This is a genomic window from Nonomuraea deserti (genome assembly GCF_004348685.1).
Taxonomy (GTDB): domain Bacteria; phylum Actinomycetota; class Actinomycetes; order Streptosporangiales; family Streptosporangiaceae; genus Nonomuraea; species Nonomuraea deserti.
In genome coordinates, this window is the sequence record NZ_SMKO01000045.1 from 1 (window position 1) to 54,642 (window position 54,642).

The window sequence follows — 54,642 nt, forward strand, 5'->3', positions numbered from 1 at the left end:
GACCACGACCCACACGATCACGGACATTCTGCGCTGGTCAGACTGGCGCCGCCGCCATCAGGCAACCGCCCGACACTGCCACTACCAGCGCAGATCCCAACCATGATCGCGATGTGTCACTGGAGTACTAGGAGCATGCGCCGCCGGGCCTGTCCGGCCCACGCCCGCCTGGCTGACCGTCAGACGTAGCGTTCGAGGATGGAGGACTCGGCGAGGCGGGACAGGCCCTCGCGTACGCTGCGCGCCCTCGACTCCCCGACGCCGCCCACCGCCTGCAGGTCGTCGATGCTGGCGGCCAGGAGCTTCTGCAACCCGCCGAAGTGGTTGACCAGGCGGTCGACCACGGTGGCCGGCAGGCGGGGCACCTTGGCGAGCAGGCGGAAACCCCGCGGGCTCACCGGGGTCTCGAGCATGTCGGTGCCGTTGTGGCCGAGCACCTGGGCGACCACCGCGAGGTCGAGCAGCTCGTTGCCCGACAGCTTGTCGAGGTCGTGCAGGGCCTCGATCAGGCGGCGCTGGCGGCGGCCGGCGGGCGCCGGCAGATAGTCGCGGATGACCAGCTCCCGCTCGGAGTCGACCCCGGCCACGAGCTCGTCGAGCTGCAGGGACAGCAGCCGGCCGTCGGTGCCCAGCTCGACGACGTAGCCCTTGATCTCGTCGGAGATGCGCCGGACCATCTCGAGTCGCTGGGCGACGGCGGCGACGTCGCGGACCGTGACCAAATCTTCGATCTCCAGGGCCGACAGGGTGCCGGAGACCTCGTCGAGGCGGTGTTTGTAACGTTCGAGGGTGGCCAGGGCCTGGTTGGCCTTGGACAGGATGGCCGCCGACTCCTCCAGGACGTAGCGGATGCCGTCGAGGTAGAGGGCGATGATCCGCATCGACTTGCTGATGGCGATGATGGGCAGGCCGGTCTGCCGGGCGACGCGCTGGGCGGTGCGGTGGCGGGTGCCGGACTCGTCGGTGGGGATGGCGGGGTCGGGCACGAGGTGGACGGCGGCACGCACGATCTTCTGGTCGCTGACGACGATGGCGCCGTCCATCTTGGCCAGCTCGCGCAGCCTGGTGGCCGAGAAGTCGACGTCGAGCTCGAACCCGCCGCTGCAGACCTCTTCGACGACCCGGTTGTAGCCGAGCACGATCAGCCCGCCGGTCTGCCCGCGCAGGATCCGCTCCAAGCCGTCGCGCAGCGGAGTGCCTGGGGCCACAGCTGCCAGGGCTTCGCGACGACGGTCGTCAAGACTCCTATCCACCTGACCCCCGTGTCGATCGGTCACGCCCAGCTTAGCCGCGCTATGTGACGTGTGTGAGTGCGTCCCAGACGTTCTCCGCCTGGACGACCTCGAAACCGGGTGCGAACGCCACCGGCCCCACGGGCACCAGAGCACGCTGCCCGTTACGCCGGCGGCCGCCCTCTTCGAGGGATCCGGCGGGCACGAGGGCGCGCTTGAAACCCATCCTGGCCGCCTCGGACAGCCGCCTGCGGACGTCTTTGACCGGACGCAGCTCGCCCGCCAGGCCCACCTCGCCGAGCGCCACGAGGCCGGCCGGCAGCGGCTTGTCTCCCGCGGCGCTGGCGACGGCGAGCATGATCGACAGGTCGACGGCGGGATCGGCCAGCTTGATGCCCCCCACGGTGGCCGTGAACACGTCGCAGCCGCCCAGGCGGGCGTTGAGCCGGCGCTCGAGCACGGCGAGGATCATCTGCACGCGGTAGGTGTCGAGCCCCGACGACGTGCGCCTGGGCTGCTGGGCGTCGGTGCGGGCGACCAGGGCCTGCACCTCGGCGGGGAGCGGGCGGGTGCCCTCGACCGTGACGGTGACGCAGGTGCCGGGCACCGGCTCGCTGCGCCTGGAGACGAACAGGCCGCTCGGGTCGGTGATGCCCTCGATGCCCCGCTCGTGCAGGTCGAAGCAGCCGACCTCGTCGGTGGGGCCGAACCGGTTTTTGATCGCGCGCACCATGCGGAGCCTGGAGTGGCGGTCGCCCTCGAAGTTGAGCACGACGTCGACCAGGTGCTCCAGCGTGCGCGGACCGGCGATCGAGCCCTCCTTGGTGACGTGGCCGACGAGCACCGTGGCCATGTTGCGCTCCTTGGCCAGGCGCACGAGATTGGCCGCCACCTCGCGGACCTGCGTGACCCCGCCGGGCACGCCGGTGGCCTGCGCGGAGCCCACGGTCTGCACCGAGTCGACCACCAGCATGGTGGGCTGGACCTTCTCCACGTGGGCGACCAGAGCCGACAGCTCCGTCTCCGCCGCGAGGTAGAGGCGATCCTGGATGGCGCCGATGCGGTCGGCGCGCAGGCGCACCTGGGCGGCCGACTCCTCGCCCGTCACGTAGAGGACCGTCTCGCGCTCGGCGATGCGGGCCGCGGCCTCCAGCAGGAGCGTGGACTTGCCGATGCCCGGCTCACCGGCCAGCAGCACGACCGCGCCCGGCACGAGGCCGCCGCCGAGCACCCGGTCGAGCTCGGCGACGCCGGTCGTGCGGGCCGCCGCCACCTCGGCCCTGACCTGGCCGATCGGCAGGGCGGGCGCGGTGGTGGCGCCGGCCTGGACGACGCTGGCGCCGCGGGCGCCCTCTTCGTCGACCGTGCCCCACGCCTGGCATTCGCCGCACCGGCCGACCCACTTCGTGGTGCGCCAGCCGCACTCGGCACAGCGGTATCCGGGTTTCGAGGCAGTCTTGGCCATGCGGAGCAGGCTAGCGGCAGGGGCCGACAATCCGCGTCCCGCCGCGTCCTGCGGCGTCCTGCGGCGTCCCGCGGCGTCCCGGGGGTTCAGGACGCCGGACGGTTACGCCAGGCCCAGCTCCGCGACCAGCATGCGCTTCGGCTTGGCGCCCACGATCTGCTTGACCGGCTCGCCGTTCTCGAACAACAGCATCGTCGGCACCGCCATCACGCCGTAACGGGCCATGATCTCGGGGTGCGCGTCGGTGTCGAGCTTGCCGATCGTCAGCCCGTGCTCGGCCTCGATCTGCTCCAGCACGGGGCCCAGCATCCGGCACGGTCCGCACCAATCGGCCCAGAACTCCACCAGGACCGGCTTGTCGTTCTCGAGCACCTGCTCCTCGTAGTTGTCAGTGGTCAATGTGATCATCTTCATCCCCTTACGAAGCAACCCGGGCAGGACTGCGCGAGCTGGGCGGCCACCTCGGCACGGCGGGCGAGCAGGGCGCGGATCTCCTCGTCGATCTCCTTGAGCTTGCGCTCGTAGACCTCGACCGACTCGGCGCACGAGCCGCCGGAGCTGTGCCCGCGACGCAGGCAGTCGAGGAACGGCCGGGTGTCCTCCAGCGTGAAGCCCACGCTGAGCAGTGCCCTGATCTCGGCTACCAGCCTGACGTCCTCCTCGCCGTATTCGCGGTAGCCGTTGGCCGCGCGACGGGCGCTGAGCAGGCCGTGCTGCTCGTAGTAGCGGAGCGAGCGCGGGCTCACTCCAGTTCGTTCCGCCAGCTCTCCGATGCGCATACCACTACGGTAAACATTGACACCGACGTCAAGGTCAAGCCCTGGAGGCGGCGCCGGCGCAGGACGTTCGGGCAGGGGATCTCCAGGCCCGGCACCTGCACCGGGCTACCCGGCGGGGCACAGGACGGCTTCGGCCGCCTTTTTGATCAGCGGGTCGATCGCGGGATCGCCGTGGTCGGCGCTGAGCGTGTTCGACAGGGCGAACTGCACGCGGCCGTCGCGCGAGCTGTAGGTCATGGATCTGAAGCCGAACGAACCGCCCGTCATGACACCGTATCCGTCCTCGCGCTCGCACACGGGCGGCTCGGGGGCCGGCTGGTCGGGGTCGCGGGGCGGCCGGCCGGCGTTCAGCGCCTCTTTCAGCCTTTTCGACAGAAGCGCTTCGCCCGCACGTGCCCGAGCGAAGGAGCTCAGGTCGTCCGTGGTGGAGATGACGCCTCCGGCGGCCCAGAGGTAACTCGAGTTGAGCCGGTCGACGTCGACCGGCTCGCCCTGCTCGCCGGGGTGGTAGCCATGCCCGTGCGGGCCCTTGACGCGCCCGGGAAACTCGACCGGCAGGTAGGTGCGCTCCATGCCGACGGGGCCGAATATGCGCCGCTCGAGTTCGGCGGCCAAGCCACGCTCCATTAGTTCCTCGACGATCAGTCCGAGGAGGAAGTAGTTGGTGTTGGAGTAGGAGTAGCTCTGCCCCGGCTCTCCGGTGCGGGACATCGTCCGGGTCAACTCGATGATCTCCAGCGGAGAGTAGTTCGTGGTGAAGTCGAATGGGTCGAGCACCCCCGGCTGGAAATAGTTGGGGATGCCGGAGGTGTGATGGATCATCTGCTCCACGGTGATTTCATCGGCCCGGTCCACCAGGTCCTTTTCGGCCACGACGGGCAGCAGGTCGCCGAGCTTGTCGTCCAGGGCCAGCCTGCCCTCCCCGACCAGTTGCATGATGACGATCTGGATCATGGGCTTGGTCTGGGATCCGGCCCTGAAGCGGGCACCTGCCGGAATCCTGCCGCCTTTGTCGTTGAGCAGGCGGGTGCCGGCCGTTCCCGTGTCGATCTTCTTGCCGTCGACGTAGAGCGCTCCGATCGTGCCCAGGACCTCGGGGCTCCTGGCCAATTCAGAGAGGGCCTTCTGCACGTCTCCCAGCTCGGGCTTGTCTGCGTCGGCCGCGGTGGCGGGTGCCGGGGTGCCGAGGGCCAGCACCACGCATGCCAGGCCGGCCAGGCCGGCCTTTCTCGCACGGTTCACGGGAGGTCCCTTCTACGTTCACGCGCTGAGCCGGAGGGTCTCCGCATCAGGCTCACGAAGCCCCTCGCCTGTGGCGACCATGACTAGACCTCGACCGGTTTCCTGGTTGTTTCCACCGGATCGGACCGGTTCGTGCAGCTCGCTCAGGGCTGAGGCCTTGGACGCGGTGAAGTGCCCGGAAGCGCGGCCGTCAGGGACTCCCCGGCGTACCGCCTCCTGCCGCTCGGTCCTAGAAGTGGCGCCAGCGCAGCACGTTCGGATAGGGGATCTCCAGGCCCGGGGTCTCGGCGATGGCCCGCTCGGCCACGCCGGGCGCGAACTCGATGCGCAGCACCGCCTCCAGGTCCGCCCGCCGCTCGAAGGCCATCCTGAGGTCGAGCGGCCGCCGTTGCCAGCCGTGCCGGTCCCAGAACGCCTCGACGTCGCGGGGCGAGTAGGTGGGTACGGTGTGCGAGAACCAGCGGCCGAACGATCCCCGGGTCGCGTCGAGGTCGAGCACGAAGGCCGCGCCGCCGCGGCGTACCACCCGGGACAGCTCGCGCAGCCCGGGCTCGCAGCCGGGGCCGAAGAAGTACGCCCAGCGCGCCATCGCCACGTCGACGCTCGCGTCGGGCAGCGGCAGGTCCTGGGCGGCGGCGGCGTGCACGGTCACGTTGGGCAGGCCGGCGCAGCGGCGGCGGGCCAGTGCGGCCAGGTCTCCATGGGGCTCGACGCCGATGACGCCGGACGCCGACGCGGCCAGGACCGGCAGGTGGTAGCCGGTGCCGCAGCCGATGTCGAGCACGGTGGCGCCGTCCCATGGGCGCAGTTCGCGCATCGCCGCGTCGGCCGCGCCTTCGGGGTCGACGGCGCGGTTCTCCAACTCGTAGACCTGCGGCGCGTTCCAGATGTTCGGGCTCGGGATCGCGCCTTTCGCTATCCGTGGCATGGTCCAACGCTAGGTGCACGCGCCAGATCGGCGTGACCGGCTTAGGCTGGCAACGTGGCTGATGTCATCCGCGTGCCCAATGCGAAGATCGCATTGTCCACTGCTTCGGTATATCCGGAACGCACTCCAGACGCGTTCGAGCTGGCCGCGCGCCTGGGTTACGACGGCGTAGAGGTCATGGTGGGCGCCGACCCCGTGAGCCAGGACATCGACGTGATCGAGCGGCTCTCCGAGCACTACGAGGTGCCCGTCCTGGCCATCCACGCCCCCTGCCTGCTGGTCACGCAGCGGGTGTGGGGGCGCGACCCCTGGGCCAAGCTGGTCAAGGCGCAGAAGGCGGCGGAACGCCTGGGCGCCTCGACGGTCGTGGTCCATCCGCCGTTCCGATGGCAGCGCGACTACGCGCGCGACTTCGAGAACGGCCTGGCCAGGATGCGCGAGGAGACCGACGTCACCTTCGCGGTGGAGAACATGTTCCCGTTGCGCGCCAGGGGCAACGACGTGGTCCCCTACTCTCCCGACTGGAATCCGATCGACTACGCCTTCCCTCAGGTCACGCTCGACCTGTCGCACACGGCCGTGTCGGGCTCCGACGCCATGGAGATGGCCGCCAAGCTCGGCGACCGGCTCGCCCACCTGCACCTGGCCGACGGCGTCGGAATGACCAACAAGGACGAGCACCTGGTGCCGGGCAGGGGCAACCAGCCGTGCGCGCAGATCCTCGAGCGCCTGGCGGGCAACGGCTACTCGGGGCTGGTCGTGCTGGAGATCAACACCCGCAAGGCGGCCAGCCGCACCGAGCGCATCGACGATCTCGCCGAGGCGCTGGCCTTCGCCCGGCTGCACCTGGCGGCCTCCACGTGAACACCGGGCCGATCAAGGATCTGGGCAGGGTGTTCGACCGGGTGGCCGACGCGTACGACGCGGGCAGGCCCGGCTACCCCGACGAGCTCTACCGCGCGCTCGTCGAGGTGTCCGGCCAGGATCTCGACGGCGCCACCACGGTCGACGTGGGCGCGGGCACCGGCATCATGACGCGGGCGCTCAGGGCGCGCGGCGCGCAGGTCGTCGCGATCGACCCGGGCGCCGAGATGCTGGCCAGGCTGGTGTCGCGGACGAGCGGCGAGGAGGGCGCGCCTGTCACGGCCCTGCTGGCCGACGGCAACACGCTGCCGCTGGCCGACGGTGTGGCCGACCTGGTCACGTTCGCCCAGTCGTGGCACTGGCTCGACCCGGTGGCGTCGATCGCCGAGGCGAGGCGGGTGCTGCGGCCCGGGGGCACGATCGCGGGCTGCTGGAACTTCGCGCACGCCGCGCAGGCCGAGTGGCTGGCCGCGTACGAAGCCCGGCTGGCGGAGGAGGTGCCCGCCTATTGGGGCCCGGCGGTCGAGCGGTGGTCGGCGCCGCCCATCGTCTCGGCCTTCGAGGTGATCGAGGAGCGGTGGATCCCGTGGACGAGGCTGGTCGGCATCGAGGACTTCCTGCTCGGCCTGCGCTCCCACTCCTACATGGCGGCGCTGTCGCCGCGGCGGGCCGACGAGCTGGTCGAGAGGCAGCGGGCCGAGTTGCGCGAGGTGTTCCCCGAGGGTGTGCTGTCCGTGCCGATGCGGGTCTACCTGGCGGTGGGCCGGTGACGCGAGGCAAGGCGCCGGAGGAGTCGACGGCCAGGCGCCGTCCCGGACGCAGGCCGGGCTCGGCCGACACGCGGGGCGAGATCCTGGCGGCGGCGAGGAAGGTGTTCGCGGAGAAGGGGTTCGACAAGGCGACCGTGCGCGGCATCGCCAGGGAGGCGAAGGTCGACCCCGCGCTGGTGCACCACTATTTCGACACCAAGGAGGGCATGTTCGCGGCGGCCATGCAGTTGCCGATCACGCCGGAGATCGTCGTCCCCGTGCTGGTCGCCGGCCCGCGCGAGGAGCTCGGTGAGCGGCTCGTCCGGATGATCCTCGAGGTCACCGCCAAGCCGGAGACCCGCGAGCCGATGGTGGCGCTCATCCGCTCGGCCATGACCAACGAGCGTGCGGTCGTGATGTTCCGTGAGTTCATCTCGAACGCGCTGCTCTTCCAGGTGGCCGACCGGCTGCGGGTGCCGCACCTGCGGATCGAGGCGGCGTTCGCCCAGATGTTCGGCGTGATCATGGGGCGCTACGTGATCAAGCTGGAGCCGCTGGCAAGCGCCGGTCATGACGAGCTCGTGGAGCTGCTCGCGCCGACGATCCAGAGGTACTTCACAGAATAGAGCATTGTTCTGTCGACGGCGGTGACCTTAGGGTATGTCGCGTACCCCGGCAATGTTACCCGCGGGTAGGATCGCAGTGGAGAGCTGTGAAGCGGGTGACCGTACGCTGACAGCCAACGTCGTCTGTGGGAGGACCCCGTGCTCTGGGTAGCCATCATCGGGCTTGTCATGACCGTCCTGGCGGTGGCCGTCGCCGGCCGCCGGGTGCTGTTCCTGTACAAGCTCGCGACCGTGGGGCCACCTGCGCCCGAGCGCGTCGAGTACGCCAGGACACACGTGGCCGACGAGGTCAAGGCGCAGGTCGTCGAGGTGTTCGGGCAGAAGAAGCTGCTCAAGTGGACCGCGTCGGGCGTCGCGCACTTCTTCGTCATGTGGGCGTTCTTCATCCTGTTGACCGTCTACATCGAGGCGTACGGCGCGATCATCCAGGGGGCGATCACCGGCACGCCCGACTTCCACATCCCGCTCATCGGCACCTGGGGCGTGCTCGGCTTCGTGCAGGACTTCATCGCGGTGGCCTGCCTGCTCGGACTGGTCGCCTTCGCGGTCATCAGGGTCAGGAACTCTCCCAAGGCGCTCGGCCGCGACTCCCGCTTCTCCGGCTCCCACCTCGGCGGCGCGTGGCTCGTCCTGTTCATGATCTTCAACATCATCTGGACGCTCTTCCTGGCCCGCGGCGCGGCCGCCGCGAACGGCAACTTCCCCTACTCCTCGGGGGCGTTCGTCTCGCTCGCACTCGGCGACGTGCTGCCGGAGAGCACGCTGCTGGAGGAGATCGCGCTGCTCCTGCACATCGGCTTCATGCTGGTGTTCCTGGTCATCGTGGTGAACTCCAAGCACCTGCACATCTTCACGGCGCCGCTCAACGTGCTCTTCTCCCGCCGCCCCGACGGCATGGGCGCGGCGGTCGAGATGCGCGTCGACGGCAAGCCGGTCGACTTCGAGGACGAGGACCTCGACCCCGAGCGGCTCGGCCGCGGCAAGATCGGCGACACCACGTGGAAGGGTTTCCTCGACTTCTACTCCTGCACGGAGTGCGGCCGCTGCCAGTCGCAGTGCCCGGCCTGGAACACCGACAAGCCGCTGTCGCCGAAGATGCTGATCCTCGACCAGCGCGACCACGCCTTCGCGGTGGCCCCCTACCTGATGGCGGCGGAGGCCGAGCAGCACAAGGACACCGACGTGCTCGCGCTGCTGGAGAAGCCGCTGGTGGGCGAGGATGGCGTGATCCACCCCGACGTGCTCTGGTCGTGCACCAACTGCGGCGCCTGCGTCGAGCAGTGCCCCGTGGACATCGAGCACATCGACCACATCCTCGACATGCGCCGCTACCAGGTGATGGTGGAGTCGTCGTTCCCGTCCGAGGCGGGAGTGATGGTGAAGAACCTGGAGAACAAGGGCAACCCGTGGGGCATGTCCGAGATGAAGCGGGCCGACTGGATCGAAGAGCTCGACTTCGAGGTCGAGGTGGTCGAGGACAAGATGCCCGCCGACGCCGAATATCTGTTCTGGGTGGGCTGCGCGGGCGCGCTCGAAGACCGGGCCAAGAAGACCACCAGGGCCGTGGCGGAGCTCCTGCACATCGCGGGCGTCAAGTTCGCGGTGCTCGGCCCGATGGAGGCGTGCACCGGCGACCCGGCCCGGCGTCTCGGCATGGAATATCTGTTCAACATGCTCGCTCAGCAGAACATCGAGACGCTCAACGACGCAGGCGTGAAGAAGATCGTGGCGACCTGTCCCCACTGCTTCAACACCCTGGCCAACGAATATCCGCAACTGGGCGGCACGTACGAGGTCGTGCACCACACGCAGCTGCTGGCGAAGCTGGTGGACGAGGGCCTGCTCACCCCGGTCACGCCGATCGAGGAGAAGATCACCTATCACGACCCCTGCTTCCTCGGCCGCCACAACAAGGTCTATTCCCAGCCCCGCGACATCATGGCGAAGGTGCCGGGCGTCAAGACCCAGGAGATGCACCGCCACAAGGACCGCGGCTTCTGCTGCGGCGCCGGCGGCGCCCGCATGTGGATGGAGGAGCGCATCGGCAAGCGCATCAACACCGAGCGCGTCGATGAGGCTCTGACCACCGATCCCGACACCGTCTCGACCGCCTGCCCGTTCTGCATGGTGATGCTCGGCGACGCCATCAGCGAGAAGAAGAACAGTGGTGAAGCCAAGGAGTCGCTCGAAGTCGTGGACGTGGCACAGCTGTTGATCAAATCGGTCAAGGGCGCTTCCTGACCACCCCAAGTCGGACTCCTCCACAGCCCTTGTGGAGGAGTTTCGCACGTCAATAGGGGTGAGGAACAGCACATCTGGCATCCACATAACGGGAAAATCACGGTAACCTCAACGTCGCATGGCTCTATTCGACGGGGAGGGGGCTCGTGATGGGCGTCGTGGTGACGGACGCCGAAGTCACTCTGGCCGACGTTCTCTCCCTCCGGCTCGCCATCGACGAACCACTGAAAGACGGCACCGAACTGGTGTTGAGGCACCGCACCACGGGGGACGAACGCGACGTGCTGCTCGGCACGCCGGGCGCGCGGGCACGCGAGGCCACGCTCGCGGTCTCGCTCGCGCCGCTGGAGCTCAGCGCCGGACGATGGGACGCCTACCTGCGCCGCGACGGCAAGCGGGTCAGGCTCCGCAGCGTCGATCCCGGATTCTCGCTCGACCACCTCGACGCGTACGCGCTGTGCAGGCGCACGCTCGCCTACCGCTCCTACCGCACCCGCAACGGCTACCTGGCGCTGAAGATCTCCGAAGCGGAGCCCGTGGCCGAGGTGCGGGCCATCTGGTTCAGGGAGGGCCGCTTCGAGGTGATGGGCCTGCTGGCCTACACCGGGTTGGACGATGACGACTGCCGCCACGAGGCCGTGCTGACCCTCGATCGCCGGCACACGAGCGCCCGGGTGTCGGCCACGGCCACCGTGCAGGGCGTGCGCTTCCACGCTGCCGTCTCGCTCGTCGACGTCCTGGCGGCCGACCCCGAGGAGGACGCGGCCCCCGCCGGCTCGGCGGGCTCCGGCACCTGGGAGCCGGCGCTCCAGGTGGAGGGTGTGGCCACGCCGATGAAGCTGGGTGCGCGGCTCGACGACGTCGACGGCAAACGACGCCGGCTGCACTATCCGTCGGCCACGGTCGACGGCGTACCGATAAGACCCTGCTACACCTCCGACGACGAGCTGCGCATCGAGGTGGGCGGATGAAGGTCAGCCTGGTCCTCACGTCCGCCTACGGCATGCGCGGCGACGTGCGCGCCACGCTCAACCTCGCCACCGCCCTCGCCGAGCGCCACGACGTCGAGGTGATCAGCGTCAGGCGGCACAAGGACAAACCGTTCTTCCCCGTCGGCCCCGGCGTGTCCATGCGCAGCGTGGTCGACGCCAGGCCGGGGGTCAGGCACCTGCTGCCGCGCGGGCAGGTGCGCACCGAGGTGGCGCTCTGGCGGGTGCTGCGCAATCTCAAGACCGACGTCCTGATCACCACCAGGCCGGGGCTCAGCGTCCAGGCGGCCAGGCACGCGCCGCGCGAGCTCCTCAAGATCGCCAGGGAGTGGGGCCGGCCGGCCGTGCCGGGTCCCGTCAAACGCTTCTACCCGCGCCTGAACGCCGTCGTGACGGCCACGGACTCCGCCCAGGAGGAATGGGGCAAGCTCCTCGCCGGGGGGCCGCCTGTGCACGCCCTGCTGGACGCGCTGCCCGCGGGGCCGTGGCCGCGCTCGCGGATGGACAACAGGATCGTCGCGGCCGGCGGGCGCCTGGTGGCGGTCAAGGCGTACGACCGGCTGATCAGGGCGTTCGCCGTCATCGTGGACAAGCGGCCCGACTGGGCGCTGCGGCTCTACGGCGGCGGCCCCGAGGAACGGCGGCTGCGCTCGCTCGTCAGCGAGCTCGGCCTGCACAACCACGTCTACTTCATGGGCACGACGCCCGATCTGGCCGGCGAGTTCGCCAAGGCGTCGATCGTGGCCAGCGCCTCGCGGGGCGATGACCTCGGTATGACGGTGCTGGAGGCCATGGGCTGCGGGGTGCCCGTGGTGGCGCTCGAAGGGGCCAGAGGGGCGAAGGAATTCGTGGCGACGGGCTACAACGGGGTGCTGGTGCCCGACGTCGAGGCCGACCCGCAGCCGTTCGCGGTGGCGCTGCTGGCGCTGATCGACGACGAGCGCAGGCGGCGCTCCCTCGCCGCGGGGGCGCTCGACACCGCCGTGCGCCATGCGGGCGACGAAGTCGCCGACCAGTGGGAGAAACTGATCGCCGGCCTCCGGTGAGGCCTTCCGGCACGGCCCGCTGATACGGGTTACGGGTACCTTAGAAGCATGCATGGGTACAGCGGAGACAAGCAGGCTTATCTGACGCGACTCAGGCGGATCGAGGGGCAGATCCGGGGCCTGCAGCGCATGGTGGACGACGATGCCTACTGCATCGACGTGCTCACCCAGGTCTCCGCGGCCACGCGGGCGCTGCAGGCGGTGGCGCTGGGGCTGCTGGAGGAGCACATCTCGCACTGCGTGGCCGACGCGATCAACAACGGTGGCCCTGAGGCCGAGGCGAAGGTGAAGGAGGCCTCGGCGGCGATCGCCCGCCTGGTCCGTTCGTAGGGGGACGGACGAAGGCTAGTCCGTACGTAATGAGACATCGTCCGTACGTAGGAGACGGGGCGGCGGGATGACTAGTTATGTGAAACCCCGGAAACCTTCGTCCCCGGCTCATTGAGCAGGAACCCGGTTCCCGGGGCCAGAAATTTACTGATCTCTACTAGTGACTCGCTGAAGTCCGCAATCCGAGCGCGTCGTCGAGTTCGTCCAAGGTCAGCCGCCGTTCACTGACTGCCACGGCGGTGAGCACCTCGGCGTAGAGCGCAATCTCGTCCAACGCGACACGGTCGTGGACCCGAGAGTCCAGGTCGTTGTGCCCCACCGCGTCGTCCTTTCCTTCCGCAGCCCACACCCTCTTCGAGGTTACGGCGAAGACCCTTCAGGCGACATGGCCCATCGGGGTCATTCCTTTCCGCGTCGCGGGCCCCCAGGAGGATCATTTCCCCAAGCAGAGATCACAATTCAGCGAATTTCCTGATCGCTCAAGTGTTAGAACGATATAGGCGGAGTTAGGGTGAAATATCGGTATTAGTGCTTTAAGTGTGACCTGTGTGACGATCGTCGCGTTCGTGAATGATCTTACGCACGAGTGCCGCCTGCCCCGCCAGCCCTCGCTCCGGCATCTTGGCCCCCGTCAGCCTGCCCCACGCCAGCCCGGTGGCGTACGCGGCGCCGAGCACCGCCGCCGTGCTCCCGCGGTCGGGCGGCGCGATCTCCAGCACCGGTGCGGGCGCGGTCGACACCCCGCCAGGCCGCTCCTGCACGGGGAAGCCGTCGGGCTCGGTCGACTCCATGGCCGAGGTGCCGGTGAGCCCGGCCTGCTCCAGCGCCTCGTACGCCCTCCTGAGCCGGTGGTCCAGCAGCGCGGGCAGCACGCCCTTGGAGTCGGACAGGTCGGCGAGGAGCACGGCCGCGGCCATCGGCGGCTCGGGCGTGAACCGCAGCGCGTCCACGAGGTCGTAGACCGAGTGCGAGAAGTGCGCCGCCGGGTCGTTCTCCACGAACGTCGCCCGGCACAGCCGCGCCGGGCAGCGCCGCAGCCACGCCAGGCGCAGGGTCTCTTCGTCCACGTGGGCGTCGTCGATGCCGGGGTGGCGCAGCATGGGCTCGACCATCGTGAGCAGGGCGAGCGCCCTGGGCCTGAACCGGGTGTCGGAGAGCAGGATCTGGGCCGTGTCGGCCATCACGGCCGCCAGCCTGAGCGCCGCCCTCGGCTTTCCCGCCCGCAGCCGCTCGGCCACGAGCGCGGCGAGGTCGAGCAGCGGCGGCGCGGGCAGCCAGCGCACCCACTCGTCACCGGGCAGCGGACGGCACAGATATTCGCCGAACACCGTGATCAGCCGCTCGTTGCCGTCGAACGCCGGCGCGTACGCGCACCACATGATCGTGCCCCAGACGGCCGCGACGGTGCTCGGCACGTCGGAGGCGAAGATCTCGCCGAAGGCCGTCAGCGGGTAGTCGAGCTCCGACTTGCGCCCGCAGGCCCGCAGCAGCACTCTCACCCGTTCCGTGAGGCTCTCGGCCACGTCGGGGCCGATGAACGCCTGGGTCGAGCCCGGCTCGGCGTGGAAGTCGGAGCCCCGAGGGATCACCTCGTCGGGCAGCACCGCCGCGGTATGGTGCACCTGGCGCGCCCGCGCGCCCCGCGGCGGCGGCGCCAGGCGCCAGCGGCCGTCGGCGGGATCGTGCAGGTGCCAGCGGGCGTGGGCGCCGAAGAGCCACCTGTCGCCGTCGGGGGTCACGAGGATCCTGGCGGCCAGGACGTGGGCGCGGTCGGGCGGCGGCAGGGCCTGCCAGCGCGGGTCTGCGACCATGGCGCGGATCTCCGCCTCCGCGGAGGTGAACACATCCCAAGGTCGCACGGCCGTCATCGTACTTGCCGTACTCGGATCATCCATTGGCTTTTCACGGCAGAATGTTCCACTATGAGGGCGAAGGTAGCGGGCGTGCTGGCGGTCGTAAGCGTGCTCTCCGGCTGCGGCTCGGGCACGGCGGCGCCACCGTCGCCGACCGGGCCCGGCGTGCTCACACTGGAGAACGCCACGCCGCCGGCGAAGGGCGGTGAGGTGGGCGAGGCGACGACGGAGTTCGACGACGCCGCCGACCTGTCGATGTGGACCAAGCTGAGCGAGACCGAGAAGGACATCGACCGGATCGCCAAGCTCGACGTCGACAAGACCGCGAAGGGCGCCCTCTACATGGAGCCCAAGACCTCGGCCTGGTTCGACGGCTTCCGCGGCCCCTTCCTCTATCAGGAGCTGGCCGGCGACATCGTCATGCACGCCCGGGTCAAGGTCGAGGGCAAGGAGGACGACCAGCCGAAGCGGAAGTTCTCGCTCGGCGGCCTGATGGCCCGCCAGCCCGGCTCGTACGCCAAGCCCAACTGGGTCTCGATCACCACCGGCACCATCGAGAAGCCCGGCCAGGTCGAGGTGAAGTACACCAAGGACGGCAGCTCCAAGCCGCAGGAGCTGGCCGTCAAGGACGGCTGGGTGGAGCTCGTGCTCGCCCGGGTGGGTCGCGTCTTCGTCGCGCTCTACAAGGAGGAGAAGGGCAAGTGGAAGGTGGGGCAGCGCTGGCCGTCCACCCTCCCCGACGTGCTGCAGTGGGGCATCACCGGCTACACCGACTGGGACAGCTACAGCACGCTGAAGAAGGACGCCGACAAGGGCAACGCCAAGCAGATCACGGGCCAGCCCGACCTCAAGCTGACCATCGACTATGTGCGTTTTCTGCGGCCGGAGCTGCCCGACTACGCCGACCCGCTCAACAACGCCTCGGTGACGGACGAGGTGCTGATCAAAGCGATGACGCCCGCCGGTGCCTGAGCGCCTTGGCCACGTAGTTGTCCGGCGTGCGGGCGAAGGAGTCGCGGTCGCCGTCGGTGAGCTCGCGCACGATCTTCCCGGGCACGCCGGCGACCAGCACGCCCGACGGGATCTTCTTGCCGGGCCCGACGAGCGCTCCCGCGGCCACCAGGGTGCCCGCCCCGACGCGGGCGCCGCCCAGCACGATCGCGCCGATGCCGATCAGCGCGTCCGACTCGATGTGGGCGCCGTGAACCATGGCCTTGTGGCCCAGGCTCACCCGGTCTTCGAGGATCGCCGGCTCACCCGGGTCGGCGTGCAGGCAGCACAGATCCTGTACGTTGCACTTTTCGCCGATCTCGATCCGCTCGTCGTCCCCCCGGAGAACGGAGCCGTACCAGATGCTGGACGCCCGGCCCACCCGTACGCTGCCGACCACCACGGCACCAGGCGCGATGTACGCCTCGGGATGAATGTCCGGAGCTGCCCCGTTGTCCAACGCTGCTATGTACATCCGTCACATCGTAATTCCTGCTCCGGGTATGGCGTTCGGGTTGCGGACGTGGGCAGATGGCAGGAAAGTCGTTTCCTGACGTCTCGTCGTCAGACCCTCACAACCCGCAGTTTCCCCCCGCCTCACGCAAACCACCCTTAGGTAACCCCCATGACAAACCAGCACGAGAGCCTCCCCGATCTGATGCAAGAGGACACCTTCGAAGTCGTGATGCGCGGTTACAACCGCCGTCAGGTCCACGACTACATGATCCGCGTCCGTAACCAGATACGTGATCTTGAAGAGCGGCTGGCGCGAGCGATCGATCAGGCCGAGCAGGGCCGCATCGAGCTGGCAGAGGCCAGGCGGCGCATGGTCGAGACGCCGCAGAGCTATGAGGATCTCAGCCCTCGCCTTGCGCAGATCCTGCGGCTCGGCGAGGAGGAGGCCGCGGCGAAGCGCGAAGACGCCGAGACCGAGGCCGCCGGCGTGCGAGACGCGGCCAAGACGGAGGCCGAGCGCCTGGTGACGACGTCCCGCGAGACCGCCGACAAGGTCCTCTCCTCCGCCCAGGCGGAGGCCGAGCGCCGGGTGAACGAGGCGACGCAGTCGGCGGAGCGAATGCTGGCCCAGGCGGGCGCCGACGCGGAGGAGCAGCTCACGGCGGCCCGCACCGAGGCCGAAGAGGCGATCAGGGAGGCGAAGGCCGAGTCGGAGCGGGTGCTCGCGGCGGCCCAGGCGCGGTCGGACAAGCTGCTGCAGAACTCCAACGCCAAGGCCGAGCAGCTGGTGACGAGCGCGCGCGACGAGGCCGAGTCGATGCTGGAGTCGGCCAGGCAGCGCACCGCCGTGCTGGACGAGCAGGCGGGCCGCCGGGTCGAATATCTGACCAACACGCACACCGAGGTCGTGCGGCGGCTGACCGAGGTCAGCACCGTGCTCGGCGACCTCATGCGCAGCGAGTCGGCCGCCGGGCCGCTGATCCCCGACGCCGTCGTGCCGTCCGCGCCGCCCGCCCCGTCGCCTGGCGCGATGCCCGTGCCGTCGAAGGGCGAGACGCCCGCGCCGTCGAAGGGCGAGACGCCGTCGCCCGGCACCACGTCCGCGCCCGCCGCGCCGCAGGAGGACGTGCGGGTCATCGTCGACGACGACGATTCGGACAAGACCCGGAAGGTCAAGGTCTCCGACGACACCGAGGTCAACGTCATCCGCCTCTCCGAGGCGAACAAGTAGGTCCTCTACCCGCTGGGGCGGGAGGACGACGGTGCGGAGCGGAAGCCCCCGCCCCCGATAGGGTCGGAGGCTTCCGCGCTCGTGGCCCCTCCATGCGTGGTGGCCCGGTGCCGGGGCCGCCGAGACGCTGGACCCGGCACCGGGCTGCTCGTGTGTCGCCGGCCGCTGCCGGCGTCAAGGAGGTGCGGGGCCGGCCCGCCACGAGTGCTGCTCGCCGGCCCTTCACTCCTGGTCCCGGAGCTGGTCGCGCAGGCCGTCCGGGTCGTCCGCGTCGATGGTCATCGCGCATCCGGCCTCGCGCTGCGCCGCGCTGATCGGATGGTGTCTCGTGGCCCACCAGCGGCCCGCATCGCTCCGCCAGATGGTCCAGTGGGGGAACTCCCGGGCTATTTCCGCAAGATGCCGATCAAAGGACATCTCCGTCCACCTTCCCGGGCCCCCAGGCGAGGTTCCATCTCTTTAGAAGATGAGCCACCTCTCTAGAGAATTCTATGATCGTGACGGTCAGGTCAACCTATCGCTTGACAGGTCGCCTTGACCTAAGCGTCGAAGTCGTACTGGAGTACATACGCGGCGGAGTCCAGCACCATCTCGTTGACCTCGACGGGCAGCCCGCCCGACGTGTACGCGGTGCGCGCGATCACGATCACGGGTGTGCCTCCGGGCAGCTCCAGCAGGGCGCTCTCGCGCGGTGCCGGCATGCGGGCGCGCACCTCCTCGGTGAAGTGGGCCGGTGGCACGCCCAGGTCGCCCAGCCTGGCGTAGGCCCCGCCGGGCCCGGTGTCGGGGAGGGTGATCGCGCTGCCCTCCACCAGGTGGGCGGGGAAGAAGGAGGTGGCCAGCTGCACGGGTCTGCCGTCGACGGAGTAGCGCCGCCTGCGCACCCAGACCTCCCGGCTGTCGAGGACGCCCGCCACCTCGTCGGACGCCCGCTCCAGCACCACCTCCACCCGGTCGACCTCGAAGGGACGGCCGCGCGCGTCGGCGTCCCAGATGGCCCGTCCCTGACCCCATTGTTCGCGTGACAGGCGGCGTGAGCCGTGCCTGCGTATCGGTTTGAACAGCCGCACGTAAACCCCCGAACCTCGTTTGGGCACTGCCAACCCTTCATTGATCAGTACGGCAAGCGCTTGCCTGGCGGTTGCCCGTGCGATTGCGTATTCGGCCATCAGCGCGTTCTCGCCCGGTAGTCGGTCCCCGTCGCGCAGTTCGCCGGACAGGATCCGGGCGCGGAGGCCGTCGGCGATGCGGCGATAGATAGGGGGCTCGTGGGGTACCGGGGATTCAGACACGTTTGATCACCCTCTGTCACCAACCAGGTTGTGGCGTCTCCAGAGAACTTGCCCCGTCTTGTCCACGATCGCACAGATACACAGGTTGGTCGCGAGCTTCTTTTGAGCGGATCGTGCCCGTGTGGTGAATTCCGCGATGTTTTCGCGGACCGTTACCGCGAAACAGTCACGGCCGGTATTCGACCGGCCCACCAGCGGCGAGTAACCAAGGCAAAGATCACGGCGCCCGCCGTGTTGAGAATGACGTCGTCCACGGACGAGAAACGGCCCAGCCGCAGGGCGTACTGGAGCACCTCGACCAGGACCGAAAAGGCCGCCGCGACGGCCGCAACACGGACGGTCGAGGACATCGCCCGGCTGCGCACCGGCAGCAGCGCGCCGAGCGCCGCGAACACCAGCAGGTTGCCCCCGACCTGGACCAACACCGCGTCCCACGGCGCCGCGGCCAGGTCCGCGAGGTCGGTGAACGGGACGAGACCGACACCTGTCCGACCGGTGGACGGGGTGAGAATCATCCAGATCCACGGCGTGGTCCCGACCACGATGCCGACGTCGGCGATCGAGGTGCGCAGGGCCGCGGGACGCCCGGCGCGGGCGCGGTGCCGGGAGAGAAGCAAGATTGCTAGCAAGGCCAGGGGGAGCGCAAACGTACCAGCAATAATGACTGTTCCCCACAATTCCCACGTCCGCGCCATCCGACCATCATGGCGAGCGATCAAGGGGTACCGGAAGATGTCCATCCGGACAGGGTCATCCACCGAGACGATGCGATCGAAGGCTCCTTTCCCCGGGCCACCCGTTGTCCATCGACCGCACAGCGATCTATACAGAGAGATAGAGGAGAGTGTTGTGCTGACCCATTTCATCGGTGGCCTGCCGGTGGCCGCGGGCAATCCGTTCCCCGTCCATGATCCGGTGACGGGCGCGGTGGTGCGGCAGGCGCACGAGGCCGACCCCGAGGTGGTCGACCGGGCGGTCCGGGCGGCCAGGGAGGCGGCGCGCGACTGGGCGGCGATGCCCGTCGGCGAGCGCGCCGGGTGGATGCGCCGCCTGGCCGAGGGCATCGAGTCCCGCTTCGACGACCTGGTGGCGGCCGAGATCGCCGACACGGGCAAGCCGTTCGACCAGACCCGCACGCTCGACATCCCGCGCGGCATCGCGAACTTCCGCGCCTTCGCCGAGATCGCCGCCCAGCGCCCCGACGACGCCTTCCACCTGTCCGGGGTGCTCAGCTACACCGTGCGCAGGCCGCTCGGCGTCGTCGCGGTGATCGTCCCGTGGAACCTGCCGTTCCTGCTGATGACCTGGAAGCTGGCCCCGGCGCTCGTCGCGGGCAACACGGTGGTGGTCAAGCCCTCGGAGAGCACGCCGGGCTCGGCCGCGGTGTTCGCCGAGATCTGCGCCGAAGCCGGGCTGCCCCCGGGCGTGGTCAACATCATCTTCGGGTACGGTGCATCGGGCCAGCTCCTGGTCGAGCACCCCGACGTCGACGGCGTGACGTTCACCGGCTCGACCAGGACGGCCACCACGATCATGAAGACCGTGGCCGACCGGGTCAAGCCGATCTCGTTCGAGCTGGGCGGCAAGAACGCCGGGCTCGTCTTCGACGACTGCGACCTCGACCGGGCGATCGACGGCGCCGTGCAGTCGGTCTTCACCAACGGCGGCCAGGTCTGCCTGTGCACCGAGCGGCTCTACGTGCACCGCTCGATCTTCGAGGAGTTCTGTGCCCGGCTGGCGAGCCGGGCCCAGGAGGTCGAGCCGCAGCCGATGATCTCGCTGGAGCACCGCGAGAAGGTGCTCTCCTACTATGCCTTGGCCCGCTCGGAGGGAGCCAAGGTGCTCACCGGGGGCGGCGTTCCCGCCTTCAACGACCACCGCGATTCCGGATATTTCGTGGAACCGACGGTGGTGACAGGCTTATCGGAATGGTCGAGGTTCAACAGGGAAGAGATCTTCGGGCCGGTCTGCCACGTCGCGCCCTTCGACAGCGAGACCGAGGCGATCGACCTGGCCAACAGCAGCGACTACGGCCTGGCGGCCACGCTCTGGACCACCGGTCTCGACCGGGCCCACCGGGTGGCCCAGCGGCTGGAGGCCGGGCTCGTCTGGGTCAACACCTGGTATCTGCGCGACCTGCGGACCCCGTTCGGCGGCGTGAAACTGTCGGGCATCGGCAGGGAGGGCGGCATCCAGTCGCTCGACTTCTACTCTGAACCCACCACTGTCACCATCAAACTGGAGCAACCCGATGCATGACGAATGGTCCCAGGCCGTGGACGCGCGAACCCAGGCCGCCGACCGGCTGCTGGAGGCCGCGCGTACGGGCAAGCCCTGCCCGCCCATCAGGGACCTGGTGAGTACGGCCGCCGACGGCTACGCCGTACAGGAGATCAACACCCGGCGGGCGATCGGCGAGGGCCGGCGGCCGGCCGGCAGGAAGGTCGGCGTGACCAACAAGGCGCTGCAGCAGCGCTTCGGCATCGACCAGCCCGACTTCGGCATGCTCTTCGCGGACGCGTCGTACTGCGACGGGCTGCCCGTGCCCCTGGACAGGTTCCTGCAGCCGCGCGCCGAGGCCGAGGTCGCGCTGGTGCTCGGCCGTGACCTGAGCGGCGGGCCGTTCACGGTGGCCGACGTGATCAGGGCGGTGGAGTTCGCGCTGCCCGCCATCGAGATCGCCGACTCGCGCATCGCCGACTGGGACATCACGCTGGCCGACACGGTCGCCGACAACGCCTCCGCGGGGGCGTACGTGCTGGGCGGCACGCCCGTGCCGCTGACAGGGCTCGACCTGCGCGCGGCCGCGATGACGATGACCCGGGGCGGCGAAGAGGTCTCGACCGGCTCCGGCGCCGAGTGCCTGGGCCACCCGCTCAACGCCGCCGTCTGGCTGGCCACGCGGCTCGGCCGCACCGAGTACGCGCTGCGCGCCGGCGACGTCGTGCTGACCGGCGCGCTCGGCCCCGTGGTGCCCGTCGAGGCGGGCGACGAGTTCGAGGCCCGCATCGACGGGCTCGGCTCCGTACGCGCGGTGTTCCCGGCGTGAGCGCGCGCGACGAGGCCAACCGCGTGCCGGCTCGGACCGTCTCCCGCGAGCGGTGCCTCGCACTCGACGCGGACGACCCGCTGCGGCGCTTCAAGGACGAGTTCGTGCTGCCGGAGGGCGTCGTCTACCTCGTCGGCAACTCGCTGGGCGCGCTGTCCCGCCGTGCCGTCGAGCGGGTCCGCCGGGCGGTCGAGGACGAGTGGGGCGGGCAACTCGTCGGCGGCTGGAACCACGCCGGGTGGTTCGAGCAGCCGGTGGCGGCCGGCGACCGGCTGGCCCCGCTGATCGGCGCCGGCCCCGGACAGGTGGTGGTGGGCAACACCACCTCCATCGCGGTCTTCCAGGCGGTGGCGGCCGCGCTGCGGCTGCGCCCCGGCCGCCGGGTGATCGTCTCCGACGTGAGGAACTTTCCCACCGACCACTACATGGTGCAAGGGCTGGCCGGGCTGCTCGGCGGCTACGAGGTGCGCGACTTCGCGGAGGGGCGCTTCGACGACGCGGCCGTGGTGCTGCTGGCGGAGGTCGACTACCGCACCGGCGCCCGGCACGACGTGCCCGCCGTCACCGCCGAGGTGCAGGCGGCGGGGGCACTCATGGTCTGGGACGTGTGCCACAGCGTGGGCGCCATGGAGGTGGACGTCTCGGCGGCCGACTTCGCGCTCGGGTGCACGTACAAGTATCTGAACGCCGGGCCTGGCGCGCCCGCCTTCCTCTACGTCAACCCGCGCCACCACGCCGCCGCCGAGAACGTGTTGTCCGGCTGGCACGGCCACGCCGAGCCGTTCGCGTTCGAGCCCGGCTACCGGCCGGCCGAGGGCGTCAGGCGGTTCGCGGTGGGCACCCCGCACGTGCTGTCGTTCGCCGCGCTCGACGCCGCGCTCGACCTGTGGGCTGAGGTGCCGATGGCGCAGGTGCGGGCCAAGAGCATGGCGCTGACCTCGCTCTTCGTCGACCTCGTCGGCGACGCGCTGAAGCTCGTCTCGCCGGCGGACGCCGCCGCGCGCGGCAGCCAGGTGAGCTTCCACCACCCCGACGGCTATCCGGTGATGCGGGCGCTGATCGACCGCGGCGTGCACGGCGACTTCCGCGCGCCCGACATCCTCAGGTTCGGCTTCGCGCCGCTCTACGTCGGCTACGCCGACGTCCACGACGCCGCCGCCACGCTGCTGGAGGTGCTGGACAAGGAGCTGTGGCGGGACGAGAAGTATGCCAGGCGGCTGGCCGTCACCTAGCCTCGTCCAGCCGCTTGATCGCGCGTTTGGGGGCGATGGCCCGGTAGCTCTCCTCCACCCAGTCGAGCAGCACCTCGGTCTCGGGCAGCTCCGACAGGAACGGCACGGTCACCCAGCCCGCCCTGCCCAGCCCGTAGCCGCTGGGCCGCGCCCCCTCGACGGTCAGCGCGTGACCGTGCGCCTCCGACAGCAGCTTCACGCCGAACGTCGGGTCCCACTTCTCGGTCTGCTCCTCCAGGCCGAGGAAGAGGAACACCTTCTTGTTCACCTTGATCACCGTGTCGCCCCACGGGTGATCCTCGTGGCTCTCGGGCAGCCCGAGGGCGAACGCGCGCAGTTCCTCACGTACGTCCTGCCAGTCGCTCATGACCGCACGTTACCCCGGAACTCGTCGAGCTTGTGTTCGATGCGCTCCCTGATCAGGTCGCGGGCCTCCATCCGCGGCACGCCCGACATCAGCAGCCGGTCGTAGTCGGTGTCGAGATGCCGGATGGAGGCGATCACGGCGAGCGTGATGGCGTTCTCGTCGAGCGCCCTGGCCGCCGCCGACCTGCCCACCCGTCCGCTGCCGCGCTGGCCCGCGTGCTCGGCGATCTCCCGCGCCCGCGGCTCGGGGCAGCCGGGGAACAACCGGGCGATCTCGGCCGCCATCCTGGTCTGAAACTCGACGTCCTGCTCCGCCCTGCGTACGCGGTCGCGCTCCCTGCGGCGCAGCCGTACCTCCTCGTCGGCGAGGCAGCGCTCCTCGGCGGCGGCCAGCGCGGCCTCCTCCACCAGCAGGCCCACGCGCTGGTAGATCTTGCGCCGCCGGTTGTAGCGGACGACCACCGCGGACAGGCCGCTCTCCTGCTTGGCCCGCCGGCTGAGCGCCGCGTCGCCCGCGGGCAGGAACGCCAGGTGGTCGAGGTCCGCGCAGGTCAGGCAGTGCGGCCGGTCGTCCTCCATGATCAGGTAGGGGCCGGTGTCGCCGCAGGCCGCGCACGTCCAGGCATCGAGCGGGGCCACCGCCACCAGGTCGGGCGGCTTGCTCTGCGCCTCGGTGAGCCGGCGCACCCGGGCCTCGCTGAGTTCGGGCGAGAGCCAGTGCACGCGGAACGCCTCCTGCCCGTCCCCCGACGTGAAGCGCAGCTCGCGGCGGTCGCGGGTGCCGGCCACGTAGGGCGTGTCGACCGGCCGCAACCCCCTGGCCAGGGCCCACTCCCGCAGCAGGGCGGCCGCGGTGAGCAGGCGGTCCTCGCCGACGTCGGACAGCTCCGCCAGCGTGGCCGCCCTGCCCTGCCGCCAGACGTCGACGTGCCTGGTGTGCAACCAGCGCAGGCCCGTCACGACGTCGATGAAGGTCACGTATTTCCTGGCGGTCAGCGCGATCTCGGCCGCGTCGGCGACCCTCCGCGCCAGCTTCGGCCTGCTCGCCCCGTCGGTTCGACTCACGTACCCCAGTGTCCCGCGCCCTTTGTCGTGAGATGGCGAGAGCCGCAGCATTCCTTTTCGCCATAGCGGCAAGTAACTCCTTCGGACCTGCCCCTGGAGGAGAATCGTGCGTTTGATCTGGCCCGCCCTGTTCATGCTGGCCACCTCGTGTGGCGCGGCTGAGGAGGGCACGCAGCCCGTCGTAACGGGCTCGTTCGGCAGCAAACCGGTCGTCGCCATCCCCACGGGCAACCCGGGCCACACGCCGCGCATCACGGTGCTGTCCGTGGGCAGCGGCCGGCGTACGGTCCCCGGTGACGTGGTGCTCGCCGACGTCGACATCCGGCGCTGGTCCGGCAACCAGCCCTACCTCAGCACCCACGACGGGCACCAGCCCACGACGGTCGTCTTCGACGGCAGGCTGGTGTCGGAGACGTGGCGGCAGTCGCTCATCGGCCGGTCGGCGGGCAGCAGGGTCATGCTGATCAGCCCGGCGGCGGACGCTCTCGGCCCCCACGTGCCGCTGACCGGCCTGGCCCCGGCGGACACGCTGGTGCTGGTCTTCGACATCCTGGGCGGCTACCCGCCCGACGCCCGGCTCGTCGGGCGTCCCCTGCCGGTCGTCCCCGCCGACCTGACGCCGGCCGCGCAGCCGCGCGTCCTCATCGACGGCTCCGGGCCGGAGGTCGTGGCCGGCGCGAAGGTCGTGGTCCAGTACGTGGCCGCCTCCTGGCCGTCACGCACGGTCGTGGACTCGTCGTACCGGAGGGGCGGGCCCAGCGCGTTCACCCTGGAGGAGGGCTCCGTGCCCGCGGGCTGGACGGCCGCCCTGGACGGGCTGCGCGTCGGCAGCCGGGTCGCCGTGCCCTCCCCGGGGCCCGCGCCCATGCTCTACGTCGTCGACGTCCTCGACACGATCACGCAGGCGTAGGCCGGGCGGCGCGCCACCACCCGGCCCGGTCCTGGTCGCGGCTCTAGTCGCAGTGCTCCCACGGGCTGTCGTACGTGGTGCCGCCGGCCGAACCGCCCCACCTGACGCAGGTGCTGGGCGCGGACGCGGTCACCGGTCCCGCGTAGTAGGAGAAGTTGCCCGAGTCGGTCTTCCTCGCACTGCCCTGCACTTCCAGGTAGGCGCTGGTGGCGGTGGCGGTGCCGAGCGACTTGGACTTCAGCGTGACGACGCAGTTGCTGCGGTTGCCGCTGTTGTAGAGCAGGTAGACGGTGCCGTTGGTCCCGAGCGCGGCAGAGTCGATCACGTCGAAGCCCGAGCCGCAGACCTCCTGCGGGCTGTACGGGTTGCTGGAGCCGCCGCAGTTCCTGGAGGTCAGCGTCTGCTGCGGGTAGCCGAAGGTCGTCCCGTCGAAAACCGCCCGCTGGATGTTGGACGGATAGCTGCTTCCCTTGCGTACCTCGTAGTGGAGGTGAGGCTTGATGTTGTTGCCCGGCTTGCTGGTGTTGCCCACCGTGCCGATCTTCTGGCCCTGCGAGACCGACTGTCCCTGGCTGACCGAGCGGACGTTCAGATGGGCGTAGTACGTGGACCAGCCCGACCCGTGGTCGATCTTGACCAGGTTGCCGAAGCCGTTCGTCGAGCCCTGGTGCGCCGAGATCACCACGGTGCCGGCCGCGGCGGCCACCACGGTGTCGCCGAGGTCGGCGTCCGCGGTGCTGCCGCGGTTGAAGTCGATCTCGTACGACCTGTGCGCGCTGCTGGCGCTGGAGTTGCCCGTCCAGGACTGGCCGCAGGGGAACGGCAGCTGGAAGTTGGTCGCGAGAATCTGCGCCTCCTCCGACTCCGGCGCCGGGTCGGCCGCGGCGGCTGACGTCGTTCCGAGGCTGAATAACAGTGCGACGCCCGCGACCATTGCTCCGCTGAGCTTCATGGGGTGATCCTTTCCGTGGGATCTCTGAGACAAGGGTCTGCATTGGCCGCACATAAATCGTCCAGAACCGATACAAGAGCTGTCAGGCCTCTGTAGAGGAGCGCTGATGCGGATGTCGATCACTTTCCATGTGCTCGGGCCGCTCGAAGTCCGGTCAGCCGGACGCCCCGTCCGGATCTCCGGCAGGAAACCCCGGCTGCTGCTGGCCACGCTGCTGCTGGACGCGGGCCGGATGGTCGGCGCCGACCAGCTCGTCGAGGTGCTCTGGCCGCATCGTCCACCGCGTTCCGCGCAGGCCAACGTGCGCACGTATGTGAGCGTTCTCAGATCGGAGCTGGGCCAGGGGCACTTACGCGCCGACGGCTCCGGCTACGCGATCGACGTGGCCGACGGCGCGCTCGACCTGCTGCTCTTCGAGGACCTGGTGGACCGGGGCGAGTACGCGGAGGCGCTCGCGCTCTGGCGCGGCGCGCCGCTGTGCGACCTGCCGGGCAGCCCGGTCTGGGACCGCCGTCTCGAACTCCTTCATCAGCGACGCCTGCGCGCCGCGGAAGCCCTGATCGACCGCCGTCTCGAGCGGGGCGACCACGACGGCGCGATCTCCGAGCTGCGCGGGCTGCTGGCCGAGCACCCCTACCGGGAGGACTTGTGGGAGCGCCTGGTGCTGACCCTGCACAGGGGCGGCAGGAAGGCCGAGGCCCTGCGCGCCTACGCCACGGTCAGGGGCAGGCTCGTGGACGAGCTCGGCGTCGAGCCGGGCGCGGAGCTGCGCGGGGCGTACGAGCTGATCCTGGCGGACGACGCGCTGCCCGCCGCCCCCCGGCAGCTTCCGCCTGATCTGCCCGACTTCACCGGCAGGGCGGGCGCCCTGGCCGAGCTCGCGGGGCCGTTCTCCGTCGCGGTGATCTCGGGGCCGCCCGGCGCGGGCAAGTCGGCGCTGGCCGTGCACGCCGCGCACGCGCTGTGCGCGTCCTTCCCCGAAGGGCAGCTCTACCTGGAGCTGGACGGCAGGGCGCCGGGGAACCTGCTGGCCGAGGCGCTCAGAGCGCTCGGCGTGGAGGCGGCGCCGCCCACGGTGCGCGAGCGCTCGGCGCTGTTCAGGTCGCTGCTGGCCGAGCGGCCGATGCTGGTGGTGCTGGACGACGCCCGCGACGCCGGCCAGGTGCGGCCGCTGCTGCCCGGCAACGGCAGCGCGGTGATCGTCACGAGCAGGCGCCGGATCACCGAGCTGCCGGGCGCGGTGCGGATCCAGCTCGGCCGGCTCGGCCCGCAGGAGGCGCTGGCGCTGCTCGGCAGCATCGTGGGAGAGGACCGGGTGGCCCGCGAGCGGGAGGCCGCGCAGGCGATCGTGGCCGCGTGCGGGCGGTTGCCGCTGGCGGTCAGGAACGCCGGCGCGCGGCTGGCCGGCCGGCCCGGCTGGTCGCTGGCGGTGCTCAGGCAGCGCCTGGAGGACGACTGCCTCGGCGAGCTGGGAGACGTGCGGGCCACCCTGGACCACGGATACGCGCGCCTGCCCGACGAAGCAGCCCGCATCCTCGGCACGCTCGGCAGGCTCGGCGCGCCCGCCCAGCCGGGCTGGGTGATCGACGCCGCGCTCGGCAGGCACGGCGCGCACGACGTCACCGACCTGCTGGTGGACGTCAACCTGCTCGACCTGGTCGGCACCGATCCGGTGGGCCAGCCGCGCTACCGGGTGCCCGACCTCATCGGCCGGCACGCGCTCGAACGCGGCCCCGCGCTGCTGCCCTCCGGCGGCCCGGGGGAACGCGGCGGGCTCGACGCCGTGGCCAGGGTGCTGGCCGCGTGGACGGCGACCACCGAGCACGCCATGGCGCGGCTGCCGACCACCGTGTTCAGCCTCACCGCTGCCAGGGCGCCGCGCTGGCGGCTGCCGGAGCGCACCCTCGAACGGCTGACCGCCGACCCGGTCACCTGGTTCGAGGCCGAGCACGAGGCGCTGGCCGGCGCGGTGGACGTGGCGGCCGAGCTGGGGCTGGCCGAGTCGGCGTGGGGGCTGGCCGCGGCCATGGTCCCCTGCCTCGACCTGCGCTGCCACCTGGGCACCTGGCGGCGCACCCATACCTCCGCGCTGGCCGCCGCCCGCGCTGCCGGCGACACGTACGGTGAGGCCGCCATGCTGAGGGGCCTGGCCCAGGTCAGCCTCTACCAGGACCGGTACGAGGAATCCTCGGAGGGCTTCACCCGATCCCTCCAGATATTTCACGACTTAGGCGACAGCCGGGCCGAGGCCACCTCCATCTGCGGCCTCGGCGCGGTGAGCCAGTTCCGCGGCGGGTACGCCCGCTCCCTCGGACACTTCCGGCACGCCCTGGCCATCTTCCTGGCCACCGGCGACAAACAGGGCGAGGCGTTCGCCCGCCAGGCCATCGGCCGGGTCTGCCTCAAGTCCGGCGACCTGGCGCAGGCGTCGCAGTCGCTGGGCCAGGCCATGCGGCTGGCCCAGGAACTCGGGGACGCCCACCGGGAGGGCTGCGTGTGCGTCCAGATGGGGCACCTGCACCACGCGATGTCGTTCCACCGGCACGCGCTGGAGATCTTCGAGTCGCTGGGGGACCGGCACTGCGGGGCGTACGCGCTGCAGAGCCTGGCCGGTCTCCAGGCCGAACGCGGAGACCTGGCGCGGGCCTCCACCGGGCTCGAACGCTCGCTGGAGATCTTCCAGGAGCTCGGCGACCGCAGCGGCGAGGCCTCGACCACCGAGTTGCTCGGAGAGCTGCACCGTTCGGCCGGGCGAACCGGGCTGGCGCTCGACTACCTCCGGCACGCCAAGGCGCTCCGCCGCAACCTGCCCGCCTGAACGGGTCGTCGACGCGGGCGCCCGCTGCTCGGCCACGTTGGCGATCTCGGTGGTCGCCTGGATCCGGTTGACCGTCGAGTGGTCGAACAGGTAGCGGGCGATCAGCCGCTGCGCCTGCGTGCCGTACCCCTGCCACGGAACTCCGGCGCCACGATCAGCCCCATCGACCAGTAGTGGCTCGCGCGGTTGGCCACCTGCTTGTTCCACGACACGAACCCGGCCCGATCGTCGCCGTCCGCGATGATCAGGATGCCGCCGTCGTCGCCGAGCATGCCGTGCTCCTCCCAGCGCCGGCGCAGGTGGTGGCGGTTCTGGAAGCCGTACCACTGGAATTCGCCCGTGCTGCCGGGGTCGCTCATGAGGCGACGCAGGAAGGGCAGGTCGTCCTCTTCGACGGGACGCAGGCTGATGGTCATGAGCGGGACACTATGCGACGTACGAGACGTCTGAGCCGCGACTCCTGGAGCGGCGACGCCGTCAGGGCGTCGAGCGCCTCGGCGGCGGACGGCCGCTTGGCGGGGGAGTGGTCGAGCATCCTGCGCACCACCTCGGGCACGTCGGGCCCGTGGGCGTCGGCGCTCGTCGGGAGCTGGCCGGTGAGGAGCTGGTAGGCGATGGCTCCGGCGGCGTAGACGTCGGAGGCGGTCGTCATCCGGTCGGGGCGCTCCTGGCACTCCGGCGCCACGTAGTGGGCGTCGAGCACGTTGCCCAGCTCGTGGGCCACGGTGTAGTCGCGCTGCCCCGGCTTGGCGTAGTCGAAGCCGGTCAGCACCGCGTGCCCGTCGTCGGTGACCAGCACGGACGCGGGCGTCAGCGCCCGGTGGACGACGCCGTTGGCGTGCGCGTGCGCCAGCCCGCTCAGCAGATCCCTGATCACGCCGAGCCGGGCGCCCCGGCCCAGCGACAGGTGCAGGGCCTCGCCGTGCACGTCGTCGAGCACCAGCACGAACCGGCTCTCGTCGTCGATGGCGAAGAAGTCGCGCGGGCGCACCACGCAGGGGTGTGACGGGATGCGGGCCAGGGTCTGGTAGGCGTTGGCGATGCGCTGTCGTTCGGCCGCCCGCGCCTCGTGGTCGGCCAGCGGATCGGCCTGGTAGACCCGGAGCAGCACGGTCTCGCTGCCGGGCAGCGTCACGTTGAACGCCCGATATTCGGTGACCTTGGCGTCGCCGCCGAGTTGCTCCTCGACCTCCCAGTTGCCGAACCTGGGCGGCGCGGTGCTGCGGCGCACGGTCTGGTTGAGCGCGTCGAGGATCGCCGTCATATAGGGCCTCGCGTCGGGGCTGCACCCGCGCCTGACCCGCGAGACGTCGCTCAACGTGGCCAGCAGCCCCGGCAGGTCGGTGACGTTGACCGCGTCGCGCCCCGCGGGATCGACCAGCTCGGCGTCGGGTGAGGTGAGCACGACCAGGCAGTCCACGTAGACCCGCTCCAGCTGCGTGGCCTGCGACACCAGCAGCCCTTTCAGCGCCTTGGCGGTGCCGCGCAACTTGGCCACGGGGGAGCCGAAGGCCTCCCTCCGCGGCGGGAACCAGCGGGTGCCGGACACCTCGATGCGCCCCCGGGTGCCCTTGACGTCGACGACCACCAGCGAGTGGCCGGTCAGCACGATCAGGTCGACCTCGAAGACGTCGTGGCCGCGCGGAAGCTCGATGTTGTGCAGCAGCAGCCAGTCGGCGGGTGCGTGATCTCGCAGGTAGGCGATCACCCGCCGTTCGGCGTCGTTGACTGGACGTCCCCCGCCGACGATCTCTGCCATGCGGACCATACTCCCACGGGAACCACTTGACAGCATACTGTCCTAATGACAGCATGATGACATGAAGACGATTCACCACGCCGTGTACGACACCTTCGCCGACTGGGAGACCGGGCACGCCACCGCCCACCTGCGCAGCGAGCGGTTCCACCGCGAGCCCGGCGGCTACGAGATCGTCACGGTGGGCCCGTCGGCCGAGCCCGTGGTCAGCATGGGCGGGCTGCGCGTCACGCCCGACCTCGCGCTCGACCGGCTCACCCCCGAGGACAGCGCGCTGCTCATCCTGCCCGGCGCGGATCTGTGGGACTCCGGCGACGCGCTGGCCCCGTTCGCACGCAAGGCCAGGGAGTTCCTCGATGCGGGCGTGCCGGTCGCCGCCATCTGCGGCGCCACGGCCGGGCTCGCCCGCGAGGGGCTGCTGGACGACCGCGCCCACACCAGCGCCGTCGTGCACTATCTGCAGAACCAGCAGGGTTACTCGGGCGCCGAGCACTACCTCGACCGTGACGCGGTGCTCGACGGCGACCTCATCACGGCCGGTCCGACGGAGCCGGTGGCGTTCGCCAGGGAGATCTTCCGGCGGCTCGACATCTACCGGCCCGAGGTGCTCGACGCGTGGTTCCGGTTGTTCGCCAGGAGCGACGCTTCGGCCTTCGAGGTGTTGATGGCGGCATGACCGAGTCGGCCGACCTGCTCTCGGGCCTGGCGCTCGGGGCGTTCCGGCTCAACGGCCAGTTCCTCCAGGTGGCCGAGGGGCTCGCCCGGCCGGCGGGGATGACGGCGGCGTGGTGGCAGGTGCTGGGGGCGGTGCTGCGCGAGCCGCTGCCCGTCGCCGGGATCGCCCGGGTCATGGGGATGAGCAGGCAGGGCGTGCAGCGCATCGCCGACCTGCTGGTGGAGCGGGGACTGGCCGAATACCGGCCCAACCCCGCGCATCGCCGGGCCAAGCTGCTCCAGCCGACGGCGGCGGGCCGCGAGTCCGTCGCCAAGATCACCCCCGCGCACCAGGAGCTCGCCGACCGCCTCGTGGCAGAACTGGGCGAGGAGACCGCCCACGAATGCCTGGCGGCCCTGCACCGGCTCTCCGCCGCCCTCCACGACCTCGGTGAACACCCCTGACGCGCACACCCTGGCCGCGCCCTCGGACAACCTGACGAGGGTGGCGGCGGGCGCGCTGTCGCCACGGTCACGCCTTATCGCACCGCCGGAGCCGGCGTCACCCGCAGTTTCCAGCGCGGTTTGAACACCGACAGCACCGTCGAGGCGATGAGCATGACGATCTGCGCGCCCAGCGCGCCCGTCTGGCTCCACTGGTCGGAGGCGAGGGCCGCCTCGCCCCCTTCGGTGGCGGCCGCCATCCCCTCCGGGTCGAAGAGGAACATGCCCACGCAGATCACGGCCACCAGCAGCCCGAGCTTGAGCGTCACCCAGTAATAGCGAAACAGTCCCCAATGGCTGGTCAGGCCCAGCGTGATGCCGGTGACCAATGCGGTGAGGCTGAGCGGTATACCGCCCGCGAACACCAGGTTCGGCATCAGCCGGTAGGCGGCGTGCGCCAGCTCCGGATCATTTGTCAGCGTCGCCGCGGTATTCAGCACCACCAGACCCCACACCTCACCGAGCAGCGCGACCGACACCATGATGTGGATGACCAGGACCGTCTTGCGGATAGGTGGCCGCATCGATCTCACCTGCCTCGGGATTCGGGAACTCGACGACCATCGTCGCCGCTTCGCCGGCGCCCGCACGTCCGTCCGGAGGCGGCGATCGCGGTACGCCGAGCGGCGTACCGCGATTCTCAAGTTTCGGGTGATCGTTGCCTAAACGGAAGTGAATGGGAGGGCCATCGGCCACGCGGTCAGCCAAAACGAATATCCACGCCCGGTCTGCCGGCGGCGTATATATGTGGCGCGTCGGCGAAGAGCGGGAAAATCCGACGCCAAGAAACCGAGGTTTTCCCTTGACCTCCGGAAGGGCATTCCGGGTTGCGGTTTCCGCTGCCTGCCGCGATCGTTATGGGCGGCACCTCACAGCCCTGCAAAAACGACTATGGCGCCGGAAATTCCGCGCCTATCCATGGAGGAAACCAATCATGATCCGTCGCATTCTGGCAGGTGCAGCAATCGCGGCCGCCGCGCTCGGCTTCTCCGCCGCCGGAGCCTCCGCCGACGTTCCCAACCCGCACAATGAGGGGCAGAACATTCTCAGCCAGCTGAGCGCCCTCGACGACCTGACCGCGCTGAACGACGTGCTCAACGACTCGGTCAAGTACGTCGACGTCCTCACCCTGCTCCACCTGAACGACATCGACGCCAGCGTCCTGAGCAACCAGAAGAACGTCGGCGACGACAACTGACGGCTCCTCACGTGCGTAGGCAGGAAGCCGATCGGCGACTCCCGTTCCGCATAAGGGGAGCCCGCCCGGCCAAGGTCGCCTTCCTGATGCCTTGAGGTGAACCGGAAAACGGGTCGTGGATATTCGCGAGTCCACGGCACGGGCTTGGTGGCCACCAGGCTTTCAGCGCCGCGCGGCTCGGGTCGATCACTGCAGGACGACCAGGGCCGCGCGGCCGCTTGCGACCGCCTACGCGCCTTTCGCGCCGGCGACGTTGGCCACGCTCTCGCTCGGCCGCACGATCCCGAGAAAGGTGCGCCGGTCGAGCGGATCGATCCGTACGAGAGCGCCGGTGTACGGCGCGTGCACCATCCGCGTCGCGTCCACCGCCACGGCCACGTGCTCGGGCCCGGAACTGCTCCGATCGCTGTCGTAGAAGACCAGGTCACCGGGTTGCACGTCCTCCTTGGCGATCCGCACGCCCGACCGCCACTGCTCGTACGTCGTCGTGCCGATCAGCACGCCGGCCCGCGCCCACGCGTACTCGGTGAGTCCCGAGCAGTCGAATCCCCTGATCCCGGCCCCTCTCCCGACCCCGTAACCGGGCCCGCGCACCCCGCCGCCGCCCCACGAGTACGGGACGCCGATCATCTCTATCGCCGCCCGAACGGCGATGGCGCCGGCCGGGGAACGCGCCGCGGCGGCCGTTTCCGCCGCCATCCTGCAATGGCCCGGCGAATGTGCGCCGCACCTGTGGGCGGCCAGCGCGGGCGTGGAATGCATGGCGCCCAGAATGGTCAGGGTCAGCGCGGTCGCCAGCGGCGGCTGTGTTGTTTTCATGGCATATTCAGCGCTCCCGTGACTCGTCGGCGGCACACCAGGACGTTCCGTCGGGAGCATTCCGCCATTCCTGTGGGGATGAAACGCCTTTTGGACATGCCGGGCGCACGTATGGCGATAAGATGAAAAATCGCGCGCGTCCAACTCCGTATGAATCGGGATAAATCAGGATCGGCCCGAACTGGCCGTGAAGGGCGGCCAAGGAAATGGGGCGGGCATTTGACTTCGACTTAGCTAAGGCCGGTTGCGGCGTGCCGGTGGGCACGAGATTGTTATCCACGAAAATCTCGCGACCCTGTGCGAGCGAATCCGAAGACGCGCATTCCGCGCCGATTCCGACGAAGGAGAAGTAGAGAAATGATGCGTCGCATTCTTGCCGGTGCAGCCATCGCGGGCTTCATGCTGGGCTTCTCGGCCACGAGCGCCTCGGCCGACGTTCCCAACCCCTACAACAAGGGCAAGCAGATCCTGAGCCAGCTGAGCCTCGCCGATGACCTCACCCTGCTCAACGACGTCGGCAACGACTCCGTGAAGTACATCGACATCCTCACTGCGGGTCACCTGCAGGACATCGACCTCAGCCTCCTCAGCAACCAGGAGAACGTCGGCGACGACAACTGAGTCGTCCGAGGTGGTGGCGGCTCCCCGCGTACGCCTGACATGAGGGCGCACCGGTAGCCACGAAGTCGTGGCGGCACCTTACCGGGCGAAGCCCCTGGTCGGCGCGGCGCGAGAGGGAGCCCCCGCCCACCTCGTCGCCTCCGGACAGGCCGGTCCGTCATGCTCGCAGCCGGCGCGGGCACGCCCGACCTGTCCGGAAAGCGTTAGCCGTCATAATTTCCTCGTGATTCGGTATTTTTACAGCGAAAATTACATAGCCCCACAAACCTCGTGTAACCTTGGATCTGGTTAACCGCCAGACGCCCTGGCGGTCATACCTCGCAGGGAGCATTTCGGCATACAACCCCCGAGTTCGTGTTGGGGGGTGCGGGGAGCGTGAGCGGCGTCGAGGAGCTGCTGCTCTATCAGGACGAGCAGCTGAGCATCGTGGTGCGCGCGGCGCCCGGAGCGCCGGCCGTCTCGCTGGTCGGCGAGATCGACGCCACCAACAGTTCTGCCGTGGCCAGCGCCCTGGCCCGTTGCCGCAGAGGCCCCTACGTCGTCGTCGACATCGGCGAGCTCACCTTCATCGACGTCTCAGGCCTGCGCGTGCTCCTCATGCCCACCATGCCGCCCTCGCAACGGTGGATCCGCCTGCACAACGTCACGCCGTACCAGCAGCGGCTGATGCGCATGATGGGGTGGTATTACCAGCCGCGCATCCACGCTCCCACCTAGCGCCCTCACCTCCGGACGGCGGTGACGACGGCCGCCGAGGTGCCCAGCCCTGTGGGACCGCCGAGCCGCCACCGCGGCGGCTGGTTGTGCCGGCGCAGCGACTTCTCGTCGTAGCGGAAACACCCGCGATGCCAGTGGAGAATGGCGGCCAGCCAGTCGCGCAGCTCGGCCACGAACCCGTCGAGATCCCGCCTGGCATCCGCGTCGAGGCCGAAGTCATCGCACACGATCGGCAGCTCGTGCTCCACGATGTGCTCGAACTGCCGCACCCGCGACGCCATCAGGTCGTTGACGATGGCCACCGCCGCCGCGTAGTCGCAGTCGAAGAAGTTCTGCACCACCAGGACGCAGTTGTGCACCTCACCCTCGAACTCGATCTCCTTCTGGTAGGAGAAGATGTCGTTGAGCAGGCACCCCGCGTCCATCATGGCGTTCTCCAGCGCCACCATCGGGCCGCCGGCATGAACCTCCTCCGGGATGCCCTTGGTGTGCCGCAGCCGGCACAGGCTCATCGTCAGGTCGGAGCCGAAGGTCAGCCTGCGCATCTCGATGTAGTCGACCGGGTCGGGGATGTGGTGGGCCAGCTCGTTGGCCAGCTCCCACAACCAGCCGTCGCACATGCGCTCGATCGCCGTACGCAGCCTGCGCCGGTCGGCCTGCGGCATCGGCTCCGTCGTGCGCGCCCACAGGTCGGCCAGCGAGCGCTCCAGCGCGCTCGCGGGCGGCGTCGCCGGAGCGCCGTCGAGCGGCATGAACGCCCCGAACCTGGACACCGCCACCCTGGCGGCCGCGATATTGCGTGACCTGCCGAAGACGGCGGGGAAGTAGTCGTCGCCGTACGTGCCCCAGGCCAGCCAGAACGAGGCCAGGTCCAGCTCCTCGGGCGAGGCGTCGGGATGCAGGCCCGCCGCGCAGAGCGGCAGGTCGTAGTCGACCAGCTTGTCCTCGTCCCACACCGCCGACCCCACCACGCCCGGCTGGGCCTCCAGCATGCCCATCTCCGCGCACCACGCCACGGTGTTGCGCCGGGCGGCGTCGAGGTGCGGCGACAACCGCAGCTCGAACGGCACGTACAGCTCGGGCACGATCGACGGCCCCACCTTCTGGTGCGGCACGTGCGCGAAGTTACGCAGCCGCTTGGCGCCCAGCAGGTCGACGAGCGACGACATGCCCAGCGGCCGGCTCGCCGTCGCCTGCTTGTTCATGTACCTGCTGGAGCGCATGTGCCACTCGTGCCCGCCCGACTGCCAGTCCTGCAGCCCTTTGACGTACGCCAGCACGCCGGCCGCGCTCAGCGGGTCGATGGCGTGCTCCACGAACAGCGGCCCGAGCTCGGTGCACGTGGTGTGCTCGAACTGGTGCAGGCGCGAGGTCAGCAGGTCGTTGACCGCGTCGGCGGCCTCCTGCGTGGTGCAGCCGAGAAACTTCTCCAGCACCAGCACCCCGTTGCTCAGCTCGCCTTCGTCCCTGACCTCCCGCTCGTACGAGAACAGGTCGTTGCGCAGGTGGACGGCGTCGGAGAAGGCGTCGCGCAGCACCCGCATCGGCCGCGACGCGGCGATCCGCGCCGGCACCTCCGCCCCGACCGCGTGCTCGACCAGGCCGGCCGACCAGGGCGCGCCGCCGACCTTGCGCCGCATCTCGATGTACTCGACCGGGTTGGCCACCCGGCCCTTGTTGATGTTGGCCAGCTCCCACAACGACTCGTTGAGCAGGTTGCGCGTGCTCTCGGCGAAACGGGACCGCCAGTCGGCGGACATGCCGGGCACCGTGCGGACCCACAGGTCGGCCAGCCCCGCCTCGACCGGGTTTTCCGGCTCGGGCATGGTCAGGTCGGCGCCCATCGGCATGAAAAGCGGCAACCGGTCCAGATAGGCCCGGCCGCCCGCCAGGTCGCCGGTGCGTTTGAACACCTCAAGGAAATGGTCGTCGAAGAAGAAGACCCACACGTACCAGTCGGTGATCAGGCAGAGCTCGGCGCCGTCGCAGTCAGGGTGGGTATAGGCGCACATCAGCGGATAGTCGTGGGCGTCGAGGTCGGCCTCCTCCCAGACACCCGAGCCTTCGAGCATGCCCATGTCGCGCGCCCACCGTTTGGAGTGGTCGCGGGCCTGCTCAAGATGCTGGTTGAGCCGGGCGGGATACGGCATGTAGAAGTCCGGCAGTTCGAACGGCTGGCTCATATGGTCACTCCTTCATCAACGGGCCACCTCGACGTTCTCCAGCACGCCGAGCGCGTCGGGCACCAGGACCGCCGCCGAGTAGTAGGCGCTGACCAGGTAGGAGGCGACGGCCCGCGAGTCGATGCCGGTGCACCGCACGCTGAGCCCCGGCTCGCGCTCGTCGGGGACGCCGCTCTGGCGCAGGCCGACGACGCCCTGGTCCTCCTCGCCCGTGCGCATGACGAGGATCGAGGTGGTGCCCGCCCGGCTGATCGGGATCTTGTCGCACGGCAGGATGGGCACGCCGCGCCACACGGTCAGCCGGGCGCCCTCCAGCTCGGTGCCGCCGGGGTAGACGCCTCTGGCGGTGCATTCGCGGTGGAAGGCGGCGATGGCCCTCGGGTGGGCGAGGAAATAGCGGGACTTCTTCCTGCGGCAGAGCAGCTCATCCAGGTCGTCAGGCCCCGGAGGGCCGGTGCGGGTGTGGATGCGCTGCCCCGGGTCGGCGTTGTGCAGCAGGCCGAAGTCGCGGTTGTTGACCAGCTGGTGCTCCTGCGACTCGCGTACGGCCTCGACCGTCAGCCGCAGTTGTTCCTCGGTCTGGTCCATCGGCTGGTTGAACAGGTCGGCGACCCGGGTGTGCACGCGCAGCACGGTCTGCGACACGCTGAGCTCGTATTCTCGCGGGCCAGGGTCGTAGTCGGCGAACGTGCCGGGCAGCGCGGGCTCGCCCCGGTGGCCGGCGGCGACGGCGATCTCGGCCTCGCCCCACTTGTTCTGGGGCCTGGCCTGGCTGATCCGGTGGCGGGCGAGCTGCACGCTCACCGCCGGCCACCGGTCGGCCAGCGCGCGCAGCTCGGTCCAGGGCAGGGCGAGCACCGTGCACGCCGTCGCCGCCTCCAGCGTGAACCTCCACGGCCCGCCTTCGCTCCCGGCGTGCTCGCCGTCGGCCAGCGTGCCGAGCGCGACCGGGTCGCCGTACGGGCCCGTGCCGACCTTGGCCGCCTTCCCGTACGCGATCAGCAGCAGCTCGTCGGCCGGTCGCCCGGCGCGTACGATCGTCTCGCCCGGCGCGTATTCCCGCTGCTCGAAGCGGCCCGCGAGCTCCTCGAGCGCGGGGTCGTCCGCGAGCCCGTGCAGGAGCGGCAGCTCCGCCAGGCTCGGCGGGACGACGCGGAAACGGGCGCCCGTGGTGACGAAGCCGACCCGGCCGCCGCCGACCGCGTACGTCAGCCGCCGGTTCACCCGATAGACGCCGGCCTCGACGTCCACCCACGGAAGCACTCGCAGCAGCCAGCGGGGAGAGATCTCCCGCGTCTGCGGAGGCGTCTTGGTCGTCGTCGCGAGCGTGCGGGCCGCCGCCGTGTCGAGGCTCAGCCGCTGGTCGGACTCCGTCAACACGATCACCACCAATCACTGGGACCCGGAGCGGGTCAGCCGTTCCTGCCGAGCTCGACGTCCTCCAGGAGCCCGAGCGCGTCCGGCACCAGCACGGCGGCCGAGTAGTAGACGCTGACCAGGTAGGAGATGACGGCCTTCTCGTTGATGTTCATGAAGCGCACGGACAGGCTGGGCTGGTATTCGTCGGGGATGCCGGTCTGGTGCAGGCCGACGACGCCCTGGTTCTCCTGGCCGGTGCGCATGAGCATGATCGACGTGGTACGGGCGCCGGTGACCGGGATCTTGTTGCACGGGAAGATCGGCACGCCTCGCCAGGCCGGCACCCGGTGCCCGTTGACCTCGCTCGCCTGCGGGTAGACGCCGCGCTTGCTGCACTCCCTGCCGAAGGCGGCGATGGCCTGCGGGTGGGCCAGGAAGAACGCGGGCTCCTTCCACACGACGGACAGCAGGTCGTCGAGGTCGTCGGGGGTGGGCGGGCCCGAGCGGGTGCGGATGCGCTGGCCGAAGTCGGCGTTGTGGAGCAGGCCGAACTCGCGGTTGTTGACCAGCTCGTGCTCCTGGCGCTCGCGCAGCGCCTCGATCGTCAGGCGGAGCTGCTGGTCGAGCTGGCTCATCGGCTGGTTGTACAGGTCGGAGACCCGGCTGTGCACGCGCAGGACCGTCTGCGCCACGCTCAGCTCGTATTCGCGCGGGCTCTGCTCGTAGTCGACGAAGGTGCCGGGCAGCACGGCCTCGCCGGTGTGGCCGGCCGACATGTCGATCGCGGCCTCGCCGTAGTCGTTCTGGGCACGCTCGACGCTGGTGCGCCGGCTCTCCACGTGGGCGCGCAGTTCGGGGGAGCGTTCGAGGATCTGCTCGAAGTCCTGGCGGGAAAGCGTCAGCACGGTGGTGGCGGTCTTGGCCCTGGCGGTGAACCCGAACTCGCCGCCGCCCGTCAGGACCTGCTCGCCGAGGTGGTCGCCGTCGGCCAGGACGCCGAGGTTCTGCTCGTCGCCGTAGGCGCCGCGGCTGACCTTGCCCACCCGGCCGTGGGCGATCAGCACGAGCCGGTCGATCTGGCCGCCCTCGGTCACGATCTTCTCGCCGGCCTCGACCTCCTGTTGCGCGAAGCGATCGGCCAGCGCTTGGAGCACCTCCATGTCGTCGAAACCGCGTAGCACGGGCAATTCGGTGAGCTCGGCCGGGATGACCCGGACGTTGGATCCGGTCGTGCTGAACGTGATGCGGCCGTCTCCGAGGGTGTAGGTCAGCCGCCGGTTGACCCGGTACACGCCTCCGGAGCACTGCACCCATGGCAGCAGCCGCAGCAGCCACCGCGAGGTGATCTCCTGCATCTGCGGAGGCGTCTTGGTCGTGGTGGAGAGCTGCCTTGCGGCGTCGGTGCTGAGGCTGAGCTGCCCGGCGCCGTCCTCCGGGGCGTGGGACTGGGTCGTTTCTGTCATCGTTGCACCACCAATCTCGTTAGGGTTCGCGGGCGGATCTGAGCTCGGGCGGAAGCGAGAACGTGAGGGTCTCCTCCGTCAAGGTCACCTGCTCGACGTCGGCGTATCCGCGGGCGGCGAGCCAGCCGAGTAACTCCTCGACCAGCCCCTCCGGCACGGACGCGCCGGAGCTGACACCGACGGTCAGCACGCCCGCCAGCCACCGCTCGTCGGCGTCGGAGGCCCGGTCGACCAGGTAGGCGGCGCCGGCGCCCGCGTTGACGGCGACCTCCACCAGCCGGCGGGAGTTGGAGGAGTTGGCGGAGCCGACGACGATGACCAGCTCGCACCTGGCGGCGATGCTGGTGACGGCCTCCTGGCGGTTCTGGCTGGCGTAGCAGATGTCGTCGCTGGGCGGGTCGGCCAGGCCGGGGAAGCGCCCGCGCAGCTCGGCGACGGCGCGCATGGTCTCGTCCACGGCCAGCGTGGTCTGCGACAGCCAGCTCACCGGCGCCGAGCCGTCGGCGGTCACGTCGTCCGTGCGGGCCGGGTCGACGACGTGGATGCGGCCGGGCGCCTCGCCGACCGTGCCCTCGACCTCCTCGTGCTCGGCGTGGCCGATGAGCACGATCTCGTAGCCCGCCTCGGCCATGCGCACGGCCTCCTTGTGCACCTTCGTGACCAGCGGGCACGTCGCGTCGATCGTCGCGAGCCCGCGCCGCCGCGCCTCCCCCTTGACCGCTGGCGCGACGCCGTGCGCGGAGAAGACGACGAGCGCGCCGTCGGGGACCTCGTCGAGCTCGTCGACGAAGACCGCGCCGCGCCCGGTCAGGTCGCGGATCACGGACGTGTTGTGCACGATCTGCTTGCGCACGTAAACGGGTGGTCCGAAGCGATCAAGCGCCTCTTCGACGGTGGTGATCGCGCGTTCGACGCCCGCGCAGAAGCCGCGCGGGGCAGCGAGAAGTACCCGGCCCATCGGGATGCCCCTTCGAATCGTCACTTGGTACGGTGTGCGAGCTGATCCGCCAGGACGGTCAGCGCCTGCGCCGCCTCCGGCTTGATCTGCGCCGCGGTCAGCGCCGCCATGGCCAGGCCCACGCGCTCTGCGATCATCGACTCGACCTTGGCCGGCGCCCCCGTGTCGGCCAGGATCTGGCGTAGCTCCGCTGCGCGTTCCTCGGACAGCTCAGGGTCGCCGTGCCAGCGTCGGAGATGGGCGAGCTGCGCCGGGGAGGCGTGCTGCACGGCGTGGGCGTACATCACGGTGTGCTTGCCCTCGCGCAGGTCGTCGAGCGCCGACTTGCCGGTCTCCGCCGACGTGCCGAACGTGCCCAGCATGTCGTCGCGGAGCTGGAACGCCTCGCCCAGCGGCAGCCCGAAGGCGGAGTAGGAGTCGAGCAGTTCCGGCGAGGCGCCGGCCAGGGCGCCGCCGATCTGCAGCGGCCGCTCGACGGTGTATTTGGCGGTCTTGTAGCGGATCATGGTGAGCGCCTCGTCCACGCTTGCCCCCGAGCGGAGCTGGCCGAGGATGTCGAGGTACTGGCCGCTGATCACCTCGGTGCGCATGGCGTCGAACAGGTGGTGCGCGGCGCGCAGCCGCGGTGGCTCGGCCCCGCACGACGACAGCAGCGCGTCGGACCACGCCAGGCTGAGCGTGCCCAGCAGGATGCCGCCCGCCTGCCCGAACGCCTCCGCGCCCGGGCCCCTGTGCAGCTCCGCCAGGTTCCTGTGCACGGTCGCCCGGCCCCGGCGCAACTGGCTGCCGTCCATGATGTCGTCGTGGATGAGCAGGCCCGCGTGGCACAACTCCAGGGCCGCGGCGGCGCTGACGATCTCGTCGCAGTCGTCGCCGCCCGCGCCGCGCCAGCCCCAATAACAGAGCTGCGGTCTGATGCGCTTGCCGCCGCTCAGGATGAAGTCGGTCAGCAGCCCGTAGGCCGCCTCCACACCCGGGTCGGAGACGGGGGCGCGCCAGTCGTCAAGGAAGGCGGCCAATCTCCGATCAATGCGTGCAGCAAGGTGGTGCTGGGTGAAGCTCACCGGCATGCGAACGGCTCCTTATCGCTCCGACCGAGTCGCTACCAATAGTTACTCACCCAATACAGAGGGTGTAAAGTGTCTTTTGGTACTGGCGTTGCGATCGACCACGTCTCTACCGGTCGGTGACGCGCGGCCCACCCCGCCGGGGCCCCAGGTGACCGGCCCGCCCGGCAGGACCTGGCCCTCCGGCGCGCAGTTCAGGCGGGTTTCGCGCTCCCGGCGTGGGGCAGCGAGGTCGCATGAGAGTCGTGGTGGTGGGAGCCACAGGAAACGTCGGCACCAGCGTCGTTCGCGCGCTCGTCGCCGACAGCGGCGTGACCTCGATCGTCGGGGTCGCCCGCCGGTTGCCCGGATGGCGGATCGACCGCACCGACTGGCGGCAGGCCGACGTGGCGAGCGACGACCTGGTGCGGATCTTCGACGGCGCCGACGCGGTGGTGCACCTCGCGTGGTTGTTCCAGCCGACCAGGGATCCGGCGACGACCTGGCGGGCCAACGTGCTGGGCAGCATGCGGGTGTTCAGGGCGGCGGCGGAGGCCGGGGTGTCCGCGCTGGTCCACGCCTCCTCCGTGGGGGCGTACTCACCGGGGCCCAAGGACCGGCCGGTGGACGAGAGCTGGCCCACGCACGGCTGGCCGGGTGCGGCGTACGGGCGGGAGAAGGCCTACGTCGAGCGGGTGCTCGACGTCTTCGAGCACGATCATCCCGGCATCCGCGTGGTGCGGATGCGGCCCGGCTTCATCTTCCAGCGGGCCGCCGCGACCGAGCAGCGCAGGTTGTTCGGCGGGCCGTTCGTGCCCCGGCGGCTGATCAGGCCGGGGCTGATCCCGTTCGTGCCGGACATCCCCGGGCTGCGGCTGCAGGTGCTGCACGCGCGGGACGCGGCGGAGGCCTACCGGCTGGCCGTCACCAAGGAGGTGCGCGGCCCGTTCAACCTGGCCGCCGAACCCGTGCTCGACCCGCACGACCTCGCCGAGATGCTCGGCACCCGCACCGTGCGGGTGGCGCCGCAGGTGGCCAGGGCGGTCGTCGCGGCCGGCTGGCAACTGCGGCTCGTGCCCGCCGCGCCGGGGCTGCTGGAGCTGGCCCTCCGCATCCCGGTCATGGACGTGGGGCGCGCCAGGGAAGTGCTGGGCTGGACGCCGGAGCACTCGTCGCGGGACGCCATGCGGGAGTTGTTCCGCGGGCTGCGTGAGGGCGCCGGCATGGACACCGGGCCGCTCGCCCCCGATCGCGGGCCGGCTCGCCGGATACGCGAACTCGCGACCGGCGTGGGAGGACGCACGTGAAACGATGACCCGTCCGGACATCAGAACAGACCGTCAGCGAGACGTCGTGCCCCCCATCACTTTGCGCGTCGGCGATCAGGCGAGGTGGGAGGCCTGCCATGCGCACCCTGTTGACCCAGCCCTTCACGCTCGACGACGTGCCCGCGCTGCGCCAGTCCGTGGCCCGCTGCGCGGAGCGCTCGGGGCTGAGCGGCTCCCGGCTGGCGGACTTCGTGCTGGCCGTGCATGAGAGCGTGGTCAACGCCGTCGAGCACGCGGGCGGGCACGGGCACCTCAGGTTGTGGACGGTCGACGGGTTCATCTGCGCGGAGACCACCGACAGGGGTACGGGCATCCCCGCCCGCTACGTCGACGGCCACCGCCTGCCGGCGGACTTCGCCGCGACGGGCAGGGGAATCTTCCTGATCCGCGAGCTGTGCGACGCGGCCGACTTCCGTACCGGCCCGTGCGGCACCACCGTCCGGCTCACCATGCGGTTAAGGCCGCAGGCTCGCGGAGCCATGGAGCGGATCAGGATCACGGTCCCCGACCGGCCGGGGTCCGGCCGCTTCAGCGCCTGACCACGTGGTGATCCCGGGCCGTCTGACCTGGCGGGGTGCCGGGTAGGCTGCGGGAGACGGAAAGGGACCACCACGTGAGCGCCGACACACCCAAGCTCGGGATCATCTCCCCGGTCCGGCGCATCGGGCGGCGGGAGTTCGACTTCGAGCGCCAGGTCGCCATCATGGCCATCGTCAACAGGACACCCAACTCCTTTCACGACCGGGGCCGCACCTTCGCGCTCGACAGCGCCGTCGCGGCGGCGCGCAAGGCCGTCGCGGACGGGGCCGACTGGGTCGACGTCGGCGGGTTCGCCTTCAGCGCCGACCAGGAGCAGATCCCGGCCGAGGAGGAGATCGAGCGCGTCGTCCCGGTGATCGCCCAGGTCAGAGCCATCACCGACGCCGTGATCTCCGTCGACACGCACAGGGCCCAGGTGGCGAGGGCGGCCATCGAGGCCGGCGCCGACGTCATCAACGACACCAACGGCCTGCGCGAGCCGGGCATCGCGGAGACCGCGGCGGCGACCGGCGCCAGCGTGGTCGTCACCCACAGCCTCGGCGGCCCCGGCCGGCGGATCGCCCGGCCCAGCTACGCGGACGTCGTCACGGAGGTGGCCGGCTTCCTGCGCGAGCGGGTCGAGTTCGCGCTGAAGGCGGGCATTGCGGCCGACCGGATCATCATCGATCCGGGCCACGACCTGAACAAGAACACCTACCACTCGCTGGAGCTCACGCGCAGGCTCGGCGAGATCACCTCTATGGGCTACCCCACGCTGGTGGCGCTGTCCAACAAGGACTTCATCGGCGAGACCCTCGACCGCCCGCAGGGCGAGCGCACCGAGGGCACGATCGCGGCCAACGTCGTCGCGATCCTCAAGGGCGCCCGCATCCTGCGCGTGCACGACGTGGCCGCGACGGTCGCGTCCGTACGCATGACCGAGGCCGTGCTCGGCTGGCGCGGCCCGATCGCCCCCGTCCACAACCTGGCTTGAAGGAGAGTCGCACGTGACCGAGCGGAAGCCACCGGGGATGCCTTACGAGAGCTGGATCGACCGGCAGATCCGTGAGGCGGAGGCGCGCGGCGAGTTCGACGACCTGCCCGGCAAGGGCAAGCCGCTGCCAGGCCTCGAGCGGGATCCCGGCGACATGTGGTGGATCAAGCAGAAGGTGGAGAGCGAGGGCCTGTCGATGCCCCTGCCGCCCACGCTGGCGCTGCGCAAAGACGCCGAGCAGGCGCTGGCAGAGGCACGGGGGGCGCGCACCGAGGCCGAGGCCAGGAGCATCGTCGAGGACATCAACAGCCGCATCCGCGAGGCGATCAGGACGGGGCTGTCGGGCCCGCCGCTCAATCTGATGTCCTACGACGTCGATGAGGTCGTGTCCGAGTGGCGCAGGGCACGAGGCGTGACCTGAGCGGATCACGATCAAGGGCCCGGGCCGCACTCTCGTGCGCCCGGGCCCTGTCAGGCGGGCGGAGGGATCCGGGTCAGGCGGGTCCCACCGGCTCGCCAGGCATCAGTTGACCGGCGGGTAGGCGTTGGCCAGCAGCTCGCGGAACTGCGCCGAGAACCACTGGCCCGAGATCGGCGCGTTCGCCAGCGCGCCCGTCAGGTTGTTGCCGTTGAGGTCGTTGCCGCGGTAGGTCGGGTCGCACATCCGGTCGAACCGCTTGCCCTCGTCGTTGTCGATCTCCTCGCTGGAGCCGTCGGACTCGCCAGGAGGCTTGACCCAGACATAGGCGTCCAGGCCGCTCGCCGGGCTGGCGGTCGGCCGCTCGCCCATGCCGGCGCCGCTCTGGTTGCACCAGTTGCCGGCGTGGATGCGCCGGTCGACCCGCGACTCGTCGACGAACTGGTTGACGTCGGTCGCGGAGCTCGGGCCGCCCGGACGGTCGGAGCCGCCCCAGCCGTTGCGCGAGGTGTCGATCAGCATGCCGAGACCGCTCCTGAATCCCTTGGCGATCAGGCGGTCGCGCAGGTCGCGGGCGAAGGTGAGCTCGTCGATGTAGTAGTTCCAGTCCACCCAGTCCGACTGGCGGACGGAGGTGCCGTTCACGGTCGTGTTGATGGTGAAGTGGGGTTCCGTGGTGATCGAGTAGTTGGCGGTGTTGACGATGAAGCCGTCCACGCTGTCCACGCCGGCCTGGGTGCCGGCGACGGTCTCGTAGAACAGGTCGACCGCGGGCTGGAAGTTCGAGTCCCAGCCCAGCCAGGCGTGGTGGGCGGCGTCGACGTAGGTGTAGACGTTGGAGATGGCGTGCAGCTGGTCGAGCGCGTAGCGGACGCCGTCGCGATAGCCGCCGGGACCGTTCGCCTCGCGGCAGTCCTCGAAGCTGTCGATGTTGGTGACCAGGTTCGGCAGCGAGTCGGGCTCGATGATCGTGACGATGCGCAGGTTGGCGTACTGCGGGTCGTCGAGGATGTCGGCGATCGGGTTGATGTACTCGTTCTTGTAGCGGTTGAACCCGTCCTCCGAGATGCGCAACTCGCCGTTGGAGGCCAGCGCCGAGCAGTCGCGGTTGGGCAGGTTGTAGATGACGACCTGGATGGTCAGCGGCGCGGAGCCGTTGGCGGCGTCCTGGCTGACGGCCTCGTCGAGGTGCTCGCGCAGGCTCATGGCGCTCGCGGAGCCGCCGATGGCGGCGATCCTGTCCATCCACACGGCGGTCGAGACGTCGGCCACCGCGGATCCGCCGGGCTCGGCCGCGGCCTTGGCCGACCAGTTGGGGTTCACGTAGCCGGTGGCGCCGGCGTACGGGTTCTCGACGTGCGGGCCGGGGTTGGTGCCGCCGTCGTCGTCGGCCTCGGTGGCGGTGACCGTCCTGGAGGTCAGGCCGGTGGAGGCGACGGTGAAGGTGCGGGTGCCGTTGGCGGTGTCGGAGTCCTGGGCCGCGGCCAGGGTCACGGTCTGCGGGGTGTTCCAGTTCGAGGTGGTGAACGTGCGGCTGGCGCCGGAGGAGACGGTCAGGTCGGCGTCGCCGCTGCCCGCCGTCGAGGTGACGGTCACGCTCGACGAGGGCTGCTCGGCCAGGCGCACCGTGTACGTGCCGCTGGAGCCCTCGGGTACGGTCACCGACGTCGGCGAGACGATGATCGACTGCTCCGTGGCGGCGTCGTCGTCGACCTCGGTCGCGGTGACCGTGGCGCCGGTGACGCCGGTGCCGGTGACGCTGAAGGACGCCGTGCCCGCCGCGGTGTCGCTGTCCTGGGCGGCGGCCAGGGTCACGGTCTGTGGCGTGTCCCAGTTGGACGGGGTGAAGGTCAGCGAGCCGCCCGAGCTCACGGTCAGGTCGGCGTCACCGTTGGTGCGGGTGGTGGTGACGGTCACGTTGGAGGTGGGCGCCGCGGAGAGCCGGGCCGTGAACGTGGCCGTGCCGCCCTCGTCCACGGCGACCGCGCTGGACGAGGTGACCACCGACGGGTTGGCCGGGGTCGTGTCGCCGCAGGTGGTGCCGTTGACGCTGAACGACGTCGGGTCGGGGTTGCTGCCCGACCAGGTGCCGTTGTAGCCGACGGAGATGGACGCGCCGCTGGCCAGGCTGCCGTTGTAGGACATGTTGGTGCCGGTGACGCGGGTGCCCGACTGGCTCCAGCTGGCACCCCAGCCGCTCGGGGTGTACTTCTGGCCCGTGGTCGGGTAGTCGAAGGCCAGCGTCCACGAGCTGAGCGCGTCGCCGGTGTTCTTCAACGTGATGTTCGCGGTGAAACCGCCCTGACCTGGGCTGCTCGTCCACGAATTGGCGGAGTAGGTCACGTCGCAGGCGACCGCGGCGCTCGCGGCCGTGCTCTGGCCGACGACGAGTCCTAAGGCCGCGGCGCTCACGGCGGTCATGGTCACGGCCCATTTGCGGAGGCCGCGTTGGAGTCTCACGAGCGATCATCTCCAGTGCTAGGTGGCTGGGAGCGCTCCCATGGTGAGCCGGACTCGCAGCCGTGTACAGAGGGCCGCTCCCGCCAACCTCTCCGCCGCCCCGCATGCTCGCTGAATGCCATCGAACGGGGATGAAACTTTCATCCCGGGCAGCCTGGTGAGAGGAAACACGGGGGTTACCCGGATGCCATTCCGTTGACATACGCCGGGGTGCATCCACAATCCATCGTGGGAGCGCTCCCACACCCCCTACTCCCATGGAGACCCCGTGAAGTACAGACCTCCACTCATCCTGACGCGCTTATCGAGGCGACTGGCCGTGGCCACGACCCTCGTCCTCGTGGCGAGCGCGACCGCGGCCGTGGCCGCCGCCCCCGCCCAGGCGGCCGTGGCCTGTGACGTCACCTATGCGGCCAACCAATGGACGAGCAGCCCCGGCCAGGGCGGCTTCACCGCCAACATCACGTTGAAGAACACCGGCGACGCGCTCAGCTCGTGGACGCTGGCGTTCGACTATCCGACCACGGGCCAGAAGTACACCCCGAGCGGGTGGGGCGCCCAATGGAGCCAGTCGGGCACCCGCGTCACCGGGACCAACATGCCGTGGAACGGCAATCTGGCCAGCGGCGCGTCCATCTCCGTCGGCTTCAACGGCACCTGGTCGGGCAGCAACCCCGACCCGACGTCGTTCAGCGTCAACGGCACCACCTGCGGCGGAGAGGGCGAGAACGCGGCGCCCACCGTGTCGCTGACCGCCCCCACGGCCGGCCAGACCTACACCGCCCCGGCGAGCGTGGCCATCGCGGCGAACGCGGCCGACTCCGACGGCACGGTCTCGAAGGTCGACTTCTACCAGGGCTCCACCCTGCTCGGCACCGACACCTCGGCGCCGTACGGCTACAACTGGACCGGCGTGGCGGCCGGCAGCTACTCCATCACCGCCCGCGCCACCGACGACGGCGGCGCGACCACGACCTCGTCGCCCGTCGGGATCACCGTTACGCAGAACACCGGCCCCGCCCTCGTCGTCAGCCCCACCAGCCTGTCCGTGCCCGAGGAGGGCACCGCGAGCTTCGGCGTGAAGCTGTCGCAGGCGCCCTCGTCCAACGTGAGCGTCTCGGTCGCCCGCGCCGGCGGTGACGCCGACCTCACCGTCTCCAGCGGCGCCACCAGGACGTTCACGCCGTCCAACTGGGACACCGAGCAGGACGTCACGCTGGCGGCGGCCGACGACTCCGACACGACGAGCGGCTCGGCCGTCTTCCGGGTCAGCGCCACCGGCTACGACCCCGTCGAGGTCACCGCCAACGAGGCGGACAATGACGTCGGCGGCGGCAACGAGTACGTCCAGCGCTTCGTCGAGCTCTACAACGAGCTCCACGACCCGGACAACGGCTACTTCTCTCCCGAAGGCGTGCCGTACCACTCGATCGAGACGTTCATGGTCGAGGCGCCGGACCACGGGCACGAGACCACGTCCGAGGCCTACAGCTACTACCTGTGGCTGGAGGCGGTCTACGGGCAGGTCACCGGCGACTGGTCGAAGTTCAACGACGCGTGGACCTCGCTGGAGACGTACATCATCCCGTCCACGGAGGACCAGCCGACGAACTCCTTCTACGACCCGTCCAAGCCGGCCACGTACGCGGCCGAGCACCTGGACATCAGCAACTACCCGACCGCGATGGACACCGGCGTCACCGTGGGTTCCGACCCGCTGGCCAGTGAGCTGCAGAGCGCGTACGGCACCCGCGACATCTACGGCATGCACTGGCTGCTCGACGTCGACAACACCTACGGCTTCGGCCGCTGCGGCGACGGCACGACCAGGCCCGCCTACATCAACACCTACCAGCGCGGCCCGGAGGAGTCGGTCTTCGAGACGATCCCGCAGCCGTCCTGCGACACGTTCGAGCACGGCGGCCCGAACGGCTACCTGGACCTGTTCATCGAGGACAGCGCCTACGCCAGGCAGTGGAAGTACACCAACGCCCCGGACGCCGACGCGCGGGCCGTGCAGGCCGCGTACTGGGCGCTGACCTGGGCCAAGGAGCAGGACAAGGAGTCGGAGATCTCGGAGACGGTGGCCAAGGCCGCCAAGATGGGCGACTACCTGCGCTACGCGATGTACGACAAGTACTTCAAGCAGCCCGGTTGCACCAGCCCCTCGTGCCCGGCGGGCTCCGGCAAGAATTCCGCCGCGTACCTGCTGAACTGGTATTACGCCTGGGGCGGAGCGACCGACTCCAGCGCGGGATGGGCCTGGCGCATCGGCTCCAGCCACAACCACGCCGGCTACCAGAACCCGTTCGCGGCCTGGGCGCTGGCCAACGTGGCCGAGCTCAAGCCCAGGAGCGCGACCGGCTCCTCCGACTGGAGCACCAGCCTGACCCGCCAGCTGCAGTTCTACACCTGGCTGCAGTCGGACGAGGGCGCGATCGCCGGCGGCGCGACCAACAGCTGGGACGGCCACTACGGCACTCCGCCCAGCGACCTGCCGAAGTTCCACGGCATGACCTACGACTGGCAGCCGGTCTACCACGACCCGCCGTCGAACCAGTGGTTCGGCTTCCAGGCGTGGACGATGGAGCGGGTGGCCGAGCTCTACAACGTCACCGGCAACGCCGACGCCAAGGCGCTGCTCGACAAGTGGGTGGAGTGGGCTCTCGACAACACCACCGTCAACGCCGACGGCAGCTACGAGATCCCGTCCACGCTGCGGTGGAGCGGCGCGCCCGCGGGTGACTTCTCCGCCACGTCCGGCATGCCGCCGGCCAACCCCGGCCTGCACGTGACCGTCGTGGACCACACGCAGGACGTGGGCGTCGCCGGCGCCTACGCCAAGGTGCTGATGTACTACGCGGCCAGGGCGAACCACGCCGAGGCGCGTGACACGGCCAAGGCGCTGCTCGACGGCGTCTGGGAGAACCGCGACGAGGCGGGCGTGTCGGTGCCGGAGACCAAGGCCGACTACCGCCGCATCGACGACCCGGTGTACGTGCCGCCGGGCTGGAGCGGCGAGATGCCCAACGGCGACCCGATCAACGAGGACTCCACGTTCCTGTCGATCAGGTCGTTCTACGAGGACGACCCCGACTGGCCGAAGGTCGAGGCCTTCCTGAACGGCGGAGAGGCGCCGGTCTTCAACTACCACCGGTTCTGGGCGCAGGTGGACGTCGCCGTCGCGCTCGCCGAGTACGGGCGGCTCTTCCCGTGAGAAAGGCAGCTCTCATAGCCGCGGCGTCGCTGGTCCTGCCCCTGGTGACAGGGGCGGGGCCGGCGGCCCGCGCCGCCGAGCCCGCCTTCGCCTACGGCGAGGCGCTGCAGAAGTCCCTGTGGTTCTACGAGGCCCAGCAGTCGGGCGAGCTGCCCGACTGGAACCGCGTCTCCTGGCGCGGCGACTCGGGCATGGACGACGGCGACGACGTGGGCGTGGACCTCACGGGCGGCTGGTACGACGCGGGCGACCACGTCAAGTTCGGCTTCCCGATGGCGTTCTCCGCCACCATGCTGGCCTGGGGCGCGGTCGAGTACCGCGACGCGTACGCGGACTCCGGCCAGCTCTCCCACCTGCTCGACAACCTCAAGTTCGTCAACGACTACTTCATCAAGGCCCACCCGTCGCCGAACGTGCTCTACGGGCAGGTCGGCAACGGCGGCACGGACCACGCCTGGTGGGGCCCGGCCGAGGCGATGCAGATGGAGCGGCCCGCGTACCGGATCGACGCCTCGTGCGGCGGGTCGGACCTGGCGGGGGAGACGGCGGCGGCGATGGCGGCCTCCTCGATCGTCTTCCGCCCGACAAATCCGGCGTATGCCGACACGCTGGTGACGCACGCCAAGCAGCTGTACTCCTTCGCCGACACCGTCAGGAAGAAGTACACCGAGTGCATCACCGACGCCTCCAGCTACTACAACTCCTGGAGCGGCTACAACGACGAGCTGGTGTGGGGCGCGATCTGGCTCTACCGGGCCACGGACGACGCCTCCTACCTGGCCAAGGCCGAGGCCGGCTACGACAACCTCGGCAACGAGCCGCAGACCAGCACCAAGTCGTACAAGTGGACGATCGCCTGGGACGACAAGTCCTACGGCGCCTACGTGCTGCTGCACAAGCTCACCGGCAAGCAGCGCTACCTCGACGACGCCAACCGCTGGCTCGACTGGTGGACGGTCGGCGTGAACGGGTCGAAGGTCGCCTACTCGCCCGGCGGCCAGGCCGTGCTCGACCGGTGGGGGTCGCTGAGGTACGCGGCCAACACCGCGTTCGCGGCGCTCGTGCACAGCGACTCGATCACCGACGCGACCCGCAAGGCCCGCTACCACGACTTCGCGGTCAGCCAGATCGACTACGCGCTCGGCGACAACCCGCGCAACTCCTCGTACGTGATCGGCTTCGGGAACAACCCGCCCGAGAACCCGCATCACCGCACGGCGCACGGCTCGTGGACCGACCAGATCACCAACCCCGAGCAGACCCGCCACACGTTGTACGGGGCGCTCGTCGGCGGCCCGCCCGACCCGAACGACGCCTACACCGACGAGCGGGACGACTACGTCATGAACGAGGTCGCCACCGACTACAACGCCGGTTTCACCAGCGCGCTGGCCCGGCTCTACCAGGAGTACGGCGGCGCTCCCGCGGCGGGCTTCCCACAGGAGGAGACCCCGGACGGCCCCGAGATCCTCGTCGAGGCGGGCGTGAACGCCTCCGGCTCGACTTTCACGGAGATCAAGGCCATCGTGCGCAACCGGTCGGCCTGGCCCGCCAGGGTGCTGTCCGACGGCTCGTTCCGCTACTACTTCACCCTCGACGGCTCGACGACCGCCTCGCAGATCAGCGTGTCGTCGGCCTACACGCAGTGCGCGGCGCCCACCCTCCACGCGGAGCGGCGAACGCTCAGGCCCGAGAGCGGTAGCTTGCGTGACCAGCGAGGGCCCAGTGAGCGCGACCATCAAACCGCGGGCGGCACCACGTACTACGTGCGCATCGACTGCTCGGGCGAGGACATCGCCCCGGCAGGACAGTCGCAGCACCGCAGGGAGGTGCAGTTCAGGATCTCCAGCGCGGGCACGTGGGACCCTTCCGACGACTGGTCGTACCAGGGCATCCCCACCACGCCCGGCGCCACGCCGGAGAGCACCGAGCGCATCACCCTCTACAGCGGCGACTCCAAGATCTGGGGTGAGCCCCCGGGTCCGGACGTGGAGGACGACACTGCGCCCAGCAAGCCCGGCACGCCCGCGGTCTCCGCGATCACGGGTTCGACCGCCAGGCTCGGCTGGACGTCCTCCACGGACAACGTGGGAGTGGCCGGCTATGACGTCTACCTGGGGTCCACCAAGGTAGGCACGGCCACGAACGCGTCCTACGACCTGACCGGGCTCACCCCTGCCACCGAATACACCGCCCACGTGGTGGCCAGGGACGCGGCGGGCAACACCTCGCCGCCGTCGGACGCCACGACGTTCACCACCTCCGACACGCCCGCGCCCACCAGCGGGTGCGCGGCGGAGTTCGAGGTGACGAACACGTGGGGCGGCGCGTACCAGGCCGAGGTGACGGTGCGCAACGACGGCACGGAGGCGATCGGCGGCTGGACGGTCGCCTGGACGTCGCAGGGCTCGATCACGCAACTCTGGGGCGGCAGGCACACCGTCTCCGGCTCCGCCGTCACCGTCGCGAACGAGGCGTGGAACGGCTCTCTCGCCCCCGGCGCCACCACCACGTTCGGCTTCATCGCGAACGGAACGCCCGCCACACCCGATCCGATCACCTGCACCGCCATCTGACCCCGGGTCGAACCCGTCGGCCCCCGGCTGCGTATGAGGAGGTGAGGCGAAGCAACAAACCTGCCTTGTGACACATCCCGCCCGGATGGGACGGACGCGGCCCGATACCTCCAGTCGGCGCCGCGTCCGTTCGTGTCTGTCACCTGGCCTCTGTCACCGGGCCGCTGTCACCGGGCCGCTGTCACCGGGCCGCTGTCACCTGGCCGCTGTGACCGGGCCGCTGTGACCGGGCCGCTGTGACCGGGCCGTCGTCACCTGGCCGGGGTTGCCTGCGCGAAGCGCTGCTTGGCCGCCTCGATGGCGGCGTCGTCCGAGAAGCCGGCGAACGCCTCCTCGTGATATCGCGGGGGGATGAGCCGCCTGACCCGCTCCGGGTAACCCGCGCCCGCCTCCGGCACCTTGATCAGCGGTGGGATGCCGAGGCGTACGGCGATGGGCCCCGAGGCGCGCACGGAGACCGGCCATTCGCTGCTCTCGCCGGTGATGGCGCACAGGTGGCGGGCGTAGACCCACTTCACCTCGACGAGGGAGGACGCGTCGGCCGGTTCGGTCCCGAACGGCTCCACGGCGCACACGACGTCCGACTCGAAGTGGTGGCCGTGTGCGTGGTGCTCGCCGGTCGATGCCCGTTCCAGGATCATGGTCACCTGGGCGGCGAGCTCTTCGTTCAGCTGGGCGGAGGGCTGCCTGCCCGCGAAGAACATCACCCCGGCCAGGGTCAGGCCGGCCAGGGTGACGATCGCCGCGACAAGCCCGCGACGCGTTCTGATCACGGGCTGGTGCAGGTCAAGGTGGGTGCCGGGTTGGGGATCGAGCCGGTCGCGTTGAATCCGAACGAGGTGGTCGCGTTCGGCGCGAGCTGGCCGTTGTAGGTGGCGTTCTTGACACTCACGTTGGGCGGTTGCCCGGACAGGACGCCGTTCCAGGGTGTGCCGTCGAAGGCCTGCCCGCCGCCGTAGGTCCAGGAGACCGTCCAGCCGTTCAGCGCGCTGTCGCCGGTGTTGCGCACGGTCACCTCACCCTGGAAGTGGCCGGCCCAGCCGTTGTCGGTGGCCTTCCACGTCGCGGTGCAGCCGCTGTCGCCGGGCGGCGGGTCGGTCGGCGTGACCGTGGGGTCGGGGTCGGGGTCGGGCGTGCCGCCGCC

The 54,642-nt window shown here is 70.2% G+C and carries 52 protein-coding genes; 25 read left to right on the top strand and 27 right to left on the bottom strand.

The window, feature by feature from the left end:
* Positions 1-179: 179 nt before the first annotated feature.
* The 6 genes from disA to E1292_RS18720 all read right to left on the bottom strand — a co-directional run bounded on the left by disA (position 180) and on the right by E1292_RS18720 (position 5,646).
* Positions 180-1,277 carry a DNA integrity scanning diadenylate cyclase DisA gene (gene disA, locus E1292_RS18695; RefSeq protein ID WP_342775673.1) on the bottom strand — a complete coding sequence of 366 codons (1,098 nt, stop codon included), beginning with the start codon at positions 1,275-1,277 and terminating at the stop codon, positions 180-182.
* Between the two features lie 16 nt (positions 1,278-1,293).
* Positions 1,294-2,697, bottom strand: a complete 1,404-nt coding sequence (gene radA / locus E1292_RS18700; RefSeq protein ID WP_132596502.1) for a DNA repair protein RadA — start codon at positions 2,695-2,697, stop codon at positions 1,294-1,296.
* A 102-nt stretch (positions 2,698-2,799) separates the two neighbouring features.
* Entirely contained in the window at positions 2,800-3,105 is a 306-nt protein-coding gene (gene trxA / locus E1292_RS18705; RefSeq protein ID WP_220446922.1) for a thioredoxin, read from the bottom strand.
* A 2-nt stretch (positions 3,106-3,107) separates the two neighbouring features.
* A complete protein-coding gene (locus E1292_RS18710; RefSeq protein WP_132596504.1) occupies positions 3,108-3,476 on the bottom strand; it encodes a MerR family transcriptional regulator in 369 nt (122 codons plus the stop codon).
* 105 nt (positions 3,477-3,581) lie between these two features.
* Entirely contained in the window at positions 3,582-4,718 is a 1,137-nt protein-coding gene (locus E1292_RS18715) for a serine hydrolase domain-containing protein (protein ID WP_132596505.1), read from the bottom strand.
* A gap of 229 nt (positions 4,719-4,947) precedes the next feature.
* Complete coding sequence (locus E1292_RS18720; RefSeq protein WP_132596506.1) at positions 4,948-5,646, bottom strand: class I SAM-dependent methyltransferase; 699 nt, start codon at positions 5,644-5,646, stop codon at positions 4,948-4,950.
* A 54-nt stretch (positions 5,647-5,700) separates the two neighbouring features.
* Here E1292_RS18720 and E1292_RS18725 point away from each other — a divergent pair, with 54 nt between their 5' ends.
* The 7 genes from E1292_RS18725 to E1292_RS18755 all read left to right on the top strand — a co-directional run bounded on the left by E1292_RS18725 (position 5,701) and on the right by E1292_RS18755 (position 12,491).
* Positions 5,701-6,510: a sugar phosphate isomerase/epimerase family protein gene (locus E1292_RS18725; RefSeq protein WP_132596507.1), complete on the top strand. Its 810-nt coding sequence runs from the start codon at positions 5,701-5,703 to the stop codon at positions 6,508-6,510.
* Complete coding sequence (locus tag E1292_RS18730) at positions 6,507-7,280, top strand: class I SAM-dependent methyltransferase (protein WP_246090187.1); 774 nt, start codon at positions 6,507-6,509, stop codon at positions 7,278-7,280. Before E1292_RS18725 ends, E1292_RS18730 begins: the two co-directional genes overlap by 4 nt.
* Positions 7,277-7,885 (top strand): TetR/AcrR family transcriptional regulator, encoded by a 609-nt coding sequence (locus E1292_RS18735; RefSeq protein ID WP_132596508.1) that lies wholly within the window; start codon positions 7,277-7,279, stop codon positions 7,883-7,885. Before E1292_RS18730 ends, E1292_RS18735 begins: the two co-directional genes overlap by 4 nt.
* Positions 7,886-8,023: 138 nt before the next feature.
* Complete coding sequence (locus E1292_RS18740) at positions 8,024-10,126, top strand: (Fe-S)-binding protein (protein ID WP_132596509.1); 2,103 nt, start codon at positions 8,024-8,026, stop codon at positions 10,124-10,126.
* A gap of 149 nt (positions 10,127-10,275) precedes the next feature.
* Positions 10,276-11,097, top strand: coding sequence for a hypothetical protein (locus E1292_RS18745; RefSeq protein WP_132596541.1), 822 nt, complete (start codon positions 10,276-10,278; stop codon positions 11,095-11,097).
* Positions 11,094-12,161: a glycosyltransferase gene (locus E1292_RS18750; protein WP_132596510.1), complete on the top strand. Its 1,068-nt coding sequence runs from the start codon at positions 11,094-11,096 to the stop codon at positions 12,159-12,161. Before E1292_RS18745 ends, E1292_RS18750 begins: the two co-directional genes overlap by 4 nt.
* A 48-nt stretch (positions 12,162-12,209) precedes the next feature.
* Positions 12,210-12,491 carry a metal-sensitive transcriptional regulator gene (locus tag E1292_RS18755; RefSeq protein WP_132334374.1) on the top strand — a complete coding sequence of 94 codons (282 nt, stop codon included), beginning with the start codon at positions 12,210-12,212 and terminating at the stop codon, positions 12,489-12,491.
* Between the two features lie 157 nt (positions 12,492-12,648).
* On the opposite strand, the gene E1292_RS51190 is transcribed toward E1292_RS18755, so the two are convergent.
* Positions 12,649-12,810 carry a hypothetical protein gene (locus E1292_RS51190; RefSeq protein WP_165959714.1) on the bottom strand — a complete coding sequence of 54 codons (162 nt, stop codon included), beginning with the start codon at positions 12,808-12,810 and terminating at the stop codon, positions 12,649-12,651.
* A 214-nt stretch (positions 12,811-13,024) separates the two neighbouring features.
* Positions 13,025-14,359 carry a hypothetical protein gene (locus E1292_RS18760; RefSeq protein ID WP_132596511.1) on the bottom strand — a complete coding sequence of 445 codons (1,335 nt, stop codon included), beginning with the start codon at positions 14,357-14,359 and terminating at the stop codon, positions 13,025-13,027.
* A gap of 54 nt (positions 14,360-14,413) precedes the next feature.
* Between E1292_RS18760 and E1292_RS18765 the strand changes: the two genes are divergently transcribed.
* Positions 14,414-15,316 carry a DUF1349 domain-containing protein gene (locus E1292_RS18765; RefSeq protein WP_132596512.1) on the top strand — a complete coding sequence of 301 codons (903 nt, stop codon included), beginning with the start codon at positions 14,414-14,416 and terminating at the stop codon, positions 15,314-15,316.
* On the opposite strand, the gene E1292_RS18770 is transcribed toward E1292_RS18765, so the two are convergent.
* The gene (locus E1292_RS18770) at positions 15,288-15,809 is read right to left on the bottom strand and encodes a gamma carbonic anhydrase family protein (RefSeq protein ID WP_132596513.1); all 522 of its coding nucleotides are present in this window, start codon (positions 15,807-15,809) and stop codon (positions 15,288-15,290) included. The genes E1292_RS18765 and E1292_RS18770 overlap by 29 nt on opposite strands.
* A gap of 150 nt (positions 15,810-15,959) precedes the next feature.
* Between E1292_RS18770 and E1292_RS18775 the strand changes: the two genes are divergently transcribed.
* On the top strand, positions 15,960-17,021 hold the full coding sequence (locus tag E1292_RS18775) for a coiled-coil domain-containing protein (protein WP_132596514.1): 1,062 nt from the start codon (positions 15,960-15,962) through the stop codon (positions 17,019-17,021).
* A 222-nt stretch (positions 17,022-17,243) separates the two neighbouring features.
* On the opposite strand, the gene E1292_RS18780 is transcribed toward E1292_RS18775, so the two are convergent.
* The 3 genes from E1292_RS18780 to E1292_RS18790 all read right to left on the bottom strand — a co-directional run bounded on the left by E1292_RS18780 (position 17,244) and on the right by E1292_RS18790 (position 19,053).
* Entirely contained in the window at positions 17,244-17,438 is a 195-nt protein-coding gene (locus E1292_RS18780; RefSeq protein ID WP_132596515.1) for a hypothetical protein, read from the bottom strand.
* Between the two features lie 122 nt (positions 17,439-17,560).
* A complete protein-coding gene (locus E1292_RS18785) occupies positions 17,561-18,313 on the bottom strand; it encodes a GntR family transcriptional regulator (RefSeq protein ID WP_132596516.1) in 753 nt (250 codons plus the stop codon).
* Between the two features lie 152 nt (positions 18,314-18,465).
* Positions 18,466-19,053, bottom strand: a complete 588-nt coding sequence (locus E1292_RS18790; RefSeq protein WP_220446923.1) for a VanZ family protein — start codon at positions 19,051-19,053, stop codon at positions 18,466-18,468.
* 109 nt (positions 19,054-19,162) lie between these two features.
* Between E1292_RS18790 and E1292_RS18795 the strand changes: the two genes are divergently transcribed.
* From E1292_RS18795 to kynU, 3 genes are read left to right on the top strand one after another with little or no spacing between them, the layout of a single operon-like run.
* A complete protein-coding gene (locus E1292_RS18795; RefSeq protein ID WP_220446924.1) occupies positions 19,163-20,572 on the top strand; it encodes an aldehyde dehydrogenase family protein in 1,410 nt (469 codons plus the stop codon).
* Entirely contained in the window at positions 20,565-21,362 is a 798-nt protein-coding gene (locus E1292_RS18800; protein ID WP_132596518.1) for a 2-keto-4-pentenoate hydratase, read from the top strand. Before E1292_RS18795 ends, E1292_RS18800 begins: the two co-directional genes overlap by 8 nt.
* The gene (gene kynU, locus E1292_RS18805; protein ID WP_246090188.1) at positions 21,359-22,594 is read left to right on the top strand and encodes a kynureninase; all 1,236 of its coding nucleotides are present in this window, start codon (positions 21,359-21,361) and stop codon (positions 22,592-22,594) included. Before E1292_RS18800 ends, kynU begins: the two co-directional genes overlap by 4 nt.
* Here kynU and E1292_RS18810 read toward each other — a convergent pair.
* Together E1292_RS18810 and E1292_RS18815 are read right to left on the bottom strand one after the other, a co-directional pair.
* Entirely contained in the window at positions 22,587-22,961 is a 375-nt protein-coding gene (locus E1292_RS18810; protein ID WP_132596519.1) for an MmcQ/YjbR family DNA-binding protein, read from the bottom strand. The two genes, kynU and E1292_RS18810, sit on opposite strands and share 8 nt — an antisense overlap.
* The gene (locus tag E1292_RS18815; protein ID WP_246090189.1) at positions 22,958-24,025 is read right to left on the bottom strand and encodes a DUF2293 domain-containing protein; all 1,068 of its coding nucleotides are present in this window, start codon (positions 24,023-24,025) and stop codon (positions 22,958-22,960) included. Before E1292_RS18815 ends, E1292_RS18810 begins: the two co-directional genes overlap by 4 nt.
* Before the next feature lie 106 nt (positions 24,026-24,131).
* On the opposite strand from E1292_RS18815, the gene E1292_RS18820 reads away from it, so the two are divergent.
* Positions 24,132-24,935 (top strand): FKBP-type peptidyl-prolyl cis-trans isomerase, encoded by an 804-nt coding sequence (locus tag E1292_RS18820; protein WP_132596520.1) that lies wholly within the window; start codon positions 24,132-24,134, stop codon positions 24,933-24,935.
* 43 nt (positions 24,936-24,978) lie between these two features.
* Here the strand turns inward: E1292_RS18820 and E1292_RS18825 are convergent, their stop codons facing one another.
* Entirely contained in the window at positions 24,979-25,887 is a 909-nt protein-coding gene (locus E1292_RS18825; RefSeq protein ID WP_132596521.1) for a M23 family metallopeptidase, read from the bottom strand.
* Positions 25,888-25,999: 112 nt separating this feature from the next.
* Here E1292_RS18825 and E1292_RS18830 point away from each other — a divergent pair, with 112 nt between their 5' ends.
* The gene (locus tag E1292_RS18830) at positions 26,000-28,705 is read left to right on the top strand and encodes an AfsR/SARP family transcriptional regulator (protein WP_246090190.1); all 2,706 of its coding nucleotides are present in this window, start codon (positions 26,000-26,002) and stop codon (positions 28,703-28,705) included.
* Between the two features lie 101 nt (positions 28,706-28,806).
* Here the strand turns inward: E1292_RS18830 and E1292_RS18835 are convergent, their stop codons facing one another.
* Positions 28,807-29,121: a GNAT family N-acetyltransferase gene (locus E1292_RS18835; protein WP_132596523.1), complete on the bottom strand. Its 315-nt coding sequence runs from the start codon at positions 29,119-29,121 to the stop codon at positions 28,807-28,809.
* A complete protein-coding gene (mads6, locus tag E1292_RS18840; protein WP_132596524.1) occupies positions 29,118-30,464 on the bottom strand; it encodes a methylation-associated defense system protein kinase MAD6 in 1,347 nt (448 codons plus the stop codon). The genes E1292_RS18835 and mads6 overlap by 4 nt, the downstream gene beginning before the upstream one ends.
* Positions 30,465-30,525: 61 nt before the next feature.
* Here mads6 and E1292_RS18845 point away from each other — a divergent pair, with 61 nt between their 5' ends.
* Positions 30,526-31,140 carry a type 1 glutamine amidotransferase family protein gene (locus E1292_RS18845; protein WP_132596525.1) on the top strand — a complete coding sequence of 205 codons (615 nt, stop codon included), beginning with the start codon at positions 30,526-30,528 and terminating at the stop codon, positions 31,138-31,140.
* Complete coding sequence (locus E1292_RS18850; protein WP_132596526.1) at positions 31,137-31,583, top strand: MarR family winged helix-turn-helix transcriptional regulator; 447 nt, start codon at positions 31,137-31,139, stop codon at positions 31,581-31,583. Before E1292_RS18845 ends, E1292_RS18850 begins: the two co-directional genes overlap by 4 nt.
* A gap of 74 nt (positions 31,584-31,657) precedes the next feature.
* Here E1292_RS18850 and E1292_RS18855 read toward each other — a convergent pair whose 3' ends face one another.
* Positions 31,658-32,146, bottom strand: a complete 489-nt coding sequence (locus E1292_RS18855) for a hypothetical protein (protein WP_132596527.1) — start codon at positions 32,144-32,146, stop codon at positions 31,658-31,660.
* 410 nt (positions 32,147-32,556) lie between these two features.
* On the opposite strand from E1292_RS18855, the gene E1292_RS18860 reads away from it, so the two are divergent.
* Positions 32,557-32,820, top strand: coding sequence for a hypothetical protein (locus E1292_RS18860; RefSeq protein ID WP_132510847.1), 264 nt, complete (start codon positions 32,557-32,559; stop codon positions 32,818-32,820).
* Positions 32,821-33,048: 228 nt separating this feature from the next.
* On the opposite strand, the gene E1292_RS18865 is transcribed toward E1292_RS18860, so the two are convergent.
* Positions 33,049-33,639 carry a C40 family peptidase gene (locus E1292_RS18865; RefSeq protein WP_246090191.1) on the bottom strand — a complete coding sequence of 197 codons (591 nt, stop codon included), beginning with the start codon at positions 33,637-33,639 and terminating at the stop codon, positions 33,049-33,051.
* A 357-nt stretch (positions 33,640-33,996) separates the two neighbouring features.
* Here E1292_RS18865 and E1292_RS18870 point away from each other — a divergent pair, with 357 nt between their 5' ends.
* On the top strand, positions 33,997-34,260 hold the full coding sequence (locus E1292_RS18870) for a hypothetical protein (RefSeq protein WP_132596529.1): 264 nt from the start codon (positions 33,997-33,999) through the stop codon (positions 34,258-34,260).
* Between the two features lie 375 nt (positions 34,261-34,635).
* Positions 34,636-34,977 (top strand): STAS domain-containing protein, encoded by a 342-nt coding sequence (locus E1292_RS18875; protein WP_165974616.1) that lies wholly within the window; start codon positions 34,636-34,638, stop codon positions 34,975-34,977.
* A gap of 5 nt (positions 34,978-34,982) precedes the next feature.
* Here the strand turns inward: E1292_RS18875 and E1292_RS18880 are convergent, their stop codons facing one another.
* Genes E1292_RS18880 through E1292_RS18900 form a run of 5 tightly spaced genes read right to left on the bottom strand, consistent with a single transcriptional unit; the run spans position 34,983 to position 42,010 of the window.
* Positions 34,983-37,160, bottom strand: coding sequence for a terpene synthase family protein (locus E1292_RS18880; protein WP_132596531.1), 2,178 nt, complete (start codon positions 37,158-37,160; stop codon positions 34,983-34,985).
* Positions 37,161-37,175: 15 nt separating this feature from the next.
* Positions 37,176-38,537, bottom strand: a complete 1,362-nt coding sequence (locus E1292_RS18885; protein WP_132596545.1) for a family 2B encapsulin nanocompartment shell protein — start codon at positions 38,535-38,537, stop codon at positions 37,176-37,178.
* Positions 38,538-38,572: 35 nt separating this feature from the next.
* Positions 38,573-39,982 (bottom strand): family 2B encapsulin nanocompartment shell protein, encoded by a 1,410-nt coding sequence (locus E1292_RS18890; RefSeq protein WP_132596532.1) that lies wholly within the window; start codon positions 39,980-39,982, stop codon positions 38,573-38,575.
* 19 nt (positions 39,983-40,001) lie between these two features.
* Positions 40,002-40,940, bottom strand: a complete 939-nt coding sequence (locus E1292_RS18895; protein WP_132596533.1) for a 4-hydroxy-3-methylbut-2-enyl diphosphate reductase — start codon at positions 40,938-40,940, stop codon at positions 40,002-40,004.
* A 20-nt stretch (positions 40,941-40,960) separates the two neighbouring features.
* Positions 40,961-42,010 carry a polyprenyl synthetase family protein gene (locus tag E1292_RS18900; RefSeq protein ID WP_132596534.1) on the bottom strand — a complete coding sequence of 350 codons (1,050 nt, stop codon included), beginning with the start codon at positions 42,008-42,010 and terminating at the stop codon, positions 40,961-40,963.
* Positions 42,011-42,243: 233 nt separating this feature from the next.
* Here E1292_RS18900 and E1292_RS18905 point away from each other — a divergent pair, with 233 nt between their 5' ends.
* From E1292_RS18905 to E1292_RS18920, 4 genes are all read left to right on the top strand, one after another.
* Entirely contained in the window at positions 42,244-43,293 is a 1,050-nt protein-coding gene (locus E1292_RS18905; RefSeq protein ID WP_132596535.1) for an NAD-dependent epimerase/dehydratase family protein, read from the top strand.
* Between the two features lie 98 nt (positions 43,294-43,391).
* Positions 43,392-43,853 carry an ATP-binding protein gene (locus tag E1292_RS18910; RefSeq protein ID WP_132596536.1) on the top strand — a complete coding sequence of 154 codons (462 nt, stop codon included), beginning with the start codon at positions 43,392-43,394 and terminating at the stop codon, positions 43,851-43,853.
* 74 nt (positions 43,854-43,927) lie between these two features.
* The gene (folP, locus tag E1292_RS18915) at positions 43,928-44,827 is read left to right on the top strand and encodes a dihydropteroate synthase (RefSeq protein WP_220446925.1); all 900 of its coding nucleotides are present in this window, start codon (positions 43,928-43,930) and stop codon (positions 44,825-44,827) included.
* A 13-nt stretch (positions 44,828-44,840) separates the two neighbouring features.
* A complete protein-coding gene (locus E1292_RS18920; protein WP_132596537.1) occupies positions 44,841-45,248 on the top strand; it encodes a DnaJ family domain-containing protein in 408 nt (135 codons plus the stop codon).
* A 102-nt stretch (positions 45,249-45,350) separates the two neighbouring features.
* On the opposite strand, the gene E1292_RS18925 is transcribed toward E1292_RS18920, so the two are convergent.
* Positions 45,351-47,705, bottom strand: a complete 2,355-nt coding sequence (locus tag E1292_RS18925) for a glycoside hydrolase family 6 protein (RefSeq protein WP_281284045.1) — start codon at positions 47,703-47,705, stop codon at positions 45,351-45,353.
* 319 nt (positions 47,706-48,024) lie between these two features.
* On the opposite strand from E1292_RS18925, the gene E1292_RS18930 reads away from it, so the two are divergent.
* Both E1292_RS18930 and E1292_RS18935 read left to right on the top strand, forming a co-directional pair.
* Positions 48,025-50,922, top strand: coding sequence for a glycoside hydrolase family 48 protein (locus E1292_RS18930; RefSeq protein WP_246090192.1), 2,898 nt, complete (start codon positions 48,025-48,027; stop codon positions 50,920-50,922).
* Entirely contained in the window at positions 50,865-53,498 is a 2,634-nt protein-coding gene (locus E1292_RS18935; RefSeq protein WP_132596538.1) for a glycoside hydrolase family 9 protein, read from the top strand. Before E1292_RS18930 ends, E1292_RS18935 begins: the two co-directional genes overlap by 58 nt.
* A gap of 251 nt (positions 53,499-53,749) precedes the next feature.
* Here the strand turns inward: E1292_RS18935 and E1292_RS18940 are convergent, their stop codons facing one another.
* Together E1292_RS18940 and E1292_RS18945 are read right to left on the bottom strand one after the other, a co-directional pair.
* Entirely contained in the window at positions 53,750-54,271 is a 522-nt protein-coding gene (locus tag E1292_RS18940) for a hypothetical protein (protein WP_132596539.1), read from the bottom strand.
* A partial coding sequence (locus E1292_RS18945) for a cellulose binding domain-containing protein (RefSeq protein ID WP_181958256.1) occupies positions 54,268-54,642 on the bottom strand: 375 nt, incomplete at its 5' end. The genes E1292_RS18945 and E1292_RS18940, both read right to left, overlap by 4 nt.

Bases quoted from the DNA above. Each gene is read 5' to 3' on its own strand.
- radA (WP_132596502.1), bottom strand. From the start codon at position 2,697: ATGGCCAAGACTGCCTCGAAACCCGGATACCGCTGTGCCGAGTGCGGC.
- E1292_RS18760 (WP_132596511.1), bottom strand. From the start codon at position 14,359: ATGACGGCCGTGCGACCTTGGGATGTGTTCACCTCCGCGGAGGCGGAG.
- E1292_RS18780 (WP_132596515.1), bottom strand. From the start codon at position 17,438: ATGTCCTTTGATCGGCATCTTGCGGAAATAGCCCGGGAGTTCCCCCAC.
- E1292_RS18770 (WP_132596513.1), bottom strand. From the start codon at position 15,809: ATGTACATAGCAGCGTTGGACAACGGGGCAGCTCCGGACATTCATCCC.
- E1292_RS18765 (WP_132596512.1), top strand. From the start codon at position 14,414: ATGAGGGCGAAGGTAGCGGGCGTGCTGGCGGTCGTAAGCGTGCTCTCC.
- mads6 (WP_132596524.1), bottom strand. From the start codon at position 30,464: ATGGCAGAGATCGTCGGCGGGGGACGTCCAGTCAACGACGCCGAACGG.
- E1292_RS18810 (WP_132596519.1), bottom strand. From the start codon at position 22,961: ATGAGCGACTGGCAGGACGTACGTGAGGAACTGCGCGCGTTCGCCCTC.
- E1292_RS18865 (WP_246090191.1), bottom strand. From the start codon at position 33,639: ATGAAAACAACACAGCCGCCGCTGGCGACCGCGCTGACCCTGACCATT.
- E1292_RS18910 (WP_132596536.1), top strand. From the start codon at position 43,392: ATGCGCACCCTGTTGACCCAGCCCTTCACGCTCGACGACGTGCCCGCG.
- E1292_RS18895 (WP_132596533.1), bottom strand. From the start codon at position 40,940: ATGGGCCGGGTACTTCTCGCTGCCCCGCGCGGCTTCTGCGCGGGCGTC.
- E1292_RS18880 (WP_132596531.1), bottom strand. From the start codon at position 37,160: ATGAGCCAGCCGTTCGAACTGCCGGACTTCTACATGCCGTATCCCGCC.
- E1292_RS18825 (WP_132596521.1), bottom strand. From the start codon at position 25,887: ATGAAGCTCAGCGGAGCAATGGTCGCGGGCGTCGCACTGTTATTCAGC.
- E1292_RS18830 (WP_246090190.1), top strand. From the start codon at position 26,000: ATGTCGATCACTTTCCATGTGCTCGGGCCGCTCGAAGTCCGGTCAGCC.
- E1292_RS18755 (WP_132334374.1), top strand. From the start codon at position 12,210: ATGCATGGGTACAGCGGAGACAAGCAGGCTTATCTGACGCGACTCAGG.
- E1292_RS18860 (WP_132510847.1), top strand. From the start codon at position 32,557: ATGATCCGTCGCATTCTGGCAGGTGCAGCAATCGCGGCCGCCGCGCTC.
- E1292_RS18905 (WP_132596535.1), top strand. From the start codon at position 42,244: ATGAGAGTCGTGGTGGTGGGAGCCACAGGAAACGTCGGCACCAGCGTC.
- E1292_RS18750 (WP_132596510.1), top strand. From the start codon at position 11,094: ATGAAGGTCAGCCTGGTCCTCACGTCCGCCTACGGCATGCGCGGCGAC.
- E1292_RS18790 (WP_220446923.1), bottom strand. From the start codon at position 19,053: ATGGACATCTTCCGGTACCCCTTGATCGCTCGCCATGATGGTCGGATG.
- E1292_RS18900 (WP_132596534.1), bottom strand. From the start codon at position 42,010: ATGCCGGTGAGCTTCACCCAGCACCACCTTGCTGCACGCATTGATCGG.
- E1292_RS18720 (WP_132596506.1), bottom strand. From the start codon at position 5,646: ATGCCACGGATAGCGAAAGGCGCGATCCCGAGCCCGAACATCTGGAAC.
- trxA (WP_220446922.1), bottom strand. From the start codon at position 3,105: ATGATCACATTGACCACTGACAACTACGAGGAGCAGGTGCTCGAGAAC.
- E1292_RS18890 (WP_132596532.1), bottom strand. From the start codon at position 39,982: ATGACAGAAACGACCCAGTCCCACGCCCCGGAGGACGGCGCCGGGCAG.
- E1292_RS18835 (WP_132596523.1), bottom strand. From the start codon at position 29,121: ATGACCATCAGCCTGCGTCCCGTCGAAGAGGACGACCTGCCCTTCCTG.
- E1292_RS18845 (WP_132596525.1), top strand. From the start codon at position 30,526: ATGAAGACGATTCACCACGCCGTGTACGACACCTTCGCCGACTGGGAG.
- E1292_RS18870 (WP_132596529.1), top strand. From the start codon at position 33,997: ATGATGCGTCGCATTCTTGCCGGTGCAGCCATCGCGGGCTTCATGCTG.
- E1292_RS18775 (WP_132596514.1), top strand. From the start codon at position 15,960: ATGACAAACCAGCACGAGAGCCTCCCCGATCTGATGCAAGAGGACACC.
- E1292_RS18855 (WP_132596527.1), bottom strand. From the start codon at position 32,146: ATGCGGCCACCTATCCGCAAGACGGTCCTGGTCATCCACATCATGGTG.
- E1292_RS18745 (WP_132596541.1), top strand. From the start codon at position 10,276: ATGGGCGTCGTGGTGACGGACGCCGAAGTCACTCTGGCCGACGTTCTC.
- E1292_RS18710 (WP_132596504.1), bottom strand. From the start codon at position 3,476: ATGCGCATCGGAGAGCTGGCGGAACGAACTGGAGTGAGCCCGCGCTCG.
- E1292_RS18850 (WP_132596526.1), top strand. From the start codon at position 31,137: ATGACCGAGTCGGCCGACCTGCTCTCGGGCCTGGCGCTCGGGGCGTTC.
- E1292_RS18800 (WP_132596518.1), top strand. From the start codon at position 20,565: ATGCATGACGAATGGTCCCAGGCCGTGGACGCGCGAACCCAGGCCGCC.